We start from the raw sequence: 57,671 nt of genomic DNA, 5'->3' as shown, positions 1-57,671 counted from the left end.
GGCTGCAATTGCCGAGTGGAGCAGGACCAATCAATGGCTGAAACTGGAAATCGTGCAAACCAATGAAAAACTAGATAAATGTCATGCAATGGTCGAGTTCAAGGCACATTTTCATGATGGCACACAGGCACAAATTCATCATGAAGCGTCCCATTTCGTCAAAGTAAAAGGCTGCTGGTATTTTCTCGATCTGACCACAGATCAACAATTTACAATGAAGCAAGCCTGCATTTGCGGTTCAGGGAAAAAATTTAAGCTATGTTGTGCGCAATTTTTGTAACTTTCACATAGATTTGCCTTAGAATAGCCGCCATCTCAAAGCCTCAGGTGGAAGCAGGGCGATGTTGTTGACCGTAATCTATATTATTGCCATTACCGCAGAAGCGATGACCGGTGCTTTATCCGCTGGACGGCGCAGCATGGACTGGTTTGGGGTCGTGATCATTGCCTGTGTTACGGCACTGGGAGGTGGTTCGGTTCGCGATGTGCTGCTTGGTCACTATCCACTAACCTGGGTCAAGCATCCTGAATATCTGGTGCTGACCTGCTGTGCGGCTTTTGTCACCATTCTGATTGCCAAATGGATGCGTCATTTACGTAACATCTTCCTGGTACTAGATGCCTTGGGACTCATCGGTTTTACCATCATCGGTTGCCAGATCGCATTAGAAATGGGACATGGCTTTGTGGTCAGCGCCGTAGCTGGTGTCCTGACGGGTGTCTCCGGCGGTATTCTGCGTGACATTCTGTGTAATGATGTGCCGCTGGTGTTCCGTCGTGAACTGTATGCCAGTATTTCCTTCGTTGCGGTAATCTTCTACTGGCTGTGTAGCCACGCAGGTCTGTCGCTTGAGCTGACCATCATTTCTACCTTGATCTTCGGTTTTACCCTGCGCCTGATCGCCATTTACTTTGGCCTGGAAATGCCGAAATTTATCTATAAAGATGATGATGAACAATCCGCATCATCTAAGGATGAATCATAAAACACGATTTTCAGATGAGCGAGGCAAAATAGCCTCGTTTCTGCATTCAATCGTAGTATAAAAATAGGATGAATGCTTCTGCTTTCCGTGCAGTTTCTCCCGAATCACATATCAGAGATTTACTTATGGACCTAGTTTCCCGGATTCAGCGCTTACCTGTAGGCAGATTTCACTATATGTTGCTGGTCGTGATTGGTTTAGGCTGGATGTTCGATGCCATGGACACCGGACTGATTTCCTTCATTCTGGCTAAAATGGCAGAAGACTGGCAGATGACCCCTGACCAGAAAAGCTGGGTAGTTTCAATCGGTTTTATCGGGATGGCAATTGGGGCAATCTGTTCTGGCGGTCTGGCAGACCGTTATGGCCGCAAAACTATATTCGCTTTAACACTGGTGATCTATAGCCTGGCAACCGCGGCTTGTGCCTTTGCACCGAACCTGACCTGGCTACTGGTCTTCCGCTTTATTGTCGGCCTGGGGTTGGGTGGCCAGTTACCGGTTGCGGTAACGCTGGTCAGTGAATATATTCCGGCGCAGGTGCGTGGCCGTTTTATTGTTTTACTGGAAAGTTTCTGGGGATTGGGCTGGCTCTGTGCAGCCTTGATTTCTTATTTTGTGATTCCGAAATTTGACTGGCATACCGCCTTTTTAATCGGTGGTATTCCTGCACTGTATGCAATTGTGATCTGGAAGTTCGTTCCGGAATCGATTCCCTTCCTGATCAACCGTGGCCGTATCGATGAAGCGCATGCCTTGGTGAAAAAGATTGAAGCCAAATGTGGGGTAGAGGTACTGGAAATCTTCCAGGTTCAACCTGTGGCCGAAAAACAGACGATTTCTTTTGCTCAGCTCTGGTCAGGCATATTTGCCCGCCGTACCTTAATGCTGTGGTTGATCTGGTTCGGCATCATCTTCTCTTACTATGGTATTTTTACCTGGTTGCCAAGTCTGTTAGTGAAGGAAGGCTATACCATTGTCCAGTCTTTTGAATATGTACTGATCATGATTCTGGCGCAGTTGCCAGGCTATCTGGTTGCAGCATGGCTGGTAGAAAAACTTGGACGTAAGGTAACACTGGCCGGCTTTATTGGCATGTGTGCCGTATCTGCCTATTTCTTTGGTCAGTCCGGCAGTGTTACCGAAATCGTGATCTGGGGTTGTCTGATGTCCTTCTTTAACCTCGGTGCTTGGGGTGTGCTCTATACCTATACGCCAGAACAGTACCCAACCAATATCCGTGCTTTTGGTTCGGGCTGGGCAGGGGCAATCGGCCGGATTGGTGGTATTGTTGCGCCATTTGCAGTGACCCATCTGATGGTCATGCCGAGCGGCTTCAGCTATGTCTTTACCATGTTTACCGTGGTTCTAATTGCTGTAGCTGTGGTGATCTTGGTACTGGGTGAAGAAACCAAAGGTCGGACTTTAGAATCCTTGAGTCAATAAAGGTGGGGATTTTTTAGTTGCTTAGGGCGTTTAAAGTGGATATTTTTACGCCATAAGACACGATTTGTCGCACTGTGTACTGTACTGCTCTTGTGCAGTCAGGCAGTGCGACTTAGCATAAGAAACATTGATACAAAAACGACATTTTTAGGATTATAGGTTGTTATGACAAGCCTTGCGCATCATGCGACAGAAAACCGTTCCGTAGCAGAATTTACCGAACAGGCCTACCTCAACTACGCCATGTACGTCATCATGGATCGTGCACTGCCACACATCAGTGACGGTCTGAAACCGGTACAGCGCCGTATTGTTTATGCCATGAGTGAGCTGGGGCTCAAGTGGACCAGCAAACCAAAGAAATCTGCACGTACTGTGGGTGATGTACTGGGCAAATACCATCCACATGGCGACTCAGCCTGCTATGAAGCGATGGTGCTGATGGCACAGCCGTTCAGTTACCGTTATCCGTTTATTGAGGGGCAGGGCAACTGGGGTTCACCAGATGATCCAAAGTCTTTCGCGGCGATGCGATATACCGAAGCCAAACTGTCACAATATAGTGAATTATTGCTTTCTGAGTTGGGTCAAGGCACCTGTGACTGGCAGGACAACTTCGACGGTTCGATGAAAGAGCCAGTCAATCTGCCGGCACGCGTACCGAACATCTTGTTGAATGGTACCACGGGTATTGCCGTGGGTATGGCAACCGATATTCCACCACATAACCTGCGTGAAGTGGTCAAAGGTACAATTGCACTGATTCGTAATCCGAACCTGACCGATGTCAAAGTAGCTGAATATATTCCGGGACCGGACTTACCGACCAAAGCAGAAATTATTACTCCACCGGCTGAATTGCTAAAAATGCAAACGACAGGTCGTGGTAGTTACCGTATGCGTGCCGTATATACGGTTGAAAAAAACGAGATCGTGATTACTGAACTGCCCTATCAGGTGTCTGGTTCCAAAATCATTACCCAGATTGCAGACCAGATGCAGGCAAAGAAACTGCCTTTAGTCACAGATGTACGTGATGAATCCGATCATGAAAATCCGACCCGTCTGGTCATTGTGTTGCGTTCAAATCGTATCGATGCTGAATCGGTAATGAGTCATCTGTTCGCAACCACCGATCTTGAATCCAGCTATCGCGTCAATATGAATATGATTGGTGCGGATGGTCGCCCGCAGGTGAAATCGATCCGTCGTATTTTGCTGGAATGGATTGAAATCCGTAAGACCACTGTGACCCGTCGTCTGCAATTCCATCTGAATAAAATCGAGAAACGCTTACATATTTTGGGTGGCTTGATCATTGCCTACCTGAATATTGATGAAGTGATTCAGATCATCCGTGAAGAAGATCAGCCTAAACCGGTGCTGATGCAACGGTTCGGTATTGATGAAATTCAGGCAGAAGCCATTTTAGAACTCAAGTTGCGTCATTTGGCCAAGCTTGAAGAAATGGAAATGCGCCGTGAGCAGGAAGAGTTAGAAGCCAAGGCAGCTGAAATCCGTGAGCAACTGGCCAATCCAGAATCTTTAAAGAATTTGATCATCAATGAACTTAAAGATGATGCCAAGAAATTTGGTGATGATCGCCGTTCTCCAATCGTAGAGCGTGCCGAAGCTGCGGCAATTGATGAAACTGAAATGCTGCCTGCTGATCCGGTGACCGTGGTCTTATCTGAAGCTGGCTGGATCCGCTGTGCCAAAGGCCATGAAGTGGATGCCGAAAACCTGAACTTCCGTGCAGGGGATCAGTACTTGAGTCATGCCCAAGGCAAATCTAATCAGCGTGTTTATGTACTGGATGATACGGGGCGCAGTTATGCCTTGGCCATCAACAGTCTGCCGTCTGCGCGAGGATTAGGTGAACCACTGAGTTCAAAACTTTCTCCTGCAAGTGGCGTCGGCTTTAAACAGGTTCTGGTTGCCGAAGATGAGGCAGAAATCCTCGCAATCAGCAGCAAAGGTTATGGTTTCAAGACCCAAGCCAAGCAGCTGGATACCAATGCCAAGGCGGGCAAGGCATTCCTGACTGTGCCGGAAGGTGCGCAGGCAATGAATCTGCAGCCACTTGAAGACAAAACTCATCTGGCATTGCTCAGCTCTGCAGGTCGTCTATTAATTGTTGATTTGACTGAATTACCTGTGTTGAATAGAGGCAAAGGTAATAAATTGATACAACTTGAAGATAAAGATCAGATTTTGTCCATGACAGCCTTGAGTTTAGATGAAATAATTCAAGTGCTTGCAGGACAACAGCAAATAAAATTAAAAGGGGATGATCTGCAAAAGTACATCGGCAAACGCGGTTCGAAAGGACAGCTTTTACCACGCGGATATCAAAAAGCAAATAAACTGTTGATTCAAAGATAAGACTAGCATCCATCAATCGAAATACGTTATATATGAACAACGATTCGACAAGATGGATGCATTATTGCGCATAAACAAGTTAAAAAATTAGCGCAATATTGAAAAAAACAGTTGAGATTCTAAGGATTATGATTGGAGAGAATGGCATTATGGAAAAGATTTGGTTCGCTGAATACGAGAAAACAGGGATTCCACGCACTGTAGAACTGCCACCAGAAAACACTTCATTAGTTGATATTTTTGAGCGTAATTTCCAGAAGTTTGGCTCACGTGATGCCTTTATCTTTATGGATAAAGTAATGACGTTTAACGAGCTGGAAGAAGCTAGTCGTAAATTTGCAACATATTTACAGAGCTTGGGGCTTGCAAAAGGTACACGCGTGGCAGTGATGATGCCAAACGTGTTGCAATATCCGGTCGTGGCATTGGGCGTATTCCGTGCTGGTCTGGTATTGGTCAATGTAAATCCACTTTATACTTCACGTGAACTTGAACATCAGTTAAATGACTCTGGTACAGAAGTACTGGTGATCATTGAAAACTTCGCTTCTGTATATCAAGCAATTATTGGCAAAACACCAGTGAAGCACGTCGTTGTTGCTTCTGTAGGTGATATGCTGGGTGCACTTAAAGGTACGCTAGTTAATTTTGTGCTACGTTCTGTACGTAAACAGATTCCAGCATGGGATATTCCAGGTCACATCAAGTTCAATGCTGCGCTGAACAAAGTCAGCCCAACGAACTATAAACGTCCTGAACTGACTTTAAGTGATACTGCTGTACTGCAATATACTGGTGGTACGACAGGTGTTTCTAAAGGTGCTGAACTGACACATCGCAACCTGGTTGCAAACATGCTGCAATGTGATGGTATTTTCCAGAGCAAATTCGGTGCACAAGATGGCCAGCCAGATGACCGTATTTTCTGTGCTCTACCGTTGTACCATATCTTTGCATTCATGGTGTGTGCACTGTACGGTATGTATAAAGGTCAAGCCAATGTTCTGATTCCAAATCCGCGTGATCTGCCTGCGGTAATTAAAGAATTACGTAAATACCAGCCAACGTTCTTCCCGGCAGTGAATACTTTATTCAATGCATTGATCAATAATGAAGACTTCAAACAGCTGGATCACAGTCGTCTGAAAATGGCGATGGGTGGTGGTATGGCGGTGCTGCCTTCTACTGCAGAAGCATGGAAGAAAGTTACAGGCACTAACATCATCGAAGGTTATGGTTTATCAGAAACTTCTCCGGTTGCAACTGCAAACCCGCCTGCATCTGAAGAATTTAGCGGCACCATTGGTATTCCATTGCCGTTGACTGAAGTTGCAATTTTAGATGACGATGGCAATGAAGTACCATTGGGCGAGCAGGGCGAGATTTCAATCCGTGGTCCTCAGGTGATGAAGGGTTACTGGAACCGTCAGGATGAAACTGACAAAGTCATGATTAATGGTTACTTCCGTACCGGTGATATCGGTGTGATGAACGATCGTGGTTATGTGAAGATTGTAGATCGTAAAAAAGACATGATTCTGGTATCTGGTTTCAACGTTTATCCTTCAGAGATTGAAGAAATCGTTGCGAAACATCCAAAAGTGCTGGAAGTGGCTGCTATTGGTGTACCAGATGAGAAATCAGGTGAAGTGCCTAAACTGTTCGTGGTGAAAAAAGACCCATCTTTAACAACTGAAGAAGTTCTGGCATTCGCAAAAGAAAATCTGACAGGTTACAAGCGTCCGCGTTATGTAGAATTCCTGGATGAATTGCCAAAATCTAACGTAGGTAAAATCCTGCGTAAAGATCTACGCAAAACAGCTTAAAAGCTGTGTAAAAAAAGCGCCTTTGATAGGCGCTTTTTTTATGGAATCTTTTTAAAGTTGGGCAGATTTATTCTTTTCCATCCACCAGCGGTCGAAGTAGCGACGACCAACGCCTACAATCCCGACGAAGATAAACAGGCTAATGAAGTGACGGTTGAAACCAGGGCGGTAGAACTCGCCATAGCTGAGCACATTATCAATCAGGCAATATACTAAAATAATCGTCAGCCAATGCCACAGGGTATAGCGCTTGATGCCCACTGCATAAAAGGCAATCCATAACATCACAAAGGTGAACAGAGCTGACCAGATATTCATATTGGCGGCGATGACACTGAGTAAAAATGCCACGATCGGCAATACAATTTTCAGGACGCGATCCACTTGCAGCTGATGTTGACGCTGGCGTTCCAGTACATCCAACATTTCTTTTTGATCGGGACTGACCATCGTGAATCCTTATGTGGTTGCTAAAACACCCTATTTAACAAAATTTATTCACGAAATGCCATGCTATGATACAGATAAAATTTTCATGAGAAAAATCAGATGCAGAGCATTAGTGGGATCATTTATCTCATTTTAGCGGCTTGTCTGCTACCTTATGTGTTTACCATGATTGCTAAAAAAGCTGGAGGCTTTAAGGCTAAAGATAACCAGAATCCGCGTGATTTTTTAGAACAGTCTACCGGTGTTGCAAAACGTGCTCATGCTGTTCAGCAGAACAGTTTTGAAAGCTTGCCGCTGTTTATTGCAGCTGTCCTGATGGCTGAATATCTGGTCATGCCGCAAAGTCTGATTATGACTTTTGGTATTGGTTATCTGATTTTCCGGGTGCTGTACGGTATTTGCTATCTGGCAAACTGGGCGACATTGCGTTCCATCATGTGGTTGCTTTCCATGTTATGTCCGATTGCGTTATTGCTACTGATCATCAAACTAATTTAGGTCAGTCCAGCCATCAATCGCCTGATTAATTGTTCGATATTTTTAAACCGAAAAAAATCTGCAAAAAACCGTTATAATTGTCGCGGTTTTTAAAAGATTTAACTTGTTAAAGAGTGATGCTATGAGCTACAGCAATATCCCAGCGGGTAAAGATGCACCAAATGACATCTATGTAATTATTGAAATTCCTGCAAACGCAGCACCAATCAAATACGAAATCGACAAAGATTCTGATGCGCTATTTGTAGACCGTTTCATGGGTACAGCAATGTTCTACCCAGCAAACTATGGTTATGTTCCAAACACTTTATCTCTAGATGGTGACCCTCTAGACGTATTGGTTGTGACACCACACCCAGTAGAGCCGGGTTCTGTTATTCGCTGCCGTCCTGTGGGCAAACTGAACATGGAAGATGACGGTGGTGTTGATGCGAAACTGGTTGCAGTTCCACACGACAAATTGACACCGATCTATAAAGATGTTCAGGAATATACTGATCTTCCTCCATTATTGATCAGCCAGATCGAACACTTCTTCCAGCACTACAAAGACTTGGAACCAGGTAAATGGGTTAAGTTAAGTGGTTGGGAAGGTGCAGATGTTGCGAAACAAGAAGTACTAGACTCAATTGCTGCTTATGCAGAAGCAAACAAATAATTGCTTTGCTTTTCCATTTAAGTCTTTAAACTTTTAAAGCTTAAATAAAAAAACCTGCACAATGTGCAGGTTTTTTTGATTTAAAGCATCGTCAGGACATTAGAATAATTTCACCGGGATGTCTAACCAGATACGCCATTCATTTGTTGAGCTGATAGCATTACTTACATAGTTGCCAGAAGCATTATTGTAAGTATCACTTGCGCGCAAGTATGAGTGACGTAAGCGTAAGTTTGCATCTTTGAATGCACCAGATTGAACCGTATATTTCACTTGGTTAAAGAATTCATGTTCTTCAGCTTGGTCGATAATTTGTGCTGGATTATTTATTTCGGCTACATCAATATCCCAACCATAAACGAATGCTGTTGTCCAGTTTAGACCTGGAAGACCATGGTTTTTAAAATTATAGTTGTACTGTAAGCCAACAGATTTTTCATCGTTACCCTTAAAGTCGGATAAGTATGAGTTTGGTACATAAATGCTTTGTAGACCATCTGCGTTGTAAGCATAGTCGTAACCTATGTTGCCCGCATTATCTTGGTATGCAAGCATCAAATTGTGTGCATCTCTGTTATAGCTTGCAGATACACCCCAAATTGAGTTAGTCAATTCTTCAGTTGCACTGCGTGGATCAGTGGTTGCTGCTCCAACTTTCCATTTAGTATTGTAACCCATTGCCTCTAAAGTTACGGTCGCACCATTTGCTGTAGGAAAGCTGTAATTTACATTCCCATAGTGACGATCTAATTTATCTTTAACGTCTACCCCATAATAAGAGGCATTAACTTGGTCGTTAAACTTGTATTTCGCGCCCCAGAAAATAGCACTGTCCAAATTTTGTTGGTCTGAGCTGATATCATTAGACCATTGATTTTTAGTGAATTTACCACCGATTAACGTCAAGTCTTTAATTTCGTTACTTTCAATATAAAGACCAGTGTAGTACTCAGGGGTTAAACGAGCAGTATTACTTGCAATTACTGGAATTTCAGATACTTGCGTACCATATTTAGCCGTTGTGTTTGATACGCGTGCTTTGACATAAGCACCTCCACGTGCCCAATGATCATAGGCATCTTTAGTTCCATCGGCATTATCTTGACTATGCGTTGGGATCATTTGGTTACCAGTATGCCCATTTTTACCGAGTTTAAATGAAGCATCACCAATGATACCTGCACCAAAACCAACAATACCTTTGGTAAAGCCAGAATCTAGATTAATTATTGCTGTTTGAGCTGCAGAGCTTGTATCATCAACACCATTTTTTTTATCACGGCTTAAGTAACCCGTACGGAATAGAACTGTGCCTTCAGCATCTTCTACAAAGCCTTTTGCTTCACTTTGTTCGCTTGCATAAGCTGTAGAGATCAGAGCAGCTTGTACCAACACTGCTAATGTAAGTTTCTTTGCGTTTAACATGGGGAGAGAGCCTCATATATGTTTTTTTGTACTGCATCTGCTTAAAGCACACGCAGAAATTAACCAAATTGTATAATTAATCTGATAAAAAATATCGTTTTTATGACATTCTTTAAACTAAAGTTGAGTTTTTTTAACCTATTATTCACAATCACGCTATAGTTTTTAGTATTATTTTTTTCCATAAGGTAAAATTAATATTGAAAACAATAAGATAAAAATAAAGTTTTTATAATGTAATATTTTTAATAATGAAGGGCATGTTTCAGAGCTCATATTGATTTTTTTTAATTTGATGTTATGTAAGGTTAAAACTGATTAAAAGATTCTATAAGCTGTTTTGTCCACTTTAACAATACTTTAAATTTTTCCTTTATACTGCAATTCACTATTTAGACTAGTTCACAGTCATCCATTTTCATTTTTAAACCTTTTGGTAAAAATTTATTATTCACGTTTTTCATATTCTTAACCCCCCGTTTATTCAAACCTGGTAAATGAGGGCATGTATGTCTCAACTGCCAAAACTCGGTTTGCTTGTGCTTCTTGTTACCATGACTTCAGGTGCTTTTGCTGAAGATACCCAAAATCTATCTAGGGGTGAACTTAGCGCAATTATTGGTGTCATGAACAAATATATTTACCGTGGTGGTGAGGAAAATGATGATCCATTGGTACAGTTTGGACTGGAATATACACACAACAGCGGGAGATTCCTGGGCTATTGGGGCTCAACCTTAAATTATGATTCTTCTGATGCAAATCAGGATCATGGTTTTGAGCATGACTTTTATATTGGTTATGGCCGAGCGCTGAATGAGAACTGAAGCTACTAATCCTAGATCGTATCTTATTACTATCAAAATGATGGGACAGTTTATAGTAAAGATGGCCCAGATAAGCGCGTACTACTGATTTTGAGATACTGAATGACGTGTTTTATAACGACCTGAGCTTAGGTTTAGATGTCATGCTGACAGATCTTAACTATGCAAATGCAGAAGATGTTTATCTCAGTGCAGCTTATAGCTATCTATTACCGCAAAACTTTAACCTGAATACGTCAGTAGGTGCTTCCCTGTATAACGCTAGCGGTGATGATCAACTGATTCAGACCACAGAAAGCTTTAGTTTTAATGAAACACAGATTGGACTAAGTAAAACAGTCGCAAAACGAATTGAATTAAGTCTGGACTATGTCTATGGCGGCAAAGGTTGTGATGATATAGATTTCGATAATCATATTGTCGTAGGTGCAAACTTTAATTTCTAGGTTTTGCTGAAACAGGGATTGCAAGGTGTGTCATATTGATTAAATATTATGCACCTTTTTTATGCATAAAAATTTATCTATATAAAATATAGCTTCAAAAAGTAGCAAGTTGTAAGCGAATATTTAGACATACAGTGGAATAGCGCAAGTACTTTATTTTTCAGTTTTTTCTTAATTTTATCGTTTAACCTAAAACAATTTAAATTTTAATTTTTAATATATATAAATAAAATCAAATATTTATATAAATAAAAAACTTTTATAGCTAATTTGGATTTTCCTTTTTATGGGTTGGCATAGCTATTGCAAAGCCTAAGTTGAGTTTAAAAACACAACTAAAAACGTCTGCGGACGGTTGGGGGAATCTAACAATGAAATTCACTTTAAAAGCTTTAGCAGTTGCAGCAGTAGCTTCAGCATCCAGTTTTACTTTTGCAGATGAGCCTACATCTCCGCACTCAGTATCTGGCAATATCGGTGTGTTATCGAGCTATAACTTGCGTGGTATTACAAATACACCTGAAAATAAAGATGCCACAATTAATGGTGGTTTAGACTATAACCATGCTTCAGGTTTTTATGCAGGCTGGTGGGGATCAACCCTAAGATATGTGAATACAGATGAATTTTTAAATACTGACGGTGTTCCTGTAATTGTTGAAACAGGTGAAGTCACTAATGCTTTCGAAAATGATTTCTATGCAGGCTATAGCGGTTCAATCAATGATGACTGGGGTTATACAGCAGGCGTAACTTATTATTACTATTATGATATTGGTACCAAAGATGCAAATGGCTTTGAAACCATGTTGGGTTTGACTTATAAAGATTTAGGTATCACTGCACAAACTTTGCTAGAAGATACTCTTTGGGGTAATACAGGCGATACTTATCTAAAAGCATCTTATAGTTATGCATTACCAAAAGATTTTAGTTTGGATACTGCATTAGGCTTATATATTTATGAGGAAAGTGGTGACTTTATTGAAGACTCAACAGAGAGTTTTGGTTTTCGTCATTTCGATATCGGTTTAAGCAAGCCACTTGCTGATACTGGCTTGACTGCAAGTATGAACTATATTTTCGGTGGTTATGACCGTAATGATATAAAACAAAAAAATAAAGTTGTCCTAGGTCTAGGTTACAGCTTCTAATTGTTTAATAGAAAAAAGGCGACAAATGTCGCCTTTTTTTTATTTTTATTGTCCAATCGTTTAGCTTTGCTGACCTCGATAAGATAAAGCTTCCGATAAATGCTGAGGCTGAATTTCTGAATTCTCAGCTAAATCAGCTATACTTCGTGCTACTCGTAATACCCTATGATAAGCACGGGCAGATAAATTTAACTTTTGTTGGGCAAGTTCAAACATTTTACTGGTCTGAGCATTTAGTGGCGCAAATTGCTCTAATTCTTTTGGGTTTAATGCCATATTCAGCTTGTTCTGTCTTTGTATTTGCAGTTCGTAGGCAGTTATCACACGCTCCCTAACGGTTGCAGAATCTTCTACCGGTTGTGTAGATTGTAATTCATGAGCTTGCAGAGGAGGCACATCGATATGCAGGTCAATCCGATCCAGTAATGGCCCAGAAATCCGGTTCTGATAACGCTTGATCATTTCTGGAGAACACTGGCAGCGAATATCCTGATTAAAAGCATAACCACAAGGGCAGGGATTCATCGCTGCAACCAGCTGAAAGTTGGCTGGGAAAGTAATTTGTCGAGAGGCACGCGAAATTACAATTTCCTTAGATTCCAAAGGTTGACGTAATACTTCAAGGACTTTCCTATCAAATTCCGGCAGTTCGTCGAGAAATAACACACCTAGATGTGCCAGCGTAATTTCACCTGGTTTAGGATGCGATCCTCCACCAACCAGGGCAACTGCAGACGCAGTATGATGTGGCGCGCGGAAAGGACGTTGTCCAAAAGTATGACTATTATTGGCAATAGAATAAATACTGGCGACTTCAAGATTTTCTTCAGTATTGAGAGGCGGCAAGATACTGGCTAGCCGAGAAGCCAGTAAAGTTTTACCGGTTCCAGGAGGTCCTCTAAATAATAAAGAATGTCCACCTGCAGCAGCAATTTCCAAAGCCCGTCTTGGGCGCAGCTGGCCTTTGACATCGGCTAAATCAAAGCGAGAATCTGAGTGATTCACCTGTGGTCGGGCCTGCATCTGGACTAAAGGTGCGAGTCTATTTAAATGATCACAAACTTCTTTTAGATGAGCAGCGGCAAATACCCGGAAATCAGGTAACTGACAGGCTTCCTGAGCATTTTCCTTAGGTAGAACCAGTTCATGCTGCGATTGTTGACAGGCAATCGCAATACTAAGCGTACCAGTGATGGGACGGAGTTGACCATCTAAAGCAAGTTCACCGATGAATTCCATACCATCAGCACAGTTTTCGGGTAATTGCCCCGATGCCATCAGAATCCCTAAAGCAATCGGTAGATCTAAGCGTGAACCGTCTTTGGGCAGGTCAGCAGGAGCCAGGTTAATAGTTAAGCGTTTGGTCGGGAACTGGTAGCCACTATTCAAAATAGCAGAACGAACCCGATCCTTACTTTCCCGAACCGCCGCTTCGGGCAGTCCAACAATAGTTAAGGAAGGCATGCCCTGACTGACATGAACTTCCACTTCTATTAAAGGGGCATGCAGTCCCAGCAATCCCCGGGTATGAATTTTAGCAAAAGACATTTATTGTTCCATTTTGGTGCGTTATTATTGTTCGTTATTTGTCTTTTATGCACTTCACTGGTGCTTATTTTTTGTTCGATATCTTTTCTTCAAGTGATTCAACTTGTTTGAGCAACTCATTTAAACGCTGATTGGCCTGATTTAAGGCTGTACGCTGACGTTCAATTTCCTCTTTTGAAACCAGATCCATTTTACTTACTGCTTCGTTTAATAAAGCCCGAAGATTATGTTCTAGATCTTTTTTTGGTTCTTCGATCTGCTGCAAGATTGCTTGTAATAAAGTTTCAATCATTGTGTGGTCCATAGAGATGGAAATAAGCGCACAGTTTAACACCGCAGCAATCAAGACTATAGTATTTCAGACAAAATATGGGATTAATCGATAATTATTATCATAAAAGACCACATAAAAATGACTAAAATTTGAAGATTCAAAAGATTTATAAGTATAAAATAATATTCAGGGAAACCGCATGTCGAGCTTTCTAATTTCCCCCGACCTTAGAAATCTTGGCATGAAATTTGAACATAAAACCTTACTGGTGAAATAAGCCGAAGGAAAACAAACATGAAGCTCGTAACTGCAATTGTAAAACCTTTCAAATTAGACGATGTGCGTGAAGCATTGTCTGAAATTGGCGTTCAAGGCATCACTGTGACTGAAGTCAAAGGCTTCGGTCGTCAGAAAGGCCATACTGAACTTTATCGTGGCGCTGAATACGTTGTTGATTTCTTACCAAAAGTCAAAATTGAAATCGCGATCAGCGACGAAATGGTTGACGCGGTAATCGAGTCAATTACGCGTGTAGCAAGCACAGGCAAAATTGGTGATGGAAAAATTTTCGTAACAAATCTGGAACAGGTCATCCGTATTCGTACAGGTGAAACAGGTGCAGACGCTGTTTAATTTGGCACAAAGTTTGCTGAGTAGCGAATAACTCACAAAAACTTGGTTGGGGGATACGAATGAAAAAAATACTACTCGCGTTGGGTCTGTCCAGCGCACTTTTGGGCGGTTCTGTTGCCTGGGCTGAAGAAGCCGCATCAGCAGCCGTTCCTACCGAGGAAGTTGCTTTAGTTGATGCAACCGCAACTCCAGATATTACAGAAGTTACTGCTGTGGAAGCAGTAGAAACAGCGCCGGTTGAAGAAGCGGCAGCTGCAGAAGAAGAAGCCACACTCGATACAGGTGACTCTGCCTGGATTTTAACGTCAACAGCCCTAGTTCTACTCATGACCATTCCAGGTTTAGCCCTGTTCTATGGTGGTATGGTACGTAAGAAAAACGTACTGAGTACTATGGCACATAGCTTTGTAGCAGCTGCAGTAGTCAGCATTGTCTGGGTCGTGATTGGTTATACCCTGGCATTTGGTGAAGGTAATGCCTTTATTGGTAGCCTAGATAAATTTATGCTGTCCGGTATTACGACTGAAGCGCTGTCAGGTACCATTCCTGAAATCCTGTTCGTCATTTTCCAAATGACTTTTGCGATTATTACGGTTGCCATCATTAGCGGTTCTATTGCTGAACGTATGAAGTTTGGTGCTTTCATCGCATTCATCACACTTTGGGTGATTCTGGTTTATGCGCCAATTACTCACTGGGTATGGGGCGGCGGCTGGTTAGGCAGTGACGGTGCATTGGACTTCGCTGGTGGTACAGTCGTACACATTAACTCAGGTGTTGCAGGTCTGGTTGCGGCCTACATGCTGGGTTCGCGCATGGGGCTAGGACGCGAATCTATGGCACCACACAATCTGACGCTTACTGTAGTCGGTGCAAGCTTACTATGGGTGGGCTGGTTCGGTTTCAACGGTGGTTCAGCATTGGGTGCAAACGGTTCAGCAGGTTATGCACTCGTGGTTACACAAGTGGCAGCAGCAGCAGCAACGATCTCTTGGTTAATTACTGAAAAAATTGCACGTGGTAAAGCATCTGTATTAGGTGGTGCATCGGGTGCGGTTGCAGGTCTGGTAGTGATTACTCCAGCAGCTGGTTTCGTGACTGTAGGTGGTGCTTTAGCGATGGGTCTCATCGGTGGTGTAGTATGTTTCTGGGGTATTACTGCACTGAAACGTATGCTTAAGGCTGATGACTCTCTAGATGCTTTTGGTCTGCATGGTGTAGGTGGTATTGTCGGTGCGATTCTGACTGCATTCTTTGCCAGCGAATTTATCATGGGTGACGGTGCACCAACCAATGTAATGCATCAATTATGGGTACAAATTGAAGGGGTACTGGCAACAATCGCTTACTCTGCAATCTTGACCTTTATTATCCTGAAAGTGATCGATCTGATCATTGGTATCCGTGTTTCTTCTGATGATGAGCGCATGGGTCTGGACTTGAGCCAACACGGCGAACGTGTCGAATAATCTGCTAAAACAATAATCAATATATTGTGTGAAACAGCCCGTCAGGGCTGTTTTTTTTCTATATATTGCGTAAAACTCTACAAAGTTCAGAATTTTTGCTACACTCGGAAATCATCAGGATTTGTTCAATTAAACCGCTATGCATTGCCCATTTTGCAATACACCAGACAGTAAAGTGATCGATTCACGCCTGGCCGCCGAAGGTTGCCAGATTCGCCGTCGTCGTGAATGTGTCAGTTGTAATGAACGCTTTACCACCTTTGAAAGTTATGAAGTGGTAATGCCGCGGGTCATCAAGTCTGATGGCAAGAATGAACCCTTTGATGAAGCCAAATTACGCCGTTCTCTTATGCATGCCTTGCAAAAACGTCCTGTGACACAGGAACAGATTGAAACGGTGCTTAGCGATATCCAATTGCAGATTCGCCGTCTCGGTGAACGTGATGTCAAGTCACGCACTATTGGTGAAATCGTGATGCAGTCTTTGTTTGCCCTCGATCATGTTGCTTATGTACGTTTTGCTTCGGTGTATCAGGACTTTCAGGATGTCGAAGCCTTTCGTCGTCAGATCGAACAGATGCAGCAACGCGGCGAATTACAAGAATAAGCATGATTGAAATAACTCAAGATCAAATCTGGATGCGCCGTGCCATCGAACTGGCACGTCAGGGCCAGTATTCCACCAAACCGAATCCAAACGTTGGCTGTGTCATAGTTAAAGATGGCGTAGTAGTGGGCGAAGGTTTTCATCCCAAAGCGGGTCAACCACATGCTGAAGTCTTTGCAATGCGTCAGGCCGGTGAGCAGGCCCATGGTGCAACCGCTTATGTGACTTTGGAACCCTGTGCGCATTATGGGCGGACCCCGCCTTGTGCCAAAGGTCTGGTTGAAGCTGGCGTAGCTAAAGTCGTCGTGGCTTGTCCTGATCCAAATCCACTGGTCGCCGGAAAAGGTGTACAGATCCTGAAAGATGCTGGTATCAACGTTGAAGTGGGCATCTGTGAAGATGAAGCACATCCACTCAATTATGGTTTTCTGAAAGCCATGGCGACTGGGATGCCTTATGTGCGTGTGAAAATTGCATTAAGTCTGGATGGTCGTACCGCGATGGCTTCGGGTGAATCGAAATGGATTACCGGTATAGAGGCTCGGCAAGATGTCCAGCACTGGCGTGCGATTTCTGGTGGGGTAATTACCGGGATTGAAACAGTATTGGCCGATGATTGCCAGCTCAATGTCCGTAGCCTGAAAGGCGTTGATGACATCAGCAGGATTGTTCAGCCAAAACGGATTATTCTGGATCGCCAAGGTCGTTTGCCACTCACTGCTAAGATTTTGGAACAACCAGAAACGGTGATGGTGATGGGACCTTATCGTCAGGAACTGGCGGATCTCGGTGTGATCCAGCTTGAGATTCAGCCTTTAAAAGAATTATTACAGTACCTGGTTCAGCAGCATCAGATTTATGACGTGCTGGTGGAAGCAGGAGCGACTTTATCTAGCGCATTTTTACAGGAAAAACTGGTGGATGAACTCATCAGCTATGTTGCACCGACTCTATTGGGGCAAACTGCGCGTAGTATGTTTAATGCAGAATTCAGCCAAATGGCAGAACAACTTCGATTCAAATTGCAGGACGTGACCCGTTTGGGTGATGACGTGCGCTTCAGGTTAATTCCTTCTCAAGAGACACTATGAATTCAGAGTCTACGGTTTACCACAAACGTCGCCATGCGGCACGTACCACAGATGAATATCTTTTCCATCAGCTGGTTCCTTATCTGGGGAACAAACGCCGTTTACTACACTTAATTCTGGAAGCACTTGAGAGCACGGGAACCCTAAAACGTGAAGATGGCCGTGCGCCGATTTTTGCCGATTTTTTTGCAGGTTCGGGGGTGGTTTCACGTCTGGCCCGTCAGAATGGCTATCGGGTGATTGCCAATGACTGGGAACCGTATAGTCATGCACTCAATCATGCAGTTTTAGCTTGTACCGAAGCACCTGCCTTTAAAGAGCTCGGTGGCTATCAGAAAGCGATTGATTATCTGAACCGTTTACCAGAAGTCAAAGGCTGGGTGACACATAACCTGTGTCCACGCAATGATGAAATTTATGATCCGACCCGTGACCGTTTATTCTTCAAACGCCGTAATGGTATGCGTATTGATGCGATACGCCAGCAGATTGCCACCTGGCAAGCCCAAGGCGCAATTGATGATGTGGAAATGAGTGCTTTATTGGCACCACTTCTATATTCAGCCAGTTTTGTCAGCAATACTTCAGGCGTATTTAAGAGCTTCCATCATGGCTGGGGCGGTAAAACCCAGACCGCGCTGGAACGTATTGAATCGCTGCTTTGGTTAACACCAAGCCGTTTCTGTGAAGATAACAAGCATAAAGGTCCTGCAGCTGAAATGTGGTGTGTCGATGCCCAGCATCTGGCGAATCAGATGAGTGGCTTTGAAGTGGATGTTGCTTATCTCGATCCACCATATAACCAGCATGCTTATAGCAGTAACTATCATGTGTTGAATGCTTTAACCCTCTGGGATCAGGTGGATCTACCGACACCCGATACCAAAGGCTTTAAGAGCGGGATCGACCGTGCTTGGCGTAAAGAGCGTCCAAGTCAGTACAACTCGTCCAAGCATGCCAAGGAAGCCTATGAAACCTTGTTGGCAACCATCAATGCACGTTTTATTCTGACCAGTTATTCAACCGATGGTAATATCAGTGCGACAGATCTGTTGCAGGCCAATCTGAAACGTGGCCGTGTGACCTTGCTAACTCAAGATGTGCCACGTTACCGTGTCAGCAAGCAGCGCCAGTCCGAGCGTGCACGTGTACTGGAATTTATCGTGATTACCGACACGCATGCCAAGTCTGGGCCACCGATCCGTCAATTGTTGGGTCAGTTACACCATTATGCAGAACTGGGTGGTGTCGATACGACCAGTGTGAGTACGCAGCTAGCTCTCTGGTAAAAGCATAAAAAGGAATAGAAAATGTTTACAGGTATTATTGAAAGCCTCGGTAAGGTCGAAAGCCTGCAAAATGTCGGCGGTGATGTACGCTTACGTATTCAGACTGATCTGGATATGACCGATGTCCATCTGGGCGATTCAATTGCCACCAATGGCATTTGCCTGACTGTAATTGACTGGGGCGACAACTGGTATGCAGCAGACGTGTCTCGAGAAAGTTTAAATCGAACCACACTTGGTAACTGGAAAGCGGGTCAACCTGTAAATGTTGAAAAAGCCATGCTGCCAACCACACGCTTTGGCGGGCATATTGTTTCTGGTCATGTCGACGCGGTGGGCGAAATCACGGTAGTGCGTTCTGATGCCCGTTCCATCTATTTTGAAGTGACAGCACCTGCTGAAATTGCCAAGTATCTGGCAGAGAAAGGTTCAGTGACAGTAGATGGTATCAGCCTGACGATTAACCATCTGCGTGGCAATATTCTCAGTTTAAACCTGATTCCGCATACCGCTGAACGAACCAATATTGGCACCTGGAAAGTCGGGACCAAAGTTAATCTGGAAGTCGATGTGCTAGCACGTTATATCGAGCGTTTGTTGCTGGGTAACAAGGCAGCTGAAACCACACCACAGTCAAAAATCAGTATGGATTTTTTAGCTGAAAATGGCTTTTTAAAATAACCAAACTGCCTAAATACTCAACAGTCTAATTGAAAAATTAGACTGTTTTTTTATTTTTCGGGATAATCCTGACTTCACTTTACGATTTTAACCCCAGCGGACAGGTCGAATGCTCGATTTCTTACTAAACCTGGAACAGTCTTTGCCGATATTGCTTGAGCAATATGGGGTGTGGATCTATGCCATTTTATTCCTGGTGATTTTTGCAGAAACGGGATCTGTATTTTGCTTTTTCCTGCCGGGAGATAGCCTGTTAATTGCAGTCGGTGCGCTCTGTTCTAGTAGCGATTTGATTACGCTGCATTCTATGGGATTACTGCTATTTACTGCGGCAGTGCTGGGCTATACCGTCAATTATTACACTGGCAAAGTGTTAGGCTTAAAATATTTCAATCAACATTCGCGTTTCTTTAAACCCGAATATTTGACCAAGACCAATCATTATTTTATGAAGCATGGCGGCAAAACCATCTTGATTGCACGTTTCATTCCTTTTGTACGTTCTTTTGCTCCATTTGCTGCCGGTTCGGGCCATATGAATTTTATGACTTTTACGCTTTACAATCTGGCTGGAGGCGTATTGTGGATTGTAAGCTTACTGGGCATAGGTTATATGGCAGGTAATGCCGCCTTTATGCTGGCAGATTTTTTCTAGATGTGAATAAATAGAAAAGCCCACTTTTGTGGGCTTTTCTAGGCTTATTTCTAAGTCAATTAACGCTTTTGCAGAATGTAATCAATTTCTTCACGGGCTGCAGCACGTAAGCGGTTACGCAGCTGTACCAAAGTTTCCTCGATCGCAGTTTCGGCTTCCAGTTCCAGACGTAATCGGGTACTTTCCAGCTCTGACAGAATCTCAGTATCATCAATTTTGATTTGGGCGGAATTTAAAATGCGATTTTGCTCAAAACGTGCCGCATAATTCAGGACTTCAGCATTCAGGCTGTCCCGTAATAATTCTAGGGTACGTGTCTGTTCTGCATATTTACGTTCTTCATCCAGCTTCATTTGCTCGATATACGCCTGCTCCTGAGCACGCTTATCTGCCAGCGCTTTTTCAAGGGCCTGCTGTTTGCGAATCCGTGCTTCTTCAATCAGTTCCGCTTTGCGTTGTGCATAAGCTTCCTCAATTTTACGCTCGGATTCTTTTTGCAGTTGCTGGTCATGTGCCAGCCATTCCTGCAATGACGTCTCTGGCTGAAGTACGTCGCAGATACGCGCGAGGTCATCAATAAAGGTCTGACGCACAGCTTCAGGCACATTTAACCAGCGCTGTTTGAAATCTGGACCAACATTTAATGCCACGGGCATCTCCTTATGAGGTTTAAGTAGGGCTACAGTTTATAAGTTTTCGGCTCAATACCCAGTCGACGGTATTGCTTAAACTTCTCGCGGCCGAGTTGCTTGGCCGTTTCGTTGTTTTCAATAATCTCAATAATGTGACTAAATTTAGCGTAAGGTTCAAGTGCTTCAGGATTAAAATTAAAGATAATCCAGTCTTGTTGCTCAGGCAAGCTTGCAGAGATACAGACACTGGCCTGTGGCTGGTCAATACCATGCGGGATGAAACCGGTAGGATCAAACGTCCACAGATGTTCATCCAGCTGTTGCTGCAAGTCCACATCACCACAGAGTAACCAGATCCGTTCCGGCTGACGCAGAATCTTGCGGCATAAACGGCAGGTACTTTCGACCTGCCGTTCAGGGCTTTTTTCAAATAAATAAAAGCTGACTTTAGCCATTCTTTTGAACACGGTTCGCCAGGAATTGCATTAATAATGGCACTGGACGACCTGTTGCGCCTTTATTGGTGCCTGAATTCCAGGCTGTACCTGCGATATCTAGGTGTGCCCAGCGATAGTCATGGGTGAAACGCTGCAGGAAGCAGGCTGCAGTCACAGAGCCGGCCTTAGGACCACCAATATTGGCAATATCTGCAAATGGAGAATCCAGCTGTTCCTGATAATCATCCAATACTGGCATACGCCATACCCGGTCAAATGAAGTTTGACCAGCAGCTTCGAGTTCAGCGGCCAATTCATCATCCGGCGTGAACATGCCAGTCAGGACTGAACCCAGTGCAACCACACAGGCCCCGGTCAAAGTTGCAATATCAATCACGAGAGCAGGGTTAAAGCGTTTTACGTAAGTTAAAGTATCGCAAAGTACCAGACGACCTTCTGCATCAGTATTCAGAATTTCAACCGTTTGACCGCTCATCGTGGTGACAATATCGCCTGGACGGGTTGCTTTGCCAGATGGCATGTTTTCAGCAGCGGCAATGGTACCCACAACATGAATATCTAAACCAGATTCGCATAATGCACGCATGGTACCCAGCACGGAAGCTGCACCACACATATCGTATTTCATTTCGTCCATGCCGGCACCTGGCTTCAGGGAAATACCGCCAGTATCAAATGTAATCCCTTTGCCGACTAAAACCACAGGTGCTTCACTACGTTCTGCATGATATTCGATGGTAATGATACGTCCTGGACGGTCTGAACCTTTGCTCACTGCCAGAAAAGAGTGCATTCCCAGATCAGCCATTTGCTGTTCATCCAGTACATTCACTTTAAGCAGTTCTGGATATTCAGCTGCTAAAGCCAGTGCCTGTTCCGCAAGGTATTCCGGGAAACAAATATTGCCTGGACGGTTACCCAAGTCACGTGCTAAGTTTTGGCCGGTTTGCACTGCCTGAAGCAATTGCAGCTGTTCTGCAGTTACTGGACTATCGGTCGCAATCAGGTTGATTTGCTCAAGTACAAATTCATTTTTCTTGGATTTGAATTCATCAAAAGCGTACGCAGCCTGGGTCAGCAATAGTGCAAAAATGTTATGAAATTGGACTGGCAGGGCAGAAATGTCTACGCTGATCTGCTGGAATTTTTTCTGTGCTGCTTTTATGATAGTTTGCGCAACTTTCGCCAGTTTGCCCGGCTGTAGTTCAGCAGTCTTGCCCAAGCCAACCAGACAAGCGTTAGTACTCGCTGGAACATTACCAACTAATGCCAGGGTTTCATCTAGACCTGCTTTATATTGTGTCGCTGTGGTGATTTCTTCGAACTTGTTAATCTGATAAGTCGCAGCTGACTGCTGAAGTTGCTCAGAATCTACAAGAATTAACAGATATTGGCTGGATGCATTCTCTTGGAATGACGTATTAATTGTCAGTTTCATATGCGTTTATTTAAGCCTTATAAAATTTGCAACCATTAAACCATTGAAACAATTTCCTGAACAGGGTTTCAATGTTCAACTCAAGTATCGGTTTTATATTTTTAAGCTTAACATTCGGGTAAACTATGACAAGTTTTTACCCTGTATTCTGGAAGATTTAATTTGATTATTCGGCGTTATCTGGTCAAGCAAGTTGTATCAACATCCTTGGTTGTGATTGCCTTATTGACCTTGATCATGATGGGTGGTCGACTGATCAAGTACTTCGGTGTGGCAGCACAAGGACGTCTGGATGCAGGCATTCTGTTCAGTATTATTGGTTATCGTTTGCCTGAATTCCTGACCCTGATTTTACCTTTAGGTTTCTTTATTGGTCTGATGCTGGTATTTGGCCGGCTCTATGTCGATCATGAAATGGCAGTCATGAATGGTAGCGGGGTCAGTCGCAATCAGCTGGCACGATTACTCATTCCGATGACTTTAGTATTTCTAGTCGTTCAGGCATTTTTAATGCTCTGGGCGGCACCGTGGGGTATTCGTCAGTTTGAAGCATTGACCAATGAGCAGGCAGTACGGACGGGTTTCGATCTGGTACGGCCGAAAGAATTTATTTCCTCGGGACCCTATACCATTTATGCAGGTGATTTGTCGGAAGACCGTAAAAACCTGAAAGATATCTTTTTCTATCAACGTGCAGAACGTGAAGGCAAACCAGATGTTATGATTCTGGCGCAAGAAGCGACCCGTGTAGAAGTGGCAGGGGACACCGCCAATGTGGTGGATCTAGTCAATGGTCGCCGTTATGAAATCTTTGCCGGCATGCCGAAATATACCCAAGCGGAATTCGAGACTTATCGTCTGCGTCTGGAAAATGATAAAGAAGCCAAGTTTGAAAGTGCTGAGGTTGAAGCCTTGCCGACTTCAAAACTCTGGGAAAACCGTCAGGATCCTGTGGTCGCCAGTGAGCTCGGTTGGCGAGTATTTGTACCATTTGCGATTATTGCGGCGCTGATGCTGGCCAATGCCTTGTCTGAAGTGAGTCCACGTCAGGGGCGTTATCTTAAACTCTTTCCAGCACTCTTGATCTTTGCCAGCCTGATTGTAGCTTTAATGGCAGTAAAAACGCGCGTCAGTAAAGAGGAAATGGGGATTTGGGCTTATCCAATGGTCCTGATTTTCTATGGTATTGCTGCGGCTCTATTTGCACGTAAACAGAAGCTGGCGCCGAAAATCAAGAAACAGATTCAACGAGCGAGGTCTTAATCATGCTGGCACGTCGTATCGTTGCAAAACATGTGACCGGAACCACTGCACTTGCTATGCTCGGTGCAACAGCCGTATTGGCCGGTCTACAGGTATTATTTACTTACTTGGGTGAATTAGGCTCACTAAAAGAAGGCTATGGCGCCTGGCAGGCACTGAAATATGTGCTGTGGGGCGCGCCAAACTATCTGTATGAGATCCTACCAATTTCTGCACTGATTGGTGCTGTTCTCGGCTTAGGTACACTTGCTTCTAACAGTGAGCTGATTGTGATGCGTTCGGTCGGGGTCAGCCTGTGGCGGATTGTCGGCTGGGTGATTCGTTCGGCATTACTCCTGGTGATTTTATCTTTTGCTTTAAGTGAATGGGTAATTCCGTATACCAATGAGCAGGCCAAAGCAGTGAAGAGTTACAACAAGCCTGTAAAAATTGGTGAGGTTAAAGGCTACTGGACCCGTGAAGGTCAGCGTTTTATCTACATTGACTATGCTAATGCCAAAGGTGAGCTAAAAAATGTACAGATGCTGGACTTTGATGAAGATTATCGTCTGCGCGGGACGCTAAAAGCCGAGCAGGGTGATTTTATCAAGGATGGTGCGTGGACTCTGCAGAATACGCAGGAAATGAATATTCTGCAGAATGGTAATGCCACGCTGATAACACATTCCGAACAGCCGCTGGCCTTAGCGCTGCAACCGAAGTATGTGCATATGGTGACCATTGACCCGGAGGATCTATCGCCTAGTCAACTGGTCAGTTTCATGAGCTATATGCATGAATATAGCCAGGTACCAAAGACCTATGAACTGGCTTTCTGGCAGAAAGTCGGCTCGCCATTTGCCCTGATTGCACTGGTGGTGATTGCCTGTTCCTTTATTTTTGGACCGCTGCGTCAACAATCTATGGGCTTTCGCTTGGTGATTGCACTATTTGCAGGTTTAGGCTTCTTCTATCTGCAGGACTTCTTGGGTTATGCGAGTTTAGTCTATGCGCCGTCGCCCGCATGGTTTGTATTTATTCCAATTATCATCATGTTTGCAATTGGTGGTTATCTACTGCATCGGGCACGCTAAGCCACAAGAAAATAGAAGAAATCAATCGCAGTGAGAGGCTTAAACCATGGTGTGGTCATGGCCTCTCACTGCAAAATTAGTTAAAATAGAACGATTAATTCGTAAACGAACAAGAGTATTCATTATGACGGATGCAACTGCTGGCAAAATCCCTCACGTATTGGTAATTATGGATGGTGTGGGTCATCGCGAAGCGGTCGAAGACAATGCGTTTTTAGCGGCTAAACGACCTCATTTAACTGCTATGCAGGAAAAGCATCCGCATGGTTTGATCTCTGGTTCTGGTGAAGATGTCGGTCTGCCTGATGGTCAGATGGGTAACTCTGAAGTCGGTCATATGAACCTGGGTGCTGGCCGTGTGTTATATCAGGACTTCACCCGTATTACCAAAGATATCCGTGCCGGTGCGTTCTTTGAGCATGAAGTACTGATTGATGCGGTAGAAAAAGCCAAAGCATCAAATGGTGCCGTACACATTATGGGCCTGTTATCTGAAGGTGGTGTGCACTCACATGAAGACCATATCGTAGCGATGGCAGAGCTGGCATTAAAACGTGGTGCCAAAGTCTATCTACATGCTTTCCTGGATGGTCGTGATACGCCGCCGAAAAGTGCACAACCATCATTAGAAAAATTAGACGCTGTTTTTGCTCAATATCCAGGTCAAGGCCGTATTGCTACCATGATTGGCCGTTACTTTGCCATGGATCGTGACAACCGTTGGGATCGCGTGGAACAGGCGTATCGTTTGCTGACTGAAGGTGAAGCAGTTCGTACGGCAGCCACTGCAGTAGAAGGTCTTGAACAGGCGTATGCAGCAGATGAATCCGATGAATTCGTAAAAGCGACCCGTATCGGTGATGTGGCTGCGATTCAGGATGGTGACAGCGTAGTCTTCATGAATTTCCGTGCGGATCGTGCGCGTGAATTAACCCGTGCTTTTGTTGAGAAAGATTTTACCGGTTTTGAGCGCAAAGTTGTGCCACATCTGGCGAAATATGTGATGTTGACCCGTTATCAGGCAACAATCGATGCGCCTGTAGCATATATGCCAGAAGCGCTGGTGAACTCGATTGGCGAATATTTATCAGACCTGGGCAAAACCCAATTACGTATCGCAGAAACTGAGAAATATGCACACGTGACTTTCTTCTTCAGCGGTGGTCGTGAAGATGAATATCCAGGTGAAAAACGTATCCTGATTCCATCTCCAAATGTAGCAACTTATGATCTCAAACCGGAAATGAGTGCATACGAAGTGACCGATGAACTGGTTGCAGCGATCAACTCAGGTGAGTTTGACCTGCTGGTGGTGAACTATGCCAATGGTGATATGGTCGGTCATACTGGCGTATTTGATGCAGCAGTCAAAGCAGTGGAAGCAGTAGACACTTGCCTAGGTCGTGTTTATGAAGCCGTGATGGCGCAAAAAGGCCATATGATTATTACTGCAGACCATGGTAATGTTGAGCAGATGCAGGACTATCAAAGTGGTCAGGTACATACCCAACATACGACTGAACTGGTTCCGTTTATTTATGTGGGTCCAACTTCGGCAACGATTGCAGAAGGCGGTGTACTGGCGGATGTGGCGCCAACATTGTTAAGTCTGATGCAACTTCCAGTGCCGGCAGAAATGCAGGGCCGTAACTTAATTGAGCTGAACGCTTTATAAAAATATCAATAGGATAAAGAATGGCAAAATCACAGCAGAAGTCAGTTGTACTCGCAAGCTTACTGATGTGTTTGAGCCATTCGGCATGGAGTGCTGGTTCCCAGGGTCCGGTACTCGATGATATGGTCATGGACCAGCAAACCTATAGCGAAATTCCGGTTTCTTCGATTCAGGAATTCGTGCAGATTTATGGCATTGTCAAAGATAATTATATTCAAGATAAAAATGACGATGCATTATTCCAACAGGCAATTCGTGGTCTGGTCGGTGGTTTAGACCGCTATTCCCGTTATCTTTCTCCAGAAGACTTCAAACAGCTCCGTCAATATACCGAAGGCGATCTAGCCAGTATCGATTTTGACCTGCAGTTTAATCCGCAATTGAAGCAGTGGATGGTGCAGGGACTTAGTCCGGATGCCGACTCTGCCAAGCAGGGATTGCGTAATGGCGTGACTGTTTACAAGATTGATGATCAGATCTTAAATACGCTGAAGCGCGAGCAGGTTCGGGATTTGCTCAGTGGCGCGATAGGCTCTACTTTAAGCATTCAGCTTTCTGCGCAAAGTACGCCGGTGACGCTGGTTCGTAATATCAAAGTAGATACCGAGATTAAATCGACCCTGCATAATAATCAGGTGCTGGTCTTGCAGGTCAAGGTCTTCCAGCAGGACACAGCCAACGAAATTAAACGAATTATTGACAGCTATTCCAGTCAACGTTTAAAAGCCGTGTTATTTGATCTACGTAATAATCCAGGTGGCCTGCTTTCGGCAGCGGTAGAGTCTGCGGATCTATTCCTGAATCAGGGCATTATTGTCTCAACCAAAAGCCGGGCAGAAGGGGATCAGCAGTTTCAGGCTTTACCAGGATTTGAATTTCAGAATCTGAAAATTGGAATCTTGATTAATAACCGTTCTGCCTCTGCAGCCGAAGTCTTTACCGCTGCCTTGAAAGAGCATAACCGTGCCTGGGTGGTCGGTGAAAAAAGCTATGGTAAAGGTGTGGTGCAGAAACTGTTTCCTCTTAGCAATGGGGCGGCGTTACAGATGACGGTATCGCAATATTTTAGTCCCAGTGGTCAGCGTATTGAGGGTCTTGGTGTGCAGCCTCACCTCAGTTATCCGCTTGGCGTTGAGATGAGGGAAGAAAGTTATCTGGATCACATCACTGAATTATTGCTTTTACAAAAATAATGAAGGGGGCATAGCCCCCTCATCAATCATTCTTCTTCATCGGTATCGAGCCCAAATTTCTTTAGACGATAACGCAGCGAGCGGAAAGACATGCCCAACTTTTTTGCGGCAAGCGTACGGTTCCAGTGAGTCAGATTCAATGCATTTAGCAAAATTTCTTTCTCGATTTTCTCCATATACAGTTCAAGACCTTCTTCAGGCAGTTTTTTCGGTACAATAAAAGTGTCAGTAGTGTTACTCGATTCGGATGCTATATTCGATGTGATTTCGGAGGTCACAAAACTCTGGCGTAAAGGTGCAGTTTGCAAATGCTGGATATCAATTGTGTCTTCATCGCTGAGGGTAATAGCTCGCTCGATGATATTACGCAATTCCCGGACATTTCCTGGATAGTATTGAGTCAGTAACTGCTCTTTGCTATGTTCAGTCAGGCGTTTCACAGGGATTTGCCATTCCTGACAGATCTTCTGAATAAAGTGTTCAGCCAGCAGCAGAATGTCATTACCACGCTCACGTAATGGTGGCAACACTAGATCCATCACATGAATGCGGAAGAATAAATCCTGACGAAATTTACCTTGCTGTACCTGTGCTTCCAGGTCCTGATGACTGGCGCTGATGACGCGAAAATCCACATCAATTTCAATATCTGAACCTAAAGGGCGAATCCGTTTTTCCTGTACTGCACGTAGCAGTTTGACCTGCATACTGAGTGGAAGTTCTGCAATTTCATCCAGAAATAAACTGCCGCCATGTGCAGACTGGATCAGGCCCTGTTTGTCCTGCATGGCGCCAGTAAAGCTGCCTTTCTTGTGCCCGAACAGCTCACTTTCCATCAGTTCAGCTGGAATTGCGCCACAGTTAATGGCAATAAAGGGTCCTTCACTCCGGTTACTGAGGCGATGAACCAGATTTGCTACAACTTCTTTACCTGTACCAGATTCACCGGTAATAAATACCGGGGCTTGAGAGCGGGCAATTTTATGCAAAGTCGTACGTAATTGCTGAATCGGCTTGGACTGGCCAATCAGCATTTTATATTCTAGGGTATCTTGCTGATTGGATTGGTAATCTACTGGCTTATTTAGTGCCTTTTGCAGTAACTGCTCCAGATGTTTCTGATTGATCGGCTTACTGACAAAGTCAAAGGCACCTGCCTTGAGTGCAGCAATGGCAATATCCATATTGCCATAGGCAGTTAACACAGCAACCGGTAGGGAAGGATGATGCTCACTGATAAATTCCAGTAGCTGCAAGCCATTACCATCAGGCAGATTCAAGTCCGTAAGGCAGGCATCATACTGATGATCTGCCAGGCGTTTTTTAGCATCCTCCAGACGATGGGCGATATGCGTGCGAATTCCCATACGCATGAGCGACATCTGCATGAGCGTACAGAGATCTTCTTCATCATCGACCAATAGTACCAGTGGTTGTTGTTCCACACTCTTTCCCCTTAAATTCAAAAATTAAACAGTGATGCGCTGGCAGCTAATCCGGAAGCAGGCACCCTGTTCTTGTTGTATATAATTCAGCTGGGCCTGATTGGCCTCACAGAAACTGTGGGATAAATATAGCCCTAGTCCTGTACCATTAATTGAAGTGCTGAAAAATGGTTTAAACAGCAGACTCTGATCGGCAGGCGCCACACCCTGACCAAAATCCCGTACATCAATCCAGACTTTATGTTCATAAGGATGAACTTTTAATTCTACATAGCCTACGGCTGGATCGTTATGCCGCACGGCATTACGCAATAAATTGACCAATACTTGACGTAGCTGGGCTTCATCAAACTGGATGTCCAGTCGCATATCAATATTCAGCTTAATCTGATCAGCAATATCAGCCAAATCCTCATGGATACATTGTGGAATAAATTCATTCAGCTGAATAGATACTGGATGAGTCTCTTTATTCTTCACCATATTCAGCGTGTCTTCAATAATCCGGTTGATTCGTGTTGCCTGCTTGCTGATCATGCCATGCAACACCTGCTGTTGGTCCTGTTCACAACCAGGTAACAGATCATTAGCTTGAACAATCGCTGCAAGCGGATTACGAATCTCATGGGCAATACTGGCAGAAAGTTGCCCGAGTGCCGCCAGTTTTAATTGCTGGACTTGTTGATTAAGTTTTTGCGCATCTTGCAGCACCAGCAACATTAAAGTTTGATGCGGTACAATCAGTTTTTGTACTTGAACATGAATATTGAAACGGCTTTGCTGGGATTCAAACTGAAAGCGTTCGCCATTTTCCAGATCTTCAAAGCGGATCAACTCAAACAGATCTGGTTGTGACTGGTACAATGGAAACGTGTCATGTGCATACATTTGCTGGATGCCAAGCAAGTGGCAGGCAGCAGGATTACTCAGCACCACATGACAGTTTTCATCGAGAACCAGATAACCAGTCTCAATCTGTTCCAGAATATAACGGTTAATATTTTGTAGACGATAAAGTTCCATGGACTGGGAAAAATTGACATTTTCCAAGATCTGGAAACGTCGGACTGCAATTTGCCCGATGCCATAGACCACAAAAAACATGAAAGCCAATATGGCGCTATTGCCGATATTACCCACAGAGGAAAGGGTAAACAGGCTGGTGATGAAATGCTGGTAAATCACACTGATGACCGCAATCAAGGTAATCACCAGCGCTTTTTGTGCATTCAGTAAAATGGAAGCGGCAAAGATAGTAATCACGAATAGCATACTGAGCTGTAGATTGGTGCCATTCGTGGCCAAGGTCAGCAGGCTGAGTGCACAGACATCGACAATAAAAATACCGGTCAGCTGTTGCTGAACAAATTTCTTAAAATACTTCAGAACAAAAAGCTGGATCAAGGCGATAGCAATGAAGCTACTCAGTACATAATGATACAGCTTGGGATATTCTAAATCGCTGGTGTGCTCAGGATAAGTGAGCACGAAAATCAGCAGTAAACCAGTACTGATGATCAGGCGGTATGCCGCATACCAAGTGCCCAGCAGATATTGGTTAAGCTCTGAATAAGAAGATCGCTGCGACATAGAACCTTTTTTGTTTTTTTAAGTTTTCTTAAATAGAGGGCATAAAATATTAAGGTTTAATCAGACCATAGCGCATTGCTAGATGGGTCAGTTTCACATCGCTGTCGATATTAAGTTTTTCAAAAATACGATAACGATAGGTATTTACAGTCTTAACACTCACAAAAAGTTTATCCGCAATTTCCTGGGCACTAATGCAGTTGACGACCATCATGGCAACCTGCATTTCGCGTTCGGACAGGGAATCAAATGGGGATTGCTGTGTGTCAGATAAATAAGAGCTCGCTAATTGCTCGGCAATATCTGCACTAAAGTATTTGCCGCCCTGCATGACTTTATTAATAGCACGTACCATCTCGGTAACAGGTGCACCTTTAGTGATATAGCCTTTAGCACCTGCTTTGAGTAACAGCGATGGATAAGGTTCTTCGGCAAGACCACTGACAGCGATAACTTTAGTATCAGGGGCTGTTTGTAGCAGTCGACGCGTAGTTTCAACACCACCAATACCCGGCATATTCACATCCAGGAGTACTACATTCGGATGATGCTGACGCACCAGAGTAATTGCTTCTTCACCAGATTCAGCTTGTCCAATGACCTGAACATCAGTGTGGTCTTCAAGCATTCTACAGATGCCAGTACGCACCAATTCATGGTCATCTACAACTAAAACTGTGATCACGTATACTCTCCCTCAGATGAAAAAAAATCATTTTTTTTGTTACACAACGCAAAATAAGCTTGCAATGAAACTACAAAATTAGCAATCCTACAGACATGTCATATTGAACTGTATCACGCAGTGTAGAGATCAATAATTGTTCTGCATTGTGGTAAATGTAATGTAAGCCATATTAGAGGTAATACGCAAATCAATCTTACCTCGTAAGTTGGGTGAAGGAATAGTGAAGAAAACACATAAGTCTTTGATGCATGTACTGGGTCTGTCGCTGGCAGTCAGCATGAGTACGACGACGAGTTTTGCTGAAATTATCATGAATTCGTCAGCAGCGGCCCCTCAGTCTAGCCTGAGCTGGTCTTCTGAACAGGCCAACCAGTTCTTGAGTGATGGATCGGATGCCGATGATGAGCCTTCTCCGCTTGGCTCTACGACAGTCACCACGACCATCCGTAGTCAGAATGGTCAAGCAGTACAAGAACCTGCCAAAACTGTACAGATTCTGGATACCAAGACCTATGGCACGCAGCCATCTGTCAATGCGCGTTCAGCGCTGGTAATGGACGCGCAGACCGGTGAAGTGCTGTATAGCAAGAACAGTAATACAGCAGTGCCGATTGCATCGATTACCAAGCTGATGACAGCAGTGGTGATCTCTGATGCACGTTTAAACATGAATGAAAAAATCACACTACAACAGGGTGATTTTTCATGTTCAGGTTGTAAGAGTTCAAGCTCGACGTTACGTGTCGGAGACACGATGAATCGTGCTGAAGCTTTATTGTTTGCACTGATGAAATCTGAAAACCCGGCTGCAGCAGCGTTGGCACGTACCTATCCAGGTGGTCGTAGTGCTTTTATTTCTGCCATGAATAGTAAAGCCAAAGCATTGGGTATGAATTCAAGTAAATTTCTGGAATCTACCGGATTGCATCCGGGCAATAAGTCATCTGCAAGAGACTTGGGGATTCTGGTAAACACCGCTTCGCAATACGGCTTGATCCGACAGTTCTCAACCACAGCAAGTTATGACTTTAATCTGGGTTACCGTGTGTTGAAATCGAATAATACTAATGCACTAGTACGTAATGGTGGCTGGAATATTAATATTTCTAAAACCGGTTTTATCAATGAAGCTGGACGTTGTGTAGTGATGCATACCACCTTAAATAACCGTCCAGTAGTCGTAGTGTTGCTTGGAGCAGATTCATCTGCTGCACGTACCAATGATGCAACACGTCTCATGACTTGGGTGTCTAGTTTGCCGAAACAGCGTGTTTAAGCTTTTATAAAATATTTAAGTCATAAAAAAGCCCTGCAGATGCAGGGCTTTTTGATTCTGTCTCTTACATATTAGACAGAATAGAATCGCGTACTTGATCCAATGTTGCATCGATCGACAGCATTACTGCATCAGAACATTGTTTGATTGCAGTATCGGGATCTTTCAGACCGTTACCTGTCACAGTACAAACAATTACTGAGCCTTCAGCAATCTTGCCAGCTTTGATGTCACGAATTGCACCGCCGATAGACGCTGCAGAAGCAGGTTCTACGAATACACCTTCGTACATGGAAAGTAGACGTTGTGCTTCAAGAATTTCAGCATCAGTCAGTTCGTCGAACCAACCTTGAGAATCACGAACAACCGCTTTGGCATGGTTCCAGCTTTGTGGATTACCAATACGGATTGCAGTTGCCACAGTTTCAGGGTTTTCTACTGGTGCACCACGTAGGAATGGTGCAGCACCAGCTGCCTGGTAACCCACCATTGTTGGAAGGCCTTCAGGTTTAGGACCAGTGAACGCATCAGTTGCAGGGTCATAAACCACTTGCTCAAACTGATCAGCAGGTTGGTTGGCAACGGCTTCGGTATAACCCATCCAGTGTGCAGTGATGTTACCTGCGTTACCGACAGGTAGGCAGTGGTAGTCAGGTGCACGGCCCAGCTCATCTACGATTTCGTAAGCAATGGTTTTTTGACCTTGCAAACGGTATGGGTTGATTGAGTTCACAATCGTCACTGGTGCTTTATCTGCGATTTCTTTCACCAGACGCATACCGTCATCGAAGTTACCGCGGATCTGCATGGTGATTGCGCCATACATCATCGCTTGTGCCATTTTACCCATGGCAATTTTGCCTTCAGGAATTAACACAAACGCTTTCATGCCTGCACGTGCAGCATAGGCAGCCGCAGCAGCAGAGGTGTTACCTGTAGAGGCACAGATAATGGCTTTTGAGCCTTCTTCAGCGGCTTTGGTCACCGCCATGGTCATACCACGGTCTTTAAATGAACCAGTCGGGTTTAAGCCCTCGTACTTCACATAAATTTCAACATTTTTGCCAATAATGCGCGGAATATTCGCAAGCTTAATCAGTGGTGTATTACCTTCGCCTAGAGAAACAGCAGGGGTAGTTGCAGACACTGGTAAACGGTCGCGATAGCGGTCAACTAAACCAGTATAACGATTGGCATTCGACATGATGATGTTCCAATTGTGTGTAGAGCTTGGTGAGGGGAGTAACCCCCTCAACCCGATTAATTATCAAGCGATTCTAAACGAATTCGCACAATTTCGCCATGAATGACAGGAAGAGCTTGAATTTGCTTTAACGCTTCATCCATTTTCGCTTCCTTGACTGGATCAGTCAGGATCACGATAGGAATAAGGTCTTTTAAGCGAGATTGCTGCATGATGGCATCGATACTAATACCGTTACGGCTCAGAATAGAGGTCACTTCTGCAAGAACGCCGGTTTGATCTTCAGCGTTAATACGGATGTAGTAGCCTGTGGTCATTTCTTCACGAGGAAGAATTGGCAAGTCGCTTAAGCTTTCAAAAGCCAGTTGTGGAATGGTACCTGCGCCATCTTCAGTGTAAGAAATGTCACGCACGATATCCACCACGTCAGCGACTACAGCAGATGCTGTAGGACCAGCACCAGCACCAGCACCATAGTACAGTGTAGGGCCAACGGCATTGGCTTGTACCAAGACTGCATTTTTCACGCCATTTACATTGGCGATTAGTTGCTCCTCAGGAATCAGGGTCGGGTGAACACGAAGTTCAATCCCTGTTTCTGTACGACGAGCAATACCGAGGTGTTTAATACGGAAACCTAAGTCTTCAGCATATTTTACATCTTGAGCCGTGATTTTGCTGATGCCTTCGGTGAAGACTTTATCAAATTGCAGCGGGATACCAAATGCAATCGATGCAAGTAAGGTTAGTTTATGTGCGGCATCAATACCTTCAACGTCAAAGGTTGGATCTGCTTCAGCATAACCCAGTTCTTGCGCTTCTTTCAGTACATCTTCAAAAGCACGGCCTTTGTCACGCATTTCAGTCAGGATAAAGTTACCTGTACCGTTAATGATGCCCGCCAGCCAATCAATTTTGTTGGCAGCCAAGCCTTCACGCATGACTTTAATAATCGGGATGCCACCTGCCACCGCTGCCTCGTAAGCAATTTGCACAGCGTTGTCATCAGCAAGTTTGAACAGTTCATTACCGTGTTCAGCGAGCAAAGCCTTGTTCGCAGTCACAACCTGTTTGCCATGCAGGATAGCTTCTTTAATGACTTCATAGGCAGGATGAATACCACCCATCACTTCAACCACAACATCAACATCTGGCTGACGTACGATCTCTAGCAGGTCAGCACTTTGCTTGATGCTGTCATCAAGTTCCAGGTCAGGACGCGGACGACGGGTACCCACATAAGTAATTTGAATTTCACGACCGGTGCGACGTTTAATCTCAGCAGCATTTTGTTTTAATAGTTTAAGGGCACCACCACCCACAGTACCAAGACCGAGGATTGCCAGACGAACTGGTTTCACGTCACACTCCAAATATAAACAGTTTTTTACGAGAGCCTAGATCATAGCTAAAAAAACGCGCTGACTCTAGGGTGATCTCAGAATATCTTTATGTATAACATAAAGTAAAATAACTTATTAAAATGAGTTATTTAAGACGGTCCAAAAGTTCAGCGGTCGACATGTATCCGCCCAGGTAAACACCCTCTGAACTATAGACACCCGGGGTACCGTTCACACCGATATTCAGACCCATTTGATATTGATCTTTCACAGGATTTTGACAGGTTGCTGGTGTAATTGATCCACCGGCAATAGCGGTATCAAAGGCAGCACGACGGTCGGCACTACACCAGATTGCTTCCATGGCTGGCATATGCTGCTCACCACGTGGCCATGCGATATAACGTACCTCAATGCCTTTATTGTTCATCTCATCCATCTGTTCGTGGAATTTATGGCAGTACGGGCAGCTAACATCGGTAAAGACATAGATAATATGCTTGGCTTTGTTGCCTTTGGCAGGGTAAATCAACAGGTCTTCGGCTTTTAGTGCTGCAAAGATTTTCTTGTTTACATCGGATTGCAGGGTTTCGCTGACATTGTGCAGCTGTTTGTCACCCAGGCGGATCACATCACCCTGAATGATGTATTTACCATCACTGGTCGCATAGACAGACGACATGCCTTCCAAGCTGACCCAGAACAGATTTGGTACTTCAGTGGTTTTAACGCCAGTGATTTTTGCCTTAATACCAGCCTTTTTGAAGTGACCTTCCAGGGTTGAGATCAGGCGTTGCTGAGCATTACGTTCTGATACGGTAGATGCTTCACCCGTCGCTGGTGCACTTGCAGTTAAAGTATCTGACTTTTTATCGTTTTGATTAGAGTTGGAGCAAGCAGTAAGACTGAAACCTGCAGCAAGCATACATGCGATAAACAGACTGGAGCGGGCAAATGTCATGGATAACCCTTTTTGTTCTTAGATAAAAATAGATGCCTAGCATAACAAAAAAATAGTTTGCAGGTTGAACTTCTCTGTACACGTTGTCAGTTCAGGTTCAGGCCCGTGGATGATGTGACGCATGCAGCTGTTGCATACGCACTTGTGCCACGTGGGTATAAATTTGGGTGGTCGACAGGTCACTATGTCCCAACAGCATCTGCACGACACGTAGATCTGCACCATGATTCAACAGGTGGGTGGCAAAGGCATGACGCAAGGTATGGGGAGAAAGCTCTGCCTGAACACCGGCCTGTAGTGCGTAACGCTTGATCGCATACCAAAAATTCTGTCGGCTCATGATGCCACCATGCTGGGTCAGGAACAGATAGTCGGTTGCTGTCTTGTACAATTGCGGACGTGCTTCATTCAGATATTTCTCGATCCATTCGCAGGCGACCTGCCCCATGGGTACTAATCGTTCTTTGTTGCCTTTACCTACGATACGCAGATAGCCCTGTTTTAGATTAATCAGTTCCAGTCGCAGGTTGAGTAGTTCTGTCACACGTAAGCCACAGGCATAGAGCACTTCCAGCATCGCCCGGTCACGTAAACCCAAGGCAGTATTGATATCCGGTGCATTGATTAGTGCTTCAACATCGGCTTCAGAAAGATCTTTGGGCAGGGCACGTCCCAGTTTTGGTGTCTTGTGTGCAGCAACCGGATTGTCATTTCTCAGCTTTTGTTCACGCAAGAATTTATAAAATGAGCGCAGGGCGGACAAACAGCGTGCAATTGAACGTGGACTTTTTTGCTGTTTGGTCAGCTCAATCAATACATCCGAGACATCATCATGATCCCATTCTGGTAAGGCTTTAGTTAGACAACTACTGCATTGAATTAAATCAGATAAATAGGCATTCCGTGTATGAGGACTCACGGTTTGTGCAATCAGATAGTCACGATAGCCGTGCAGAAACTGGGTACTTTCTGGAATCTGGACAGGAGCGGGAATACGGGGTTTTTTATTCAACATAGGATGAAAGAATCTGATCTAAAAAAGCGATAATGAGTATTGATATTCTCCAATGTAGTTTAATTTTATTACAGTGTCGATGTGATATAAGCTAAATCGGTTTGTAATTAATCTTATTTGTTAATTATTCTCATTTGTTTGTATACTGTACAAAATAGTTTAGGAATTTTCGCGGTGCGTTTGTCGGATTTGAAAGTGAAGCAAACAGCTATCATTCGAAAGGTTAATCGAACTACTGATGGCGAGGGCGCTCAACACGATGTCGTGGCGAGTCGCCTGGAAACGTTGGGTTTTGTGCCTGGCACAGAAGTGCAGGTCATTACCAAAGGTATTTTTGGTGGGGATCCGATTTTAATTCAGGTCGGTTTTACCCGTTTTGCCCTGCGTAAGTCAGAGGCAGCCAAAATTGAAATTGAAGCTGGAGTGTCGGCATGAGTGATGCCTTACGTATTGCCCTTGTCGGTAACCCTAACTGTGGTAAAACCTCATTATTCAACCATTTAACAGGTACACGTCAAAAAGTCGGCAACTATGCCGGAGTGACAGTAGAACGTAAAGTCGGTCACTTTACTTTGCCATCGGGCAAGGCTGTGCGTGTACTGGATCTGCCGGGGACTTATAGTCTGGATGCTACCAGTCCGGATGAAGCGATTACCCGTGATGTTGTACAGGGCAAAATTGCAGATGAAGAACAGCAGGATGCATTCCTGTGTGTGGTCGATGCCACCAATCTGAAACTGCATCTCGGTCTGGTTCTGGAAATGATCCAGCTCGGCCGTCCGGTGTTACTCGTTCTGAACATGATGGATGAAGCACGCCGTCGTGGGATGCAGATCAATACCCAGAAATTGTCCGAGCGTTTAGGTGTACCTGTCGTTGAAACGGTTGCAGTGCGCAGGTCAGGTGTTGAAAACCTGATGAATGCACTGGATCAGGGAAAATATGCTATTCCAGAGACTGAAATGACTGGCTTAAGCGGTGACAGTCATCACAAAGTTGAAAGCATCCTGAAAGATGTGGTGAACTTTGTAGATCAGGAAGACAAGCGCACCGATTTTCTGGATAAAATTTTCCTGCATCCGGTACTCGGTCTGCTTAGCCTAGCGGTGATGATGTTCGTGATCTTCCAGGCGGTATTTGCCTGGGCGGCACCCTTCATGGATGGGATTGAAACCTTCTTCGGCTGGCTCGGTGAGGTAGTCGGAGACAACATTGCCCATCCTTTGCTGAATAGTCTGCTCGTAGATGGGATTATTGCCGGTGCCGGCGGCGTTGTGGTGTTCCTGCCACAGATTCTGATCCTGTTCTTCTTTATCCTGGTATTGGAAGAATCCGGTTATCTGCCACGTGCTGCATTCCTGCTGGATAAATTGATGTACAAAGCCGGTCTTTCTGGTCGTGCCTTTATTCCATTATTGTCCAGCTTTGCCTGTGCAATTCCGGGCATCATGGCGTCACGTACCATTAGTGATCCACGTGACCGTTTGACCACAATTTTTGTAGCACCCTTGATGACCTGTTCGGCTCGTCTGCCGGTATATGCATTGCTGATTGCCGCATTTATTCCATCACAGTCGGTCTGGGGTATTTTTAACCTGCAAGGCTTGGTGCTGTTTGCTCTGTATATGGCAGGCATTCTAAGTGCGCTGATTGTTTCGTTTGTGTTGAAGTTTTTCAGCAAAGACAAATCAGAGCATATGCTGCTAATGGAACTACCAAGTTATCGTTTTCCAGATATCAAGAACGTCTGGATTGGTCTGCTGGATCGTGGCAAGATCTTCTTGAAGCGTGTGGGTGGCATCATCTTCGCATTGTCGATTCTGCTGTGGTTCCTGTGTACCTTCCCACAACCGCCTGAAGGGGCCACGTTACCAGATATTGATTATTCCTTTGCAGGGATGATTGGTCATTTTATCCAGCCGATCTTTGCACCGTTGGGCTTTAACTGGCAGATCTGTATTGCGCTGATTCCGGCAATGGCAGCTCGTGAAGTGGTTGTGGCTGCACTGGGTACAGTTTATGCCTTGTCAGCAGTTGATGAAGATGCGATGTCTGAAGGGCTTGCAGCTTTGATTAGCGGTGGCGGTGACTTAGGCTGGACACTGGCAACCGGTTTATCGTTACTGGTCTGGTTTATCTATGCGCCGCACTGTCTGGCAACTTTGGCAACGGTAAAACGTGAAACAGGTTCATGGAAAACTGTGGGCTTTATGACAGTTTATCTGTTTGGTCTGGCATATATCATGTCATTCCTGACTTATCAGATTGCTTCACACTATTTCGGTTAATACTGACTGAAATAGTACAATGAAGGGGAGATTGAAATGATTGAAATTCTGATTGTAACGTCACTGGTGCTTTGGAGTGCAGTGGTGGTATTTAAGAAGGTATTTCCGAATACTTCACGCTCGGTCTTCCTGAAGCTATCCAATGCTTGTGAAGCCCAAGGCTGGCATAAGCTGGCGAAATGGTTAAAACCTGCGATGGCCAGTGGTTGTGGAGGCAATTGTGCCTGTCCGGCATCCGAGCAGCCAACAGAGAAAAAGCCTGCTCAGCAAGCAGTGAAATGGAAATAATTTTCCAGCAAACTTAAAAGTGAAAAAGCCATCATTTTTATGATGGCTTTTTTATGCAATATACAAAAAAATCTGCAGAAAGATGAAACAGAAAAAGCATTCAAAACGGCAAAGTGCTAACATTTCAAAAGTTTCAAATTAGACCAGAACATGAGGCAAAAATGTTAATACAACGTGGTGGACTTAAGGTCGTTGCAGGACTTGGAATTTCAGGTGTTGCAGCAGTCAATTTCTTACATGACAAGGGCTACCGCGTTGCAGTAACAGACTCCAGGGCAAATCCACCGGGGCATGACCAGATTCCTGCCGAAGTACAAACCAGCTTTGGTAAATTTGACCAGGAATTATTGCTATCAGCAGAAGAAATCGTCATCAGTCCGGGGCTTGATCCGAAACTTCCTGAAATTCAGGCAGCGATTGCTAAAGGTATTCCGGTGGTGAGTGAAATCCAGATTCTGCGCCGTTCTACCGATAAACCCATTGTTGCGATTACCGGTTCAAATGCCAAAAGTACCGTCACCACATTAATTGGTCTGATGGCCGCAGATGCAGGTAAGAAAGTGGCCGTTGGTGGCAACCTTGGCCGTCCTGCGCTGGATCTGACCAAAGATGATCCTGAACTTTATATTTTAGAGCTTTCAAGTTTTCAGCTGGAAACCACGTCGAATCTGAATGCTGAAGTGGCAGTCGTGCTGAATATGAGCGAAGACCATCTGGATCGTCATGGTGACATGATGGGCTACCACACAGCAAAACACCGTATTTTCCAGGGTGTCAAAAAAGTGGTGTATAACCGCGATGATTCACTGACTCGTCCACTGGTTCCGGATGTAACGCCAATGCAAAGCTTTGGTTTAAATGCACCTGATATAAACCAGTACGGCGTGTTACGTGACACGGATGGCACGATCTGGTTAGCGCGTGGACGCGAACGTTTATTGAAAAGTTCTGAGATGTATATTCAAGGCACGCACAATGTCGCGAATGCTTTGGCCTGTTTGGCTTTGGGTGAAGCGATTGGCTTGCCAGTAGATAGTATGCTGAAAACACTAAAAACCTTCAAAGGGCTGGAGCATCGCTGTGAATTTGTCAAAGAAGTTAATGGTGTGCGTTATTATAACGATTCTAAAGGTACCAACATCGGTGCGACTCTGGCCGCTTTAGACGGTCTAGGTGCGGCGATCGAAGCACAAGGTGGGAAAGTGGCAATCATTCTTGGTGGCGAGGGCAAAGGCCAGGACTTCACTGCTTTACGTAATTCATTGTCTAAATACGCGAAGGTAGCGGTATTGATTGGTGTAGATCGTCCAATCATTGAAGCAGCAATTGAAGGAACCACGACACTTGTGCATGCGGAAAGCCTGCAGGAAGCAGTAGAAATCTGCCAGAGCAATACCCAGCCACATGATGTCGTGCTATTGTCTCCGGCATGTGCAAGTTTTGATATGTTCTCAGGCTATCCTGAGCGTGGCCATCAGTTCGTTGCGTATGTCAACGCACTTAATTAAGAACAACAAGGATTCGTGATATGGCTGAGTTTGCTCAGACTGCGATCAATAAAATTACTCAAATCTACGAGCAGTGGCTACCTAAGTTACCCGCTGAAGTTAATCCACGTAATGTGCTGATTTTCTGTGTATTGGCTTTGCTGTGTATTGGTTCAATCATGGTGGCATCCGCTTCGATGCCGTATGCAGAACGAATTAATGGCAATGCCTTTCACTATATTACCCGACATGCCATCTCGATCGGGGCTGGGGCAGCAGTCGCCTATGCTACTTATAAGATTCCTTTAAATCGCTGGTTTAACAGTACTTTCTTTTTATGGTTTGTGACCATTCTGCTGCTATTGGCAGTATTACTGGTCGGTACTGAAGTCAATGGTTCCAAGCGCTGGATTCGTCTTGCTGGCTTTACCTTACAGGCTTCCGAAGTAGCGAAGGTAATGATGGCAATCTTCACCGCAGACTACGTAGTACGTCGTGCTGAAGAGGTACGTAACAAGATTTCCGGTTTGGGACGCTTAAGTATCATCATGGGGGCAACCATCCTGTTGGTTATGCTTGAGCCGGACTTGGGGGCAACTGTGGTCATCACGTTAACCATGCTTGGGGTATTCTTCCTGGCAGGTGCACCGTGGAACCAGTTTGGTCTGGCCTTCGGCGTCATTATTGGCGCGTTGATCGCTGCAATTGCTTTTGAGCCATATCGTCTGCAGCGTTTCCTGTCTTTCTCGAATCCTTGGGAAGATCCGCTGGGTACGGGTTATCAGCTATCCAATGCGCTCATGGCTTTTGGTCGTGGAGAATGGACGGGTGTCGGTCTGGGACACAGTATTCAGAAAATGTCTTACCTACCTGAAGCGCATACCGATTTTATGCTGGCAATTCTGGGTGAGGAATTCGGTTTTCTGGGCATTGCGATCGTTCTGATTCTGTCTTTCAGCATGATTGTCTGCTGTATTCGCATTGGTCATCGTGCCCTGAAAAATCATTACCTGCGTGCTGGCTATCTAGCATATGGCATCAGTATTATTTTCCTGTTACAGGTTTTGGTGAATGCAGGCATGAACATGGGCATGCTGCCAACCAAGGGTTTGACCCTGCCATTTATCAGTTATGGTGGTTCTTCGCTGATTATGTGTGCCATGATGATCAGCCTGATTCTCAAGATTGATGCCACGACTCGTGAAAGTAATCCAAGCCGTGAGGAATCAAGCTTCTAGATTAGACTGACGGTTCGAGTCAGGCTGGGCATGGTCGAGAACTGTGCTTGGCATGACCGTACCGCAGTGATTGCAGCGCACAAAAGCATCCTTGGCTTTCGACAGGGGAATCAAGGGAATAAAGAATAAGGAAAAATAATTACGCTGCTGTCTCAGCTCGTAACCGGCTCGGGTTCGGCACACTGGACATAAGAACTGACTTTTTTCGATGACTTTGGTTTTCGGTCCAACACCAAAAATAAAAAACATAGACTGACTTCCACCTGAATTTTTCTTTAGCTTAAGCCAAAACAGCCCTTTATAAATAGTAGCCTTGTAGCTCAGTTGTGTGTGGAATCCGTTCGATATTCCATTGTGCCACTGCCTGTTTCAGCATTTTTTCCGGAGTGTCCAGTTCAACTTCAGCCTGGTGCAAAGCTTTAAGTACCTGTTTTAATAATTGCGGCGCCTGAGTTAAATCCAGTGCTTGCGCCAGATTCTGTTTAGAGAGTTTCTGACCCTGATCATTCATTGCGAGTGGCAGGTGCATATACTGCAGACGAGGGTAGCCGAGCAATTGGCCTAGATAAATCTGACGTTCGGTATTATCCAGCAGATCCGCGCCACGTACCACATGAGTTATGCCTTGCAGGTAATCATCCACCACGACTGCCAGCTGATAGTTAATGATGCCATCACGGCGCTTCAGGACAAAATCTCCCAGATCATGCTTAAGATTAGAGCAATGATGACCTTGCAACGGATCATCAAAACAGATTTCGACATCTTCAACTTTTAAGCGAATCGCCTGATGTCCGAAAGCTAAGCCTAAATCACGACAGGTATCCTGATAGATATGATTGGAACCGAGCATCTTGCGCGTACATTGGCAGGCATAAACTAGACCCTGCTGACGTAGCTGTTCAATCACAGCATCATAAATGTCCAGGCGGTCTTTCTGAAAAATGATTGCGGCATCGGGATCGAAACCAAAGACATCCATGGCACGAAGAATATGATCTTCACTACCGGGATAAATGCGGGGAATGTCGGTATCTTCAATACGAACCAGCCATTGACCCTGATGGGCACGGGCATCGCAGTAGCTGGCGACTGCAGTAATGAGGGAACCAAAATGTAAAGGGCCGGTTGGCGATGGCGCGAACCGACCTGAGTAGCGAGTTAGCGAAACATCGTTTCGCCGCTGCGCATGAGGAGCATGCTCCGCAAGGGAGCTGTGCTCGGCTGAGGAATTCTCAACAGTCACGATTAACCGTTATTTTGCTTCTCTTTGATTTCAGCAAGAGTCTTACAGTCAATACACAAAGTCGCAGTTGGACGAGCTTCTAAACGACGCAGACCGATTTCGATACCACAAGTTTCACAGAAACCGTAGTCATCATTTTTGATTGCTTCGATAGACTGTTCGATTTTGCGGATCAGTTTACGTTCCCGATCACGGGTACGTAGTTCAATCGCAAATTCTTCTTCTTGTGTTGCACGGTCGTTTACATCTGGAAGTGCCGTATTTTCGTCTTGCATGGTATTCAGCGTACGGTCAACTTCAGTCATCAACTCAGCTTTCCAAGCCAGCAGAATCTGGCGGAAGTGCTCAAGCTGACCTTCAGACATGTATTCTTCATTTTTTTTCGGTTGATAAGGTTCGATACCAAATAAGCTAGCAGTAGAACCACCTTCAGTCGTTTTTGGCTTAGATTTGCGCACACGTTTTGTAGCTTTTTCATCTACCACATCAGTTTGTTCATCTAAGACTTGATTTTGGTTGTCATTCGCCATTTAGGGCATTCCTCATCATATGCGTAGGTAACTACGCAAAAAATATGGTGATATGCAAATTTTTATCCACCCTGAAGAAGGATTATCCTCCTATAGGGGTCGTCATCATATAGACTTTTTATGCGTTTTGATAGTCTTTGATGGCGGGATTGTAGATATCACGTTTCCTTTAAGAGCAATAAAGTAAAGCAAAAAAAACAAATTGAAAAGTTAATAACCTGAAATTTCAGTATTAATTTTAGCTTGCTTTAAAACCACCCTTTGAATGTAAGTCTGGTACTCACCATTGTCTTTTAATTGTAATACGCGATAGCCGGGCTGTGCCTGGTCTAAGGCAAAATTTTCGCTCAAGGGTTTGAACTGTACACTGGTTGAAGGGGTGGACAGATAGCGCACACCCTGCCATTCATTTTCAGAATCCTGATGCACATGTCCAAATAGCACCATTTTGACATTGGTATGTCGTGCAATCACATCTTTCAATGCTTCTGAATTTTTCAGCCGATGCTGGTCAATCCAGTGTGATTGCATCGCAAAAGGATGATGATGACAGGTCACGATCACATACTGCTTGCTATGCTCAAGCAATAACTGTTCCAGCTGATCCAGCTGTTTTTGTTCTACCCAGCCATCGACCCGACCCTTTACAGCACTGTTGAGCAGAATTAAAGTCCAGCAACCAAAGCTAATCGCATGCGCTTCATCACTATTTTTATAAAAAGGAAAAATAGCGAGATAATCATCATGATTACCTGGAATCTGATAATGCGGCACATTCCAGGCCTGCATAAACTGTAAGTAACGTTGATAGGTAGATTCTGCTGCAACCTGGGCCAGATCTCCGGTATGTACCAAAGCGTCAATATGCGGAAAACGCTGTTGAATGTCGTGTACGACCTCTAAAAAGCTCTGCTCCGGATTCATGCGGGCAAATTCAAGCTCAGGCTGATCCATCAGATGCGTGTCTGAAATCTGGATGAGCGTCCAGACTTTTTCAGATGCAGGAGTAGAGGTCTGTGTCATCTGATCTACTCCTTTGGATAGGCTGTTGAGATATGTTGCTGTAACCACTGTAATGCCATAATGACGGGCGCATTTTTGAGGCGGTTATAACGGAATAATTCTGGAAGGTGGGCATAATCAAAAATATGCAGCTGGATATTTTCCCCTTCATCCGGCATGCCATATACACCGCCATGTTCAGGCAGTTCCGCCTGAGCCACATAAAGGTGGAACAGTTCAGAGCAGGCACCCGCTGAAGGATAGAAACTATACAGATGTTGCAGCCCCTGGATTTCACAGCCAGATTCTTCCAGTGCTTCACGACGGATGCAGTGCTCTGGAGATTCATCATCATCTAAAACCCCGGCAATGATTTCCAGCTGCCATGGGGAATCGGTATCATCCAGTGCTCCAATACGGAACTGCTCGATCAGGGCAAATTTTTGTTGTTGGTCATTATAAATCAGCACCCCAGCTGCAGGACGCCGCGCAATCAGTTCACGCTGAATCGGAGGAATATATTTATTGCTCTCAAAAAGACGATGACTCAGCTGCACTTTTTCGACTTTCACGAATCCTTGATACAGATATTCGCGCTGTTGCAGGTCGACATCATTATAGTTATAGGACGCTTGCTGAATAATCTTCATAAATCAGAAAAGGATGAAAACATTTATTTCATCCTATCTGAGTTTTTAGCAAAAACAACTGATTTTCAGTGGGAATTAGACTTTATGATATAAATTTCGACCACTTTCAATGAAGCTGGTTTTCATGCTGTTAAGACCTGCTTCAACCTCTGGATCAAGCTCTGCTGCCTGCTGTGCATTTTTCTGATTATTCGCATAATCCCGCACATTCTGGGTGATCTTCATCGAACAGAATTTCGGACCGCACATCGAACAGAAATGCGCTGACTTGTGTGCCTCTTTCGGCATGGTCTCATCATGCATGCTGCGCGCCGTATCCGGGTCCAGACTCAGGTTAAACTGATCTTCCCAACGGAACTCAAAACGGGCTTTGGACAGGGCATTGTCACGTGCCTGTGCACCCGGATGGCCTTTGGCCAGATCCGCTGCATGCGCGGCAATCTTGTAGGTGATGATACCGTCTTTGACATCCTTTTTATTTGGCAGACCCAAATGTTCTTTTGGCGTCACATAACACAGCATCGCGGTGCCATACCAGCCGATCATCGCGGCACCAATGGCAGAAGTAATATGGTCATAGCCCGGTGCAATATCGGTGGTTAAAGGTCCCAATGTATAGAAAGGCGCTTCTTTACAGACTTCCAGTTGCAGATCCATATTTTCCTTGATCATATGCATTGGCACATGTCCCGGACCTTCAATCATTACCTGTACATCATGTTCCCAGGCACGATGGGTTAGTTCGCCTAGGGTACGCAGTTCGGAGAATTGCGCTTCATCATTGGCATCCTGAATACAGCCCGGACGCAGACCATCACCCAGACTGAATGAGACATCATAGGCTTTCATGATTTCACAGATTTCATCAAAGTGCGTGTACAGGAAGTTTTCCTGATGATGGGCCAGACACCACTGCGCCATGATTGAACCACCACGGGATACAATCCCGGTCAGACGGTTCGCAGTCAGTGGGACATAGCGTAATAACACGCCAGCATGAATCGTAAAGTAATCCACGCCCTGTTCGGCCTGTTCAATCAGGGTGTCTTTAAAGATTTCCCAGGTCAGGTCTTCGGCTACGCCATTCACTTTTTCCAGCGCTTGATAAATTGGCACAGTACCGATTGGCACAGGGGAGTTACGGATAATCCATTCGCGGGTTTCATGAATATTCTGGCCTGTAGACAAATCCATAATCGTGTCAGCACCCCAGCGGGTTGCCCAGGTCATTTTTGAAACTTCTTCTTCAATCGATGAACCCAGTGCCGAGTTACCGATGTTGGCATTAATCTTGACCAGGAAATTACGCCCGATGATCATCGGTTCGCATTCAGGGTGGTTGATATTGGCTGGAATAATGGCACGGCCCGCTGCAACTTCCTGACGCACGAATTCTGGTGTGATTTCAGTCAGGTTTTTCGCACCAAAGTTCTGTCCGGCATGCTGGCGCATGTCGACACCTTCACGCTGGCGCAGGTTTTCACGAATGGCGATGTATTCCATTTCCGGTGTGATAATGCCTTGCTTGGCATAGTGCATCTGGCTGACATTATGACCGCGTTTAGCACGACGAGGTTTTTGAATATGTGCAAAGCGGATATTGGCAGTACGGATATCGCGTAGGCGCTGGCGACCAAATTCGGAACTTAAGTCTTCTAGTACTTCGCTATCACCACGCTGTTCAATCCAGCTTTCGCGTACATGCGGCAGACCTTTGTTCAGGTCAATCGTGATTGCAGGATCGGTATAAGCACCAGACGTGTCATACACCATTAAAGGTAGATTTTTTTCACCGCCCAGGCCAGTCGGCGTATCTGTCAGTGAGATTTCACGCATTGGCACCTGAATATCAGGGCGTGAACCTTGAATATAGACCTTGCGGGAAGCTGGTAAAATACGGGTGAGATCTCGAGCTTCCTGCTCATGATGAGCATCAGTTGCGGGAGTGGAGAGATTCGTTAATTGGTTCATGGCAATGATCCTTAGAATGACATCAACGAATCAAGCACGACCAAAAACGCAGGCGGATCTATCTTATAGATAGAAAGAGGGCTTTAAGTTTTTAGAGGCTTGATTCCTACGCAGGTCTTAACCTGATCAGGTTCAACGGTACTCACCATCAAATTGCACTTTAAAAGGCTATTTTGGTGATCTCAGCGAGTGATTACTCGCGCTCCGTCAAGCTCAGGCGATCATATAATAGTTAGGGGATAAAAAGTAGACGTGATTCGCTACTTTCTAGCAGAAATATGCAGTAAAGATTTCAGGGAAAAAGGCTGTTATAAACAGATGGCGTCCCTGAAACAGTCTTTTTTATAGTCTTGGGCTGGCATCTGAATTCCGGAATAATGTGCAATCTGTTCCCAGGTTGAACGGTTCTGATATTCGCTGTCAAGCACCTGTTTGCGCTGCTCTTCATTCATATCCAGAAATTCTAGAAAGCGTTGTGCCTTGGAAGTGATGCCACCTTCATTGCCTTTAGACAGACCGATAATGGTTTCCAGATGGCTATGATCAACGGCATAACGATCCCGGTAATCCTGGGAAATTGGCGCACTATTCATGCCATGAAACAGGAAGTAGCTGTATTGCTGTAGCAGATATTCAGCATCCTTTTGGTAAGGGCTTTGCGGAAAACGCTTGAGATAATCCTCCCAGTCCAGAATACGCGCAGCAATTTCAGCAGGTTCAATCATTAAGCGTTGTTGCGTGAATACTGGTTCAAGATTCTGCTGAGATAAAGTTTCAATAAAAGCACGTTCTGCTGCCGGGAGATAAGGTGCAAAGATACGAGCCAAATATTCAGGACTACGACGATAAGTCAGTTGCTGTTGCCCTTGCTCCACCACTTCGACATATGCTTGTCCTTTATGTTTAAGCAGGTACTGGTCACGGGCAGTCAGTTCAACAAAATGACTTTGCTGAATGGTCGGATGTTGAGCCATTTCCAGCGCATATTGTTCAAATGCACGTTGCTGGGCTGGTGTTCTTTCAACTTTCAGGAAACGGCTATACATGGCATTGGCATGACGCATCAGGTTTTTTTGCTGTTTATGCTCTAACAGTGGCAGACACACTTTAAGATTCTGATTGATCTGCTCAAGCGCAAAAGTCGTGCGCTGGTCATCAATTTCAGCCATCTGTTTTTCAATATTCTGGCACATCAGGCTAAAATCTTGAGTTGCAGTATTTTTCTTGACACTGGTTTCAGCAGGCTCAATTTCGACCTGCGGCTGTTTGGGCTGCTGACAGGCAAGCATCAGCAACAGCAACAGGGCAAGGCAGCTGGCAACTAAAATTGAGGAAAAACGTGTAGACACTATAACTCTATGCTCTGATACAAATAATGAATAACAGCGGGGAATGCGCCTATTGTATACATCTTGTGCCAACAGACTGTTTAGTATTGTGAAGCTGTTTGTTAAGCTGTTGTCATCGACTCAAAAATGTGAATCAATATAGGATAAGTTCACTTATTTGAATTAAAAAAATTAATAAAAATCATACGTAAGTTTAGGAATAGACAAGTAATATTTGTATCACTTTAAGATTCAAGCATTTGGCTATATTTTGTTAGGTATGACGATACAGCAGTTAGGGATTCACATTATAAATGAAGATAAAATTCATCCTTAGTGCCAGCCTATTGTGTTCAAGTTCTGCCGTATGGGCACTGGACTTGGTTGAGGCTTACGAACGTGCCAAACAAAATGATCCAAACTGGCAGGCCAATGTGCTGCAATATGAAGCCGACCAGCTGAATCTTGGAATTGCCAGCGGTAATTTACTTCCAACTGTAAGCCTGTCGGGAAATGTGACCCGAAAAAACCAGTCGACTGATAATTCTGGAACACAAGGCTTGCCTGCGGAATTTGGGGAATTACAGGGTTCAAGTACAACCACCCGACAGATTGCTGTGACTGCGCGTCAACCTTTGTTTCGCTGGGATGCCTGGCAAGGCTACAAGCAGGTCAAAACCTCAGTAGAACTGAGTGAAGTCAATTTGCGTCTGCAGAAGCAGCAGCATATTTTGCAGGTAGCAGAAGCTTATTTTAATGTATTACGTCAGCAATCCCTGACCAGTGCCTATTTACAGGAAGAGCAGGCACTGGCTGAACAGTTGCGCATGATGAATGCCAAACTCAAAGAAGGTCTGGTAGCACGCAGTGATGTCAGCGAAGCCAATGCCCAATATCAGAGTGCTCAGGCCAACCGAATCGCTACCCAAGTACAGTTGGTGTTGGCACAGGAGCAACTGGCGCAGTTAATTGGTCCTTATCAGGATAATCTGGCGGTCCTACGCAATGATTTCCAGTTCCAGAAACCATTACCAGCCAATATCCAGTCCTGGACCGAACTGGCACAAAGCCAGAACCTGGAAATTCTACAGGCTCGTCTGCAAAAGCGTTATTCCGAAGATGCCAAACGTGTTGAAGAAGCAGCACGCTATCCGCAAGTTGAAGCAGTGGCAACTTATGGTTATTTGAAACAGACGCCAGAAACCGTTTTATCTTCTAATGGAGACTTTGATCAGGTCGGAGTAGAGGTCAACTGGAATCTGTTTAGCGGTGGCCGTACCAGCAAGAATATCCAAAAAGCAGGGGTGCTGGTGCAGCGTAGTGATGCCCAGCTGGATGCTGCGATACGTAGAGCCAATACTGATGTGAAACAGTCTTATCTACAGGTGGAAACAGATGAAGCCAAGCTGAATGCCCGCAAGGCGGCAATGGAATCAGCAGAAATTGTTTCTCAAGCATCCCGCGCACAATATCAGGAAGGGCTGAAAGCTATGGTGGATGTGCTGCTGGCACAGCGTAATGCTTTTTCTGCCAAAACTGATTATCTGAATGCTAAGTATGATTACCTGATTCATGTGCTGCAGTTGCAGGCCTCAGTAGGGCAGCTCAATGAACAGCAGCTAGCGGAAATGAATGCCTGGCTAGTAGAATATAACTAAAATCTAGCAAGCTCTTTTGAATAGATTGCTACCCTACTTTCATTATTGCAGTGCTTTAGGACTGGGGGGATTTCTCTCTAATACGGTTCGATGCAGCGTTAATTTTCTAGGTAAATAAAGCTATAAAGAGACGTCGATTTATAGTAAATTTTTATTATAAATTAATAAAAATGAAATCCTAATTATTTGTTTAAGATAGTGAATCATTTAAATGTTAATAATTTTTTAAGCAATAAACTAATGCAAAAGTTACAAAAAATATATTTTTTAATAAAAAAATAATACAAAAAAGCGTGCAATTGTGCGAAATGTGACCCAATCTCCCTTGAAAGTGTGAAGTAGTTCTTGAATTCACGCAGGCATATTTAATGCAACAGATATTTATGTAAGAAAATATCCGCATTTCTTCTGATCACATAATTAATTCTATTTAGGATGGTTTAGGCATCCTATTAAGCAAATTCACGCATTGAAGAAAAATCTATGATCATAGATGAAAATAAAAAAGCAGGGTCTGGGCTTTACTTTACTGTACAGCTTAAGTTCGTTGTAGCATTTATTGGTGCCTGCTTCTGGGCAGGATTTTCAATATGGATCGCTCAAGATTGGATAGATGATCTGAGTAATTATATTGGTCAATTTGCGGCTATTTTTTCGTATATGGTATAGCTATTATTCTTGGTTTTATGAATTCATTTGCAGCTTTTAGTCTGCTGATGGATCGAAGACCGAAGCGAGAACCTTTACCCGTTTATCCTGGGATTACAATGCTGGTTGCTGCCTATAATGAAGCTGCCTCAATTAAAGATACACTGGTCAGTATTGCTCTGCAAAAATATCCAGGACCATTACAAGTAATTGTTATCAATGATGGCTCCCAAGATAATACAGCAGATATTGTTCGACAGGCTGAAGCCAAATATCCTTGGCTAGCCTTGCTGGATTTAAAGAAAAATGCAGGTAAAGCCAATGCATTAAATCAAGGTTTAAAAATTGCCGAACATGATCTTATCATTACCGTTGATGCTGACTCTTACTTACATAAAGTGGCATTGATTAATATTGTTGAGCGCTACAAGTTAGATCCCCCTAATACACGTGCTGTGGCTGGCAAGATTCTGGTGCGTAATTCTCGTGAGAATATGCTTACCAAGGTGCAGGAATGGGATTATTTTCTGGGCATCGCTGCTACTAAACGTTTGCAATCTTTATATCAAGGAACTTTGGTTGCTCAAGGTGCTTTTTCTATTTATGACCGTGATGCATTAATTGAGGTGGGAGGATGGCCTGAATGTGTAGGTGAGGATATTGTGCTGACCTGGGCTTTATTAAAAGCAGGCTATCGTGTTGGGCATTGTGAGGACGCCTGTTTATTTACCAATGCCCCCATGACTCTTAAAGTCTTTGTCAAACAACGTCAGCGTTGGGCACGTGGTATGATCGAAGCCTTTATTAAACATCCCGCTATTTTAATTAAACCAAGATTGTCTACATTTTTTATTCATTGGAATTTATTTTTTCCCTGGTTAGATATTGCTTTTACTTTTGGCTTTATCCCGGGGCTCATCTTGGCATGCTTTGGACACTATTGGATCGTTGGGATTATGACTCTTGCACTATTGCCACTGGCATTTCTACTTGGTCTACTTAATTACAAGATTGAGCGGAGCATGTTCAAAGATTTAGATCTCAAAGTAAGAAAGAATTTTGTTGGTTTCTTACTGTATGTGCTGACCTATAGTTTTTTGCTACAACCCGCCAGTATTTTAGGATATCTGGATGAAGTTTTCAGAACAAGAAAAACCTGGGGGACAAAATAAAATGAGAAGTTATAAAATCTGTCTGTATGGTGTTGCTTTAATCATTAGTATGACGAGTACCAGTAATTATGCAGATGTATTACAAGAAGAGAAAATTGGAAAAGAGCATGCGGCTGGAACTGAATTCTTTTTCAGTGACGATAGCGAAGGTTTCCAGACTCGTAAATTATCAGCAGAATTTTTGCCTCAATATGAAGATGCTGATCATTATTTAGGGGTACGTGGCAGTGCTTATCAATATAGAGCTGATGACTGGAAACAAGATGGTCAGAAGATCTCATTTATTGGACGTGATATTGAATCTGCTACCGCTAATGGCTGGGTCTTAGAAGCGGGGCTATTCGAGCAAGGTGATCATACTTTATTAACCTTCGATGGTAGTTATCGTACGCCTCTTGCAGAAAAGACAGCTATTGAAGTTTTTGCTAACCGAGATTGGGTTGAAACCCAAGCTGCTTTAGAACATGGAACACATTTTACTTTTGTGGGTGCTGCACTGGATCAAGGTCTGGGAGATCATGTCACCGTAGTAGGAGTAGCGGGTTCACAGCCCTTTTCAGATGATAACCGCCGTGATCATGGACGAGTTAGGCTTATCTATCAGCCTTCACTTGACCTAGGCCTGACATTGCAAGCCCGATATCGCACTTATCGCAGTAGTGAGACGGATGTAGGGGGCGAGTACTTCAATCCGAAAGATTATCAAGAAAGCATGTTTGCTATTGGCTGGCGTAAACGTATTTCTGGATGGACTACCGGTATTACTGCCGGGCTAGGCCGTGAAAAAATTAATGATGATGCTAGTCAGAACACACGGTTATTTGAATTGATCTTGCAAAGTCCTGTACGTGGTGAGCAGTTTTTGCGTCTGAATGCTGGATATAACCGCAGTGCTTCTTTCTATGGGCCAGATTATAACTATCGTTATGTTCGAGGTGAGTGGATTTTACGCTTTTAGGCAAATTGAACTGGTTTGCTGAATAGCGGTCTATTAGGCCGCTTTTTTTTAGATCTATGTTTGAGGGAATAGAACTTTTTCAGCTTTTTAACTATGTGTTTCCTCTTCTGCATCTTCCTCAAAGGTCCTCGCAATCTTTTCGATATTGAGGCTCTTTGCCATCGCGTCAAAGATTTGCTTATACACGCCGTCCCGATGATAAAGCTGATCATGCTCGCCATGTTCAGCAATCGCGCCTTCTTTCATCACGTAGGTATAATCTGCATCAATAATCTGCGACAGGCTATGCGAGATAATAATCACGGTACGACCTTGCTTGATCTGATCCAGACTCTGCTTGATCTGTTCAGCAGCAATGGCATCCAGGCTGGCAGTTGGTTCATCCAGAAAAATAATCGGCGGATTTTTCAGGAACATGCGTGCCAAGGCAATGCGCTGCTGCTGTCCGCCAGAAAGCTGCAAGGCATCGGAATCATAACTATTGGGCAACTGTAAGATCTGTTCATGAATCGAAGCTTTCTGTGCGGCCTCAATGACATCTTGCATACTGGCACTGGTCTTGCCATAACGGATATTGTCAAAAATCGTGCCCTGAAAAATATGATTTTTCTGTAGAACTAAGCCAATATGATCACGTAAATACTGGGTGTCATAATCCTGAAGATCAATACCATCCAAGGTGATCTTGCCTTGCTGTGGTTCATAAAATTTATCCAGTAAACTAATCAAAGTGGATTTACCCGCACCCGATAAACCGACCAGCGCAGTGATCTTGTTAGGGCGGATTTCCATGTTGATATCTTTTAGGGCATGGTGTCCATTCGGATAATAGAATTCGACATGGCTCAGCTGAAATTTGCCCTGAACAGGTGGTTTCTGCTGTCCACTGGATTCAATTTCATGATCTGCTTCCAGAATATTAAAGAAGCTCTCGGAATAGATCATGGCATCATTGACTTCATCATAAATCCGGTGCAACGAACGGATTGGTGCCGAGACATTATTAAACAGCAGCACGTGATACATGATCATGCCAATACTCATCTGACCAGCAAGCACAAAATAAGCGGTCAGAATAATGATAAGGACGATGCCAATCTGCTCAATAAAGGTTTTCAGACCATCAAACAGAAAACTGGTTTGACGGGTTTTCATCTGATTATCGGTCAGTTCACGCTGTAGGCCGAGCTGCTTTTTGGACTCAATCGACTCACGGTTAAAGGATTTAATTACGGTTATCGAGTTAATAATACTGAGAATGCCCTGACTCTTTTTCTCGCGACCATCTCTCAAACTACGACGCCAGCCGCCCAGTTTTTGTGCCTGTTTGTAGGTCAGCCAGAAGTAAATTGGTACAATCGCCGTGGCTACCATCCCCACATAAATATTGGCATAGTACATCAGGCCCAAAGCTACAATCGCGCTGGTAAATAGCGGCAGAATATCAATGAAGAAGATCTGCACCAGACGCGTCAGTGAGCCAATGCCACGGTCAATACGGGTTTGCAATTTACCGGCCTGGTTATTGTTCTGATTAAAAAAAGCCAATCGATAGGTCAGAAACTTTTCAATAATGCCTTGTGCCAGGTCCTGAGATACAAAAATTCGCAACTTTTCTCCATAGAATTTTTGTCCAAACTGCACAAAAGCATTAATCACTTCTTTCACCAGCAAGATCGCTGAAATGGTAATCAGGATATGCCAACCCTCATTCAGTCCTTCACCTGCTTCAAGCAGCTTATTGATACTGTCGACCGCATATTGCAAAGTGATCGCGTTGACCTGAGCGGTAAATGAACCGATCAGGGTCAATATCAGGGTCGCAATCACCAGCAGCCGGTAAGGACGGACAAAGGGACGCAGCTTGTGAAAGAGTTGCCAAAGATCCATGCAGTATTATTTTTATTGTGAAAGTTAAAACAAGTTTATGCCCCTGAATGATCATTCACAAGAAGCTGATTTGTATTGATTTGTGCAATTTTAGTTGTGTGCAGAAAGCGAAAATGACAGGATAAAAGCTCTAAAGAGAATGAAACTGACATGACACTGGATTTGTTTTCACCCCAGCCTCAAACCAATCTTTTGCCCTGTGACGGGGTAGTAGAAGACCATGGTCTGATTTTAAATGGAGAGCAAAGTCAGAAATATCTCGACTATTTTTTGCAGCATCTGGCTTGGGAGCAGGATGAGGTTTTCCTTTTTGGCAAGCACCATGTCACTGCCCGTAAAATTGCCTGGTATGGTGATGCAAATTACCAATACCATTATTCGGGCAGCTTGAAGAAAGCCCATATCTGGCAGCCAGCATTATTGAGATTGAAACAGCATATTGAACAGCAGGTAGGTCATCCCTTTAATTCCTGTCTGGCCAACCTGTATGAACATGGTCAGCAAGGCATGGGCTGGCATAGTGATAATGAAGCCAGTTTGATGTCAAAACAGCATGAAACTGTCATTGCTTCTTTAAGTTTTGGTGCTACCCGGAAAATGCGTTTTAAGCATAACTATACTGGGGATCTGGTAGAGTTGCTGCTTCAAAGTGGACAGCTGATTGTGATGCGTGGGCAAACCCAGCAGTTCTGGAAACATCAAATTACCAAGACCACGAAAGTCATTACACCACGGATCAATCTGACCTTTCGCTATTTTTATCCCGAAAATTAGAAATATAGAAGGAGCAATATTATATGCGTATTTATTTAAGATTTCTTGTTTCACCTATCCATTAGATCTCTTTCATAAATCAAAAAACGATCTTCTTTTTGGTTAGGGCGTGTCCTCATTTGGCTTTACACCAAATAAACATGCAAGCAATGTAAATCATAGACTGGTAATTTCGTGCAAGCTTATCAAATCGGGTTGCAATCGCTCGGAAATGCTTCAATCTCGCAAACACATTTTCAACTAAATGTCTTAATTTATATAGATATTTATCAAACACCTTATTCGATCTTTTACTATTTGATCTCATTGGAATGATGGGAATCATATCCTTGTTCTGGGCATATATTCTAATGTGCTCAGCATCATACCCCTTATCAGCAATGAGATAAGTTGCCTCGCCTACAGTATCAATCAGTTGTTTTGCAACTTGACTGTCGTGGACGCCACCCCCAGTGATTTTAAAATCAATCGGTAATCCATTCGCGTCGGTTGCAAGATGTATTTTTGTTGTTCGTCCACCACGTGATTGTCCAATTGCTCTTTCGAAACCATGCCGAGCTCCACTTGCATGTTGATGCACGCGTATGTAGCTTCCGTCAATGAATACCCATTCTTGATCCAAGACGCCTCGTAATCTAAAAAAAATTTATTCCACAATCCCTTGCTTGCCCAACGATTAAAACGATTATAAGCAGTTTGCCAAGGACAAAATTCTTGAGGAATATCACGCCATGTGGCGCCTGTACGCAGTTTCCATAAGATCGCTTCCATGATATTTCTACTATTCTTTGAACGGTAGCAACCATGTAATCGCATAGTATCTTGAATTTGCTGCCAGATATCATCGGTAAGAAGAGTACGTGCCATTGAAAATATAGAAATAAAAATAACTCAAAGGAGGATTTTAAGTATTTAAAACCAATTCTTCAAATGAGGACACGC

Annotated in this window: 55 protein-coding genes and 1 riboswitch (1 of these 56 running past the window's edge); of the genes, 32 read left to right on the top strand and 23 right to left on the bottom strand. The window is 44.2% G+C overall.

Annotated features, from left to right (window positions below; translation table 11 throughout):
• The 5 genes from C8322_RS11795 to C8322_RS11775 form a co-directional block, all read left to right on the top strand.
• A protein-coding gene (locus C8322_RS11795) for a YchJ family protein (protein WP_004810200.1) crosses the window boundary here: on the top strand, nt 1-280 show its 3' portion. It extends 197 nt beyond the left edge of the window; only the last 280 of its 477 coding nucleotides appear in the window; its start codon lies off the left edge, out of view; its stop codon occupies nt 278-280.
• A gap of 61 nt (nt 281-341) precedes the next feature.
• Nucleotides 342-986 carry a trimeric intracellular cation channel family protein gene (locus tag C8322_RS11790; protein WP_004810198.1) on the top strand — a complete coding sequence of 215 codons (645 nt, stop codon included), beginning with the start codon at nt 342-344 and terminating at the stop codon, nt 984-986.
• 125 nt (nt 987-1,111) lie between these two features.
• Entirely contained in the window at nt 1,112-2,431 is a 1,320-nt protein-coding gene (locus C8322_RS11785) for an MFS transporter (RefSeq protein WP_004810196.1), read from the top strand.
• 165 nt (nt 2,432-2,596) lie between these two features.
• Complete coding sequence (gene parC / locus C8322_RS11780; RefSeq protein ID WP_004810194.1) at nt 2,597-4,816, top strand: DNA topoisomerase IV subunit A; 2,220 nt, start codon at nt 2,597-2,599, stop codon at nt 4,814-4,816.
• 149 nt (nt 4,817-4,965) lie between these two features.
• Nucleotides 4,966-6,642 carry an AMP-binding protein gene (locus C8322_RS11775; RefSeq protein WP_008305159.1) on the top strand — a complete coding sequence of 559 codons (1,677 nt, stop codon included), beginning with the start codon at nt 4,966-4,968 and terminating at the stop codon, nt 6,640-6,642.
• A 51-nt stretch (nt 6,643-6,693) separates the two neighbouring features.
• Here C8322_RS11775 and C8322_RS11770 read toward each other — a convergent pair whose 3' ends face one another.
• Entirely contained in the window at nt 6,694-7,092 is a 399-nt protein-coding gene (locus C8322_RS11770) for a hypothetical protein (protein ID WP_004810189.1), read from the bottom strand.
• Nucleotides 7,093-7,191: 99 nt separating this feature from the next.
• Here C8322_RS11770 and C8322_RS11765 point away from each other — a divergent pair, with 99 nt between their 5' ends.
• The gene (locus C8322_RS11765) at nt 7,192-7,590 is read left to right on the top strand and encodes an MAPEG family protein (protein WP_004810187.1); all 399 of its coding nucleotides are present in this window, start codon (nt 7,192-7,194) and stop codon (nt 7,588-7,590) included.
• A gap of 121 nt (nt 7,591-7,711) precedes the next feature.
• Nucleotides 7,712-8,248 (top strand): inorganic diphosphatase, encoded by a 537-nt coding sequence (gene ppa, locus C8322_RS11760; protein WP_004281037.1) that lies wholly within the window; start codon nt 7,712-7,714, stop codon nt 8,246-8,248.
• A gap of 99 nt (nt 8,249-8,347) precedes the next feature.
• On the opposite strand, the gene C8322_RS11755 is transcribed toward ppa, so the two are convergent.
• Nucleotides 8,348-9,673, bottom strand: coding sequence for an OprD family outer membrane porin (locus C8322_RS11755; protein WP_004810184.1), 1,326 nt, complete (start codon nt 9,671-9,673; stop codon nt 8,348-8,350).
• 509 nt (nt 9,674-10,182) lie between these two features.
• Between C8322_RS11755 and C8322_RS11750 the strand changes: the two genes are divergently transcribed.
• From C8322_RS11750 to C8322_RS11740, 3 genes are all read left to right on the top strand, one after another.
• On the top strand, nt 10,183-10,500 hold the full coding sequence (locus C8322_RS11750; protein ID WP_004810182.1) for a TorF family putative porin: 318 nt from the start codon (nt 10,183-10,185) through the stop codon (nt 10,498-10,500).
• Between the two features lie 143 nt (nt 10,501-10,643).
• Nucleotides 10,644-10,946: a hypothetical protein gene (locus C8322_RS11745; RefSeq protein ID WP_004810179.1), complete on the top strand. Its 303-nt coding sequence runs from the start codon at nt 10,644-10,646 to the stop codon at nt 10,944-10,946.
• Between the two features lie 371 nt (nt 10,947-11,317).
• Nucleotides 11,318-12,100: a TorF family putative porin gene (locus C8322_RS11740; protein WP_111810655.1), complete on the top strand. Its 783-nt coding sequence runs from the start codon at nt 11,318-11,320 to the stop codon at nt 12,098-12,100.
• A gap of 60 nt (nt 12,101-12,160) precedes the next feature.
• On the opposite strand, the gene C8322_RS11735 is transcribed toward C8322_RS11740, so the two are convergent.
• Both C8322_RS11735 and C8322_RS11730 read right to left on the bottom strand, forming a co-directional pair.
• Nucleotides 12,161-13,648 carry a YifB family Mg chelatase-like AAA ATPase gene (locus tag C8322_RS11735; RefSeq protein ID WP_111810654.1) on the bottom strand — a complete coding sequence of 496 codons (1,488 nt, stop codon included), beginning with the start codon at nt 13,646-13,648 and terminating at the stop codon, nt 12,161-12,163.
• Nucleotides 13,649-13,712: 64 nt separating this feature from the next.
• Nucleotides 13,713-13,940 carry an accessory factor UbiK family protein gene (locus tag C8322_RS11730; RefSeq protein WP_004810171.1) on the bottom strand — a complete coding sequence of 76 codons (228 nt, stop codon included), beginning with the start codon at nt 13,938-13,940 and terminating at the stop codon, nt 13,713-13,715.
• A 276-nt stretch (nt 13,941-14,216) separates the two neighbouring features.
• Here C8322_RS11730 and glnK point away from each other — a divergent pair, with 276 nt between their 5' ends.
• From glnK to C8322_RS11695, 7 genes are all read left to right on the top strand, one after another.
• Nucleotides 14,217-14,555: a P-II family nitrogen regulator gene (glnK, locus tag C8322_RS11725; RefSeq protein ID WP_004281042.1), complete on the top strand. Its 339-nt coding sequence runs from the start codon at nt 14,217-14,219 to the stop codon at nt 14,553-14,555.
• 59 nt (nt 14,556-14,614) lie between these two features.
• Nucleotides 14,615-16,024: an ammonium transporter gene (locus C8322_RS11720; protein ID WP_004810169.1), complete on the top strand. Its 1,410-nt coding sequence runs from the start codon at nt 14,615-14,617 to the stop codon at nt 16,022-16,024.
• A 139-nt stretch (nt 16,025-16,163) separates the two neighbouring features.
• Complete coding sequence (nrdR, locus tag C8322_RS11715) at nt 16,164-16,631, top strand: transcriptional regulator NrdR (protein WP_004810168.1); 468 nt, start codon at nt 16,164-16,166, stop codon at nt 16,629-16,631.
• A 2-nt stretch (nt 16,632-16,633) separates the two neighbouring features.
• Nucleotides 16,634-17,722 (top strand): bifunctional diaminohydroxyphosphoribosylaminopyrimidine deaminase/5-amino-6-(5-phosphoribosylamino)uracil reductase RibD, encoded by a 1,089-nt coding sequence (ribD, locus tag C8322_RS11710; RefSeq protein WP_004810165.1) that lies wholly within the window; start codon nt 16,634-16,636, stop codon nt 17,720-17,722.
• The gene (locus tag C8322_RS11705) at nt 17,719-19,011 is read left to right on the top strand and encodes a DNA adenine methylase (protein ID WP_004810163.1); all 1,293 of its coding nucleotides are present in this window, start codon (nt 17,719-17,721) and stop codon (nt 19,009-19,011) included. The genes ribD and C8322_RS11705 overlap by 4 nt, the downstream gene beginning before the upstream one ends.
• Before the next feature lie 21 nt (nt 19,012-19,032).
• Nucleotides 19,033-19,692 (top strand): riboflavin synthase, encoded by a 660-nt coding sequence (locus tag C8322_RS11700; protein ID WP_004810161.1) that lies wholly within the window; start codon nt 19,033-19,035, stop codon nt 19,690-19,692.
• A gap of 109 nt (nt 19,693-19,801) precedes the next feature.
• Entirely contained in the window at nt 19,802-20,347 is a 546-nt protein-coding gene (locus tag C8322_RS11695; RefSeq protein WP_004810159.1) for a VTT domain-containing protein, read from the top strand.
• 59 nt (nt 20,348-20,406) lie between these two features.
• Here C8322_RS11695 and C8322_RS11690 read toward each other — a convergent pair whose 3' ends face one another.
• Genes C8322_RS11690 through C8322_RS11680 form a run of 3 tightly spaced genes read right to left on the bottom strand, consistent with a single transcriptional unit; the run spans nt 20,407 to nt 22,875 of the window.
• Complete coding sequence (locus C8322_RS11690) at nt 20,407-20,997, bottom strand: hypothetical protein (RefSeq protein WP_004810157.1); 591 nt, start codon at nt 20,995-20,997, stop codon at nt 20,407-20,409.
• Between the two features lie 29 nt (nt 20,998-21,026).
• Entirely contained in the window at nt 21,027-21,434 is a 408-nt protein-coding gene (locus tag C8322_RS11685) for a DNA polymerase III subunit chi (protein WP_004810155.1), read from the bottom strand.
• Nucleotides 21,427-22,875 (bottom strand): leucyl aminopeptidase, encoded by a 1,449-nt coding sequence (locus C8322_RS11680; RefSeq protein ID WP_111810653.1) that lies wholly within the window; start codon nt 22,873-22,875, stop codon nt 21,427-21,429. The genes C8322_RS11685 and C8322_RS11680 overlap by 8 nt, the downstream gene beginning before the upstream one ends.
• Before the next feature lie 162 nt (nt 22,876-23,037).
• Here C8322_RS11680 and lptF point away from each other — a divergent pair, with 162 nt between their 5' ends.
• The 4 genes from lptF (at nt 23,038) to C8322_RS11660 (ending at nt 28,079) form a co-directional block, all read left to right on the top strand.
• Nucleotides 23,038-24,138, top strand: a complete 1,101-nt coding sequence (gene lptF / locus C8322_RS11675) for an LPS export ABC transporter permease LptF (RefSeq protein WP_004810151.1) — start codon at nt 23,038-23,040, stop codon at nt 24,136-24,138.
• A 2-nt stretch (nt 24,139-24,140) separates the two neighbouring features.
• Nucleotides 24,141-25,211, top strand: coding sequence for an LPS export ABC transporter permease LptG (gene lptG, locus C8322_RS11670; RefSeq protein ID WP_004810149.1), 1,071 nt, complete (start codon nt 24,141-24,143; stop codon nt 25,209-25,211).
• Between the two features lie 124 nt (nt 25,212-25,335).
• A complete protein-coding gene (gpmI, locus tag C8322_RS11665) occupies nt 25,336-26,886 on the top strand; it encodes a 2,3-bisphosphoglycerate-independent phosphoglycerate mutase (RefSeq protein ID WP_034424062.1) in 1,551 nt (516 codons plus the stop codon).
• Between the two features lie 20 nt (nt 26,887-26,906).
• Nucleotides 26,907-28,079: a S41 family peptidase gene (locus C8322_RS11660; protein WP_004810144.1), complete on the top strand. Its 1,173-nt coding sequence runs from the start codon at nt 26,907-26,909 to the stop codon at nt 28,077-28,079.
• A gap of 26 nt (nt 28,080-28,105) precedes the next feature.
• Here C8322_RS11660 and C8322_RS11655 read toward each other — a convergent pair whose 3' ends face one another.
• Genes C8322_RS11655 through C8322_RS11645 form a run of 3 tightly spaced genes read right to left on the bottom strand, consistent with a single transcriptional unit; the run spans nt 28,106 to nt 31,799 of the window.
• Complete coding sequence (locus tag C8322_RS11655) at nt 28,106-29,524, bottom strand: sigma-54-dependent transcriptional regulator (protein ID WP_004810143.1); 1,419 nt, start codon at nt 29,522-29,524, stop codon at nt 28,106-28,108.
• A 24-nt stretch (nt 29,525-29,548) separates the two neighbouring features.
• Nucleotides 29,549-31,114, bottom strand: a complete 1,566-nt coding sequence (locus C8322_RS11650) for a two-component system sensor histidine kinase NtrB (protein ID WP_004810141.1) — start codon at nt 31,112-31,114, stop codon at nt 29,549-29,551.
• Between the two features lie 49 nt (nt 31,115-31,163).
• Nucleotides 31,164-31,799 (bottom strand): response regulator, encoded by a 636-nt coding sequence (locus tag C8322_RS11645; protein ID WP_004810139.1) that lies wholly within the window; start codon nt 31,797-31,799, stop codon nt 31,164-31,166.
• Between the two features lie 223 nt (nt 31,800-32,022).
• Here C8322_RS11645 and C8322_RS11640 point away from each other — a divergent pair, with 223 nt between their 5' ends.
• Nucleotides 32,023-33,078 carry a serine hydrolase gene (locus C8322_RS11640; protein ID WP_026056747.1) on the top strand — a complete coding sequence of 352 codons (1,056 nt, stop codon included), beginning with the start codon at nt 32,023-32,025 and terminating at the stop codon, nt 33,076-33,078.
• 64 nt (nt 33,079-33,142) lie between these two features.
• Here C8322_RS11640 and thrC read toward each other — a convergent pair whose 3' ends face one another.
• The 4 genes from thrC to xerD all read right to left on the bottom strand — a co-directional run bounded on the left by thrC (nt 33,143) and on the right by xerD (nt 37,601).
• Complete coding sequence (thrC, locus tag C8322_RS11635) at nt 33,143-34,282, bottom strand: threonine synthase (RefSeq protein WP_004810136.1); 1,140 nt, start codon at nt 34,280-34,282, stop codon at nt 33,143-33,145.
• Nucleotides 34,283-34,338: 56 nt separating this feature from the next.
• Nucleotides 34,339-35,643, bottom strand: coding sequence for a homoserine dehydrogenase (locus C8322_RS11630; RefSeq protein ID WP_004810134.1), 1,305 nt, complete (start codon nt 35,641-35,643; stop codon nt 34,339-34,341).
• Nucleotides 35,644-35,770: 127 nt separating this feature from the next.
• On the bottom strand, nt 35,771-36,586 hold the full coding sequence (locus C8322_RS11625) for a DsbC family protein (protein WP_004810132.1): 816 nt from the start codon (nt 36,584-36,586) through the stop codon (nt 35,771-35,773).
• Between the two features lie 97 nt (nt 36,587-36,683).
• Nucleotides 36,684-37,601 (bottom strand): site-specific tyrosine recombinase XerD, encoded by a 918-nt coding sequence (gene xerD, locus C8322_RS11620; protein WP_004810130.1) that lies wholly within the window; start codon nt 37,599-37,601, stop codon nt 36,684-36,686.
• A gap of 174 nt (nt 37,602-37,775) precedes the next feature.
• Here xerD and C8322_RS11615 point away from each other — a divergent pair, with 174 nt between their 5' ends.
• From C8322_RS11615 to ftsW, 5 genes are all read left to right on the top strand, one after another.
• Nucleotides 37,776-38,036 (top strand): FeoA family protein, encoded by a 261-nt coding sequence (locus C8322_RS11615; RefSeq protein WP_004810128.1) that lies wholly within the window; start codon nt 37,776-37,778, stop codon nt 38,034-38,036.
• A complete protein-coding gene (gene feoB / locus C8322_RS11610) occupies nt 38,033-39,889 on the top strand; it encodes a ferrous iron transporter B (RefSeq protein WP_004810126.1) in 1,857 nt (618 codons plus the stop codon). The genes C8322_RS11615 and feoB overlap by 4 nt, the downstream gene beginning before the upstream one ends.
• A 36-nt stretch (nt 39,890-39,925) precedes the next feature.
• On the top strand, nt 39,926-40,177 hold the full coding sequence (locus tag C8322_RS11605) for a DUF6587 family protein (protein WP_004810124.1): 252 nt from the start codon (nt 39,926-39,928) through the stop codon (nt 40,175-40,177).
• 161 nt (nt 40,178-40,338) lie between these two features.
• On the top strand, nt 40,339-41,685 hold the full coding sequence (gene murD / locus C8322_RS11600; RefSeq protein WP_111810652.1) for a UDP-N-acetylmuramoyl-L-alanine--D-glutamate ligase: 1,347 nt from the start codon (nt 40,339-40,341) through the stop codon (nt 41,683-41,685).
• A gap of 20 nt (nt 41,686-41,705) precedes the next feature.
• A complete protein-coding gene (ftsW, locus tag C8322_RS11595) occupies nt 41,706-42,902 on the top strand; it encodes a putative lipid II flippase FtsW (protein WP_004810120.1) in 1,197 nt (398 codons plus the stop codon).
• On the opposite strand, the gene C8322_RS11590 is transcribed toward ftsW, so the two are convergent.
• From C8322_RS11590 to C8322_RS11560, 7 genes are all read right to left on the bottom strand, one after another.
• Nucleotides 42,891-43,151: a zinc ribbon domain-containing protein gene (locus C8322_RS11590; protein WP_004896373.1), complete on the bottom strand. Its 261-nt coding sequence runs from the start codon at nt 43,149-43,151 to the stop codon at nt 42,891-42,893. The genes ftsW and C8322_RS11590 overlap by 12 nt on opposite strands.
• A gap of 49 nt (nt 43,152-43,200) precedes the next feature.
• Nucleotides 43,201-44,148, bottom strand: a complete 948-nt coding sequence (gluQRS, locus tag C8322_RS11585) for a tRNA glutamyl-Q(34) synthetase GluQRS (protein WP_048881738.1) — start codon at nt 44,146-44,148, stop codon at nt 43,201-43,203.
• A gap of 2 nt (nt 44,149-44,150) precedes the next feature.
• The gene (gene dksA, locus C8322_RS11580; RefSeq protein ID WP_004810113.1) at nt 44,151-44,678 is read right to left on the bottom strand and encodes an RNA polymerase-binding protein DksA; all 528 of its coding nucleotides are present in this window, start codon (nt 44,676-44,678) and stop codon (nt 44,151-44,153) included.
• Between the two features lie 210 nt (nt 44,679-44,888).
• A complete protein-coding gene (gene cpdA / locus C8322_RS11575) occupies nt 44,889-45,701 on the bottom strand; it encodes a 3',5'-cyclic-AMP phosphodiesterase (protein WP_111810651.1) in 813 nt (270 codons plus the stop codon).
• Nucleotides 45,702-45,706: 5 nt separating this feature from the next.
• Entirely contained in the window at nt 45,707-46,330 is a 624-nt protein-coding gene (locus tag C8322_RS11570) for an NUDIX domain-containing protein (protein WP_111810650.1), read from the bottom strand.
• Between the two features lie 75 nt (nt 46,331-46,405).
• Nucleotides 46,406-48,301, bottom strand: coding sequence for a phosphomethylpyrimidine synthase ThiC (gene thiC / locus C8322_RS11565; RefSeq protein ID WP_004810108.1), 1,896 nt, complete (start codon nt 48,299-48,301; stop codon nt 46,406-46,408).
• Nucleotides 48,302-48,387: 86 nt separating this feature from the next.
• Nucleotides 48,388-48,518: riboswitch (TPP riboswitch) on the bottom strand.
• Between the two features lie 91 nt (nt 48,519-48,609).
• On the bottom strand, nt 48,610-49,650 hold the full coding sequence (locus tag C8322_RS11560; protein WP_004810106.1) for a hypothetical protein: 1,041 nt from the start codon (nt 49,648-49,650) through the stop codon (nt 48,610-48,612).
• A 293-nt stretch (nt 49,651-49,943) separates the two neighbouring features.
• On the opposite strand from C8322_RS11560, the gene C8322_RS11555 reads away from it, so the two are divergent.
• The 4 genes from C8322_RS11555 to C8322_RS11540 all read left to right on the top strand — a co-directional run bounded on the left by C8322_RS11555 (nt 49,944) and on the right by C8322_RS11540 (nt 54,065).
• Nucleotides 49,944-51,287, top strand: a complete 1,344-nt coding sequence (locus tag C8322_RS11555) for a TolC family outer membrane protein (RefSeq protein ID WP_111810649.1) — start codon at nt 49,944-49,946, stop codon at nt 51,285-51,287.
• A gap of 483 nt (nt 51,288-51,770) precedes the next feature.
• Complete coding sequence (locus C8322_RS11550; RefSeq protein WP_008306839.1) at nt 51,771-51,956, top strand: hypothetical protein; 186 nt, start codon at nt 51,771-51,773, stop codon at nt 51,954-51,956.
• Nucleotides 51,957-51,973: 17 nt separating this feature from the next.
• The gene (locus C8322_RS11545) at nt 51,974-53,107 is read left to right on the top strand and encodes a glycosyltransferase (RefSeq protein WP_228156505.1); all 1,134 of its coding nucleotides are present in this window, start codon (nt 51,974-51,976) and stop codon (nt 53,105-53,107) included.
• Nucleotide 53,108: 1 nt separating this feature from the next.
• A complete protein-coding gene (locus tag C8322_RS11540) occupies nt 53,109-54,065 on the top strand; it encodes a hypothetical protein (protein WP_228156504.1) in 957 nt (318 codons plus the stop codon).
• Nucleotides 54,066-54,152: 87 nt separating this feature from the next.
• On the opposite strand, the gene C8322_RS11535 is transcribed toward C8322_RS11540, so the two are convergent.
• Nucleotides 54,153-55,955, bottom strand: a complete 1,803-nt coding sequence (locus C8322_RS11535) for an ABC transporter ATP-binding protein (RefSeq protein WP_111810647.1) — start codon at nt 55,953-55,955, stop codon at nt 54,153-54,155.
• Nucleotides 55,956-56,105: 150 nt separating this feature from the next.
• Here C8322_RS11535 and C8322_RS11530 point away from each other — a divergent pair, with 150 nt between their 5' ends.
• On the top strand, nt 56,106-56,729 hold the full coding sequence (locus C8322_RS11530) for an alpha-ketoglutarate-dependent dioxygenase AlkB family protein (RefSeq protein WP_103799979.1): 624 nt from the start codon (nt 56,106-56,108) through the stop codon (nt 56,727-56,729).
• Between the two features lie 115 nt (nt 56,730-56,844).
• On the opposite strand, the gene C8322_RS11525 is transcribed toward C8322_RS11530, so the two are convergent.
• Nucleotides 56,845-57,596 (bottom strand): IS5 family transposase gene (locus C8322_RS11525; RefSeq protein WP_228156503.1). Its coding sequence is split into 2 segments (ribosomal slippage): nt 56,845-57,362 and nt 57,362-57,596, totalling 753 coding nucleotides; the frame shifts between segments, so codons are not numbered across the junction.
• Nucleotides 57,597-57,671: the final 75 nt, after the last annotated feature.

The organism is Acinetobacter sp. SM1B (assembly GCF_003289665.1).
Lineage (GTDB): Bacteria > Pseudomonadota > Gammaproteobacteria > Pseudomonadales > Moraxellaceae > Acinetobacter > Acinetobacter schindleri.
The sequence above is the reverse complement of the archived record's forward strand: the minus strand, read 5'-3'. Positions and strand labels throughout refer to the sequence as shown.

Bases quoted from the DNA above. Each gene is read 5' to 3' on its own strand.
- C8322_RS11790 (WP_004810198.1), top strand. From the start codon at position 342: ATGTTGTTGACCGTAATCTATATTATTGCCATTACCGCAGAAGCGATG.
- C8322_RS11785 (WP_004810196.1), top strand. From the start codon at position 1,112: ATGGACCTAGTTTCCCGGATTCAGCGCTTACCTGTAGGCAGATTTCAC.
- parC (WP_004810194.1), top strand. From the start codon at position 2,597: ATGACAAGCCTTGCGCATCATGCGACAGAAAACCGTTCCGTAGCAGAA.
- C8322_RS11775 (WP_008305159.1), top strand. From the start codon at position 4,966: ATGGAAAAGATTTGGTTCGCTGAATACGAGAAAACAGGGATTCCACGC.
- C8322_RS11770 (WP_004810189.1), bottom strand. From the start codon at position 7,092: ATGGTCAGTCCCGATCAAAAAGAAATGTTGGATGTACTGGAACGCCAG.
- C8322_RS11765 (WP_004810187.1), top strand. From the start codon at position 7,192: ATGCAGAGCATTAGTGGGATCATTTATCTCATTTTAGCGGCTTGTCTG.
- ppa (WP_004281037.1), top strand. From the start codon at position 7,712: ATGAGCTACAGCAATATCCCAGCGGGTAAAGATGCACCAAATGACATC.
- C8322_RS11755 (WP_004810184.1), bottom strand. From the start codon at position 9,673: ATGTTAAACGCAAAGAAACTTACATTAGCAGTGTTGGTACAAGCTGCT.
- C8322_RS11750 (WP_004810182.1), top strand. From the start codon at position 10,183: ATGTCTCAACTGCCAAAACTCGGTTTGCTTGTGCTTCTTGTTACCATG.
- C8322_RS11745 (WP_004810179.1), top strand. From the start codon at position 10,644: ATGCTGACAGATCTTAACTATGCAAATGCAGAAGATGTTTATCTCAGT.
- C8322_RS11740 (WP_111810655.1), top strand. From the start codon at position 11,318: ATGAAATTCACTTTAAAAGCTTTAGCAGTTGCAGCAGTAGCTTCAGCA.
- C8322_RS11735 (WP_111810654.1), bottom strand. From the start codon at position 13,648: ATGTCTTTTGCTAAAATTCATACCCGGGGATTGCTGGGACTGCATGCC.
- C8322_RS11730 (WP_004810171.1), bottom strand. From the start codon at position 13,940: ATGATTGAAACTTTATTACAAGCAATCTTGCAGCAGATCGAAGAACCA.
- glnK (WP_004281042.1), top strand. From the start codon at position 14,217: ATGAAGCTCGTAACTGCAATTGTAAAACCTTTCAAATTAGACGATGTG.
- C8322_RS11720 (WP_004810169.1), top strand. From the start codon at position 14,615: ATGAAAAAAATACTACTCGCGTTGGGTCTGTCCAGCGCACTTTTGGGC.
- nrdR (WP_004810168.1), top strand. From the start codon at position 16,164: ATGCATTGCCCATTTTGCAATACACCAGACAGTAAAGTGATCGATTCA.
- ribD (WP_004810165.1), top strand. From the start codon at position 16,634: ATGATTGAAATAACTCAAGATCAAATCTGGATGCGCCGTGCCATCGAA.
- C8322_RS11705 (WP_004810163.1), top strand. From the start codon at position 17,719: ATGAATTCAGAGTCTACGGTTTACCACAAACGTCGCCATGCGGCACGT.
- C8322_RS11700 (WP_004810161.1), top strand. From the start codon at position 19,033: ATGTTTACAGGTATTATTGAAAGCCTCGGTAAGGTCGAAAGCCTGCAA.
- C8322_RS11695 (WP_004810159.1), top strand. From the start codon at position 19,802: ATGCTCGATTTCTTACTAAACCTGGAACAGTCTTTGCCGATATTGCTT.
- C8322_RS11685 (WP_004810155.1), bottom strand. From the start codon at position 21,434: ATGGCTAAAGTCAGCTTTTATTTATTTGAAAAAAGCCCTGAACGGCAG.
- C8322_RS11680 (WP_111810653.1), bottom strand. From the start codon at position 22,875: ATGAAACTGACAATTAATACGTCATTCCAAGAGAATGCATCCAGCCAA.
- lptG (WP_004810149.1), top strand. From the start codon at position 24,141: ATGCTGGCACGTCGTATCGTTGCAAAACATGTGACCGGAACCACTGCA.
- gpmI (WP_034424062.1), top strand. From the start codon at position 25,336: ATGACGGATGCAACTGCTGGCAAAATCCCTCACGTATTGGTAATTATG.
- C8322_RS11660 (WP_004810144.1), top strand. From the start codon at position 26,907: ATGGCAAAATCACAGCAGAAGTCAGTTGTACTCGCAAGCTTACTGATG.
- C8322_RS11650 (WP_004810141.1), bottom strand. From the start codon at position 31,114: ATGTCGCAGCGATCTTCTTATTCAGAGCTTAACCAATATCTGCTGGGC.
- thrC (WP_004810136.1), bottom strand. From the start codon at position 34,282: ATGTCGAATGCCAATCGTTATACTGGTTTAGTTGACCGCTATCGCGAC.
- C8322_RS11625 (WP_004810132.1), bottom strand. From the start codon at position 36,586: ATGACATTTGCCCGCTCCAGTCTGTTTATCGCATGTATGCTTGCTGCA.
- xerD (WP_004810130.1), bottom strand. From the start codon at position 37,601: ATGTTGAATAAAAAACCCCGTATTCCCGCTCCTGTCCAGATTCCAGAA.
- feoB (WP_004810126.1), top strand. From the start codon at position 38,033: ATGAGTGATGCCTTACGTATTGCCCTTGTCGGTAACCCTAACTGTGGT.
- C8322_RS11605 (WP_004810124.1), top strand. From the start codon at position 39,926: ATGATTGAAATTCTGATTGTAACGTCACTGGTGCTTTGGAGTGCAGTG.
- murD (WP_111810652.1), top strand. From the start codon at position 40,339: ATGTTAATACAACGTGGTGGACTTAAGGTCGTTGCAGGACTTGGAATT.
- ftsW (WP_004810120.1), top strand. From the start codon at position 41,706: ATGGCTGAGTTTGCTCAGACTGCGATCAATAAAATTACTCAAATCTAC.
- C8322_RS11590 (WP_004896373.1), bottom strand. From the start codon at position 43,151: ATGTTTTTTATTTTTGGTGTTGGACCGAAAACCAAAGTCATCGAAAAA.
- dksA (WP_004810113.1), bottom strand. From the start codon at position 44,678: ATGGCGAATGACAACCAAAATCAAGTCTTAGATGAACAAACTGATGTG.
- cpdA (WP_111810651.1), bottom strand. From the start codon at position 45,701: ATGACACAGACCTCTACTCCTGCATCTGAAAAAGTCTGGACGCTCATC.
- C8322_RS11570 (WP_111810650.1), bottom strand. From the start codon at position 46,330: ATGAAGATTATTCAGCAAGCGTCCTATAACTATAATGATGTCGACCTG.
- thiC (WP_004810108.1), bottom strand. From the start codon at position 48,301: ATGAACCAATTAACGAATCTCTCCACTCCCGCAACTGATGCTCATCAT.
- C8322_RS11555 (WP_111810649.1), top strand. From the start codon at position 49,944: ATGAAGATAAAATTCATCCTTAGTGCCAGCCTATTGTGTTCAAGTTCT.
- C8322_RS11550 (WP_008306839.1), top strand. From the start codon at position 51,771: ATGATCATAGATGAAAATAAAAAAGCAGGGTCTGGGCTTTACTTTACT.
- C8322_RS11545 (WP_228156505.1), top strand. From the start codon at position 51,974: ATGAATTCATTTGCAGCTTTTAGTCTGCTGATGGATCGAAGACCGAAG.
- C8322_RS11540 (WP_228156504.1), top strand. From the start codon at position 53,109: ATGAGAAGTTATAAAATCTGTCTGTATGGTGTTGCTTTAATCATTAGT.
- C8322_RS11535 (WP_111810647.1), bottom strand. From the start codon at position 55,955: ATGGATCTTTGGCAACTCTTTCACAAGCTGCGTCCCTTTGTCCGTCCT.
- C8322_RS11530 (WP_103799979.1), top strand. From the start codon at position 56,106: ATGACACTGGATTTGTTTTCACCCCAGCCTCAAACCAATCTTTTGCCC.